The sequence below is a fragment of the Photorhabdus sp. RM71S genome, from assembly GCF_042879355.1.
GTDB classification, from domain to species: Bacteria; Pseudomonadota; Gammaproteobacteria; order Enterobacterales; family Enterobacteriaceae; genus Photorhabdus; species Photorhabdus kayaii.
Map to the genome: position 1 here is coordinate 115,343 of NZ_JBHFKV010000008.1, position 54,920 is coordinate 170,262.

The 54,920-nt window shown below is 42.7% G+C and carries 61 protein-coding genes, 1 other RNA gene and 4 pseudogenes (1 of these 66 cut by a window edge); 51 read left to right on the forward strand and 15 right to left on the reverse strand.

Features of this window, described 5'->3' with window-relative positions; translation table 11 throughout:
• The 31 genes and pseudogenes from ACGF5R_RS06900 to ACGF5R_RS07050 all read left to right on the forward strand — a co-directional run.
• Positions 1 to 105 (forward strand): annotated as a pseudogene (locus ACGF5R_RS06900) (phage holin family protein); it begins 76 nt to the left of the window's first position.
• Positions 89 to 625, forward strand: a complete 537-nt coding sequence (locus tag ACGF5R_RS06905) for a lysozyme (protein WP_387690236.1) — start codon at positions 89 to 91, stop codon at positions 623 to 625. The pseudogene ACGF5R_RS06900 and the gene ACGF5R_RS06905 overlap by 17 nt, the downstream one beginning before the upstream one ends.
• Before the next feature lie 336 nt (positions 626 to 961).
• Complete coding sequence (locus tag ACGF5R_RS06910) at positions 962 to 1,111, forward strand: lysis system o-spanin lipoprotein Rz1 (RefSeq protein WP_387690283.1); 150 nt, start codon at positions 962 to 964, stop codon at positions 1,109 to 1,111.
• A gap of 329 nt (positions 1,112 to 1,440) precedes the next feature.
• Positions 1,441 to 2,064 (forward strand): hypothetical protein, encoded by a 624-nt coding sequence (locus tag ACGF5R_RS06915; RefSeq protein ID WP_225816640.1) that lies wholly within the window; start codon positions 1,441 to 1,443, stop codon positions 2,062 to 2,064.
• 48 nt (positions 2,065 to 2,112) lie between these two features.
• Positions 2,113 to 2,829 (forward strand): terminase small subunit, encoded by a 717-nt coding sequence (locus tag ACGF5R_RS06920; protein ID WP_387690238.1) that lies wholly within the window; start codon positions 2,113 to 2,115, stop codon positions 2,827 to 2,829.
• Between the two features lie 11 nt (positions 2,830 to 2,840).
• The gene (locus ACGF5R_RS06925) at positions 2,841 to 4,076 is read left to right on the forward strand and encodes a PBSX family phage terminase large subunit (RefSeq protein ID WP_387690285.1); all 1,236 of its coding nucleotides are present in this window, start codon (positions 2,841 to 2,843) and stop codon (positions 4,074 to 4,076) included.
• Positions 4,076 to 5,833 carry a DUF1073 domain-containing protein gene (locus ACGF5R_RS06930; protein WP_387690240.1) on the forward strand — a complete coding sequence of 586 codons (1,758 nt, stop codon included), beginning with the start codon at positions 4,076 to 4,078 and terminating at the stop codon, positions 5,831 to 5,833. The genes ACGF5R_RS06925 and ACGF5R_RS06930 overlap by 1 nt, the downstream gene beginning before the upstream one ends.
• A gap of 58 nt (positions 5,834 to 5,891) precedes the next feature.
• Positions 5,892 to 6,584: a phage minor head protein gene (locus tag ACGF5R_RS06935; protein WP_387690287.1), complete on the forward strand. Its 693-nt coding sequence runs from the start codon at positions 5,892 to 5,894 to the stop codon at positions 6,582 to 6,584.
• A gap of 17 nt (positions 6,585 to 6,601) precedes the next feature.
• A complete protein-coding gene (locus ACGF5R_RS06940) occupies positions 6,602 to 7,927 on the forward strand; it encodes a DUF2213 domain-containing protein (RefSeq protein ID WP_387690242.1) in 1,326 nt (441 codons plus the stop codon).
• 2 nt (positions 7,928 to 7,929) lie between these two features.
• On the forward strand, positions 7,930 to 8,406 hold the full coding sequence (locus ACGF5R_RS06945; RefSeq protein ID WP_262980155.1) for a hypothetical protein: 477 nt from the start codon (positions 7,930 to 7,932) through the stop codon (positions 8,404 to 8,406).
• Positions 8,406 to 9,440 (forward strand): major capsid family protein, encoded by a 1,035-nt coding sequence (locus ACGF5R_RS06950; RefSeq protein WP_387690244.1) that lies wholly within the window; start codon positions 8,406 to 8,408, stop codon positions 9,438 to 9,440. Before ACGF5R_RS06945 ends, ACGF5R_RS06950 begins: the two co-directional genes overlap by 1 nt.
• Positions 9,441 to 9,767, forward strand: coding sequence for a hypothetical protein (locus tag ACGF5R_RS06955; protein WP_387690246.1), 327 nt, complete (start codon positions 9,441 to 9,443; stop codon positions 9,765 to 9,767).
• Positions 9,768 to 9,771: 4 nt separating this feature from the next.
• Positions 9,772 to 10,221: a DUF4054 domain-containing protein gene (locus ACGF5R_RS06960; protein ID WP_262980154.1), complete on the forward strand. Its 450-nt coding sequence runs from the start codon at positions 9,772 to 9,774 to the stop codon at positions 10,219 to 10,221.
• Entirely contained in the window at positions 10,221 to 10,679 is a 459-nt protein-coding gene (locus ACGF5R_RS06965; RefSeq protein WP_262980153.1) for a hypothetical protein, read from the forward strand. Before ACGF5R_RS06960 ends, ACGF5R_RS06965 begins: the two co-directional genes overlap by 1 nt.
• The gene (locus ACGF5R_RS06970) at positions 10,676 to 11,047 is read left to right on the forward strand and encodes a hypothetical protein (protein WP_265514240.1); all 372 of its coding nucleotides are present in this window, start codon (positions 10,676 to 10,678) and stop codon (positions 11,045 to 11,047) included. The genes ACGF5R_RS06965 and ACGF5R_RS06970 overlap by 4 nt, the downstream gene beginning before the upstream one ends.
• Complete coding sequence (locus tag ACGF5R_RS06975) at positions 11,047 to 11,589, forward strand: LIC_12616 family protein (RefSeq protein WP_387690249.1); 543 nt, start codon at positions 11,047 to 11,049, stop codon at positions 11,587 to 11,589. Before ACGF5R_RS06970 ends, ACGF5R_RS06975 begins: the two co-directional genes overlap by 1 nt.
• On the forward strand, positions 11,570 to 13,054 hold the full coding sequence (locus ACGF5R_RS06980) for a DUF3383 domain-containing protein (RefSeq protein WP_387690251.1): 1,485 nt from the start codon (positions 11,570 to 11,572) through the stop codon (positions 13,052 to 13,054). Before ACGF5R_RS06975 ends, ACGF5R_RS06980 begins: the two co-directional genes overlap by 20 nt.
• Positions 13,054 to 13,491: a phage tail fiber protein gene (locus tag ACGF5R_RS06985; protein WP_036770760.1), complete on the forward strand. Its 438-nt coding sequence runs from the start codon at positions 13,054 to 13,056 to the stop codon at positions 13,489 to 13,491. Before ACGF5R_RS06980 ends, ACGF5R_RS06985 begins: the two co-directional genes overlap by 1 nt.
• The gene (locus ACGF5R_RS06990; RefSeq protein WP_225816670.1) at positions 13,491 to 13,898 is read left to right on the forward strand and encodes a hypothetical protein; all 408 of its coding nucleotides are present in this window, start codon (positions 13,491 to 13,493) and stop codon (positions 13,896 to 13,898) included. Before ACGF5R_RS06985 ends, ACGF5R_RS06990 begins: the two co-directional genes overlap by 1 nt.
• Positions 13,899 to 14,106: 208 nt before the next feature.
• A complete protein-coding gene (locus ACGF5R_RS06995; RefSeq protein WP_387690253.1) occupies positions 14,107 to 16,242 on the forward strand; it encodes a transglycosylase SLT domain-containing protein in 2,136 nt (711 codons plus the stop codon).
• Entirely contained in the window at positions 16,242 to 17,063 is an 822-nt protein-coding gene (locus tag ACGF5R_RS07000) for a phage baseplate protein (RefSeq protein ID WP_387690255.1), read from the forward strand. The genes ACGF5R_RS06995 and ACGF5R_RS07000 overlap by 1 nt, the downstream gene beginning before the upstream one ends.
• Complete coding sequence (locus tag ACGF5R_RS07005; RefSeq protein ID WP_387690257.1) at positions 17,060 to 17,365, forward strand: phage baseplate plug protein; 306 nt, start codon at positions 17,060 to 17,062, stop codon at positions 17,363 to 17,365. The genes ACGF5R_RS07000 and ACGF5R_RS07005 overlap by 4 nt, the downstream gene beginning before the upstream one ends.
• Entirely contained in the window at positions 17,362 to 18,246 is an 885-nt protein-coding gene (locus ACGF5R_RS07010) for a baseplate hub protein (protein WP_387690259.1), read from the forward strand. Before ACGF5R_RS07005 ends, ACGF5R_RS07010 begins: the two co-directional genes overlap by 4 nt.
• On the forward strand, positions 18,218 to 18,910 hold the full coding sequence (locus tag ACGF5R_RS07015; protein WP_192881065.1) for a Gp138 family membrane-puncturing spike protein: 693 nt from the start codon (positions 18,218 to 18,220) through the stop codon (positions 18,908 to 18,910). Before ACGF5R_RS07010 ends, ACGF5R_RS07015 begins: the two co-directional genes overlap by 29 nt.
• A 4-nt stretch (positions 18,911 to 18,914) precedes the next feature.
• Positions 18,915 to 19,370: a hypothetical protein gene (locus tag ACGF5R_RS07020; RefSeq protein ID WP_112879592.1), complete on the forward strand. Its 456-nt coding sequence runs from the start codon at positions 18,915 to 18,917 to the stop codon at positions 19,368 to 19,370.
• 184 nt (positions 19,371 to 19,554) lie between these two features.
• The gene (locus ACGF5R_RS07025) at positions 19,555 to 20,196 is read left to right on the forward strand and encodes a hypothetical protein (protein ID WP_387690261.1); all 642 of its coding nucleotides are present in this window, start codon (positions 19,555 to 19,557) and stop codon (positions 20,194 to 20,196) included.
• A gap of 77 nt (positions 20,197 to 20,273) precedes the next feature.
• Positions 20,274 to 20,630, forward strand: a complete 357-nt coding sequence (locus ACGF5R_RS07030) for a hypothetical protein (RefSeq protein WP_112876393.1) — start codon at positions 20,274 to 20,276, stop codon at positions 20,628 to 20,630.
• Positions 20,630 to 21,871: a baseplate J/gp47 family protein gene (locus ACGF5R_RS07035; RefSeq protein ID WP_387690263.1), complete on the forward strand. Its 1,242-nt coding sequence runs from the start codon at positions 20,630 to 20,632 to the stop codon at positions 21,869 to 21,871. Before ACGF5R_RS07030 ends, ACGF5R_RS07035 begins: the two co-directional genes overlap by 1 nt.
• Positions 21,872 to 22,475, forward strand: a pseudogene (locus ACGF5R_RS07040) (DUF2612 domain-containing protein).
• Entirely contained in the window at positions 22,462 to 23,805 is a 1,344-nt protein-coding gene (locus ACGF5R_RS07045) for a phage tail protein (protein WP_265514229.1), read from the forward strand. The pseudogene ACGF5R_RS07040 and the gene ACGF5R_RS07045 overlap by 14 nt, the downstream one beginning before the upstream one ends.
• The gene (locus ACGF5R_RS07050; protein WP_387690265.1) at positions 23,806 to 24,252 is read left to right on the forward strand and encodes a tail fiber assembly protein; all 447 of its coding nucleotides are present in this window, start codon (positions 23,806 to 23,808) and stop codon (positions 24,250 to 24,252) included.
• A 147-nt stretch (positions 24,253 to 24,399) separates the two neighbouring features.
• Here ACGF5R_RS07050 and ACGF5R_RS07055 read toward each other — a convergent pair whose 3' ends face one another.
• The 4 genes from ACGF5R_RS07055 to smpB all read right to left on the reverse strand — a co-directional run bounded on the left by ACGF5R_RS07055 (position 24,400) and on the right by smpB (position 26,419).
• Positions 24,400 to 24,684, reverse strand: coding sequence for a SymE family type I addiction module toxin (locus tag ACGF5R_RS07055; protein WP_112876389.1), 285 nt, complete (start codon positions 24,682 to 24,684; stop codon positions 24,400 to 24,402).
• 142 nt (positions 24,685 to 24,826) lie between these two features.
• A complete protein-coding gene (locus ACGF5R_RS07060) occupies positions 24,827 to 25,012 on the reverse strand; it encodes a helix-turn-helix transcriptional regulator (protein WP_049582210.1) in 186 nt (61 codons plus the stop codon).
• 510 nt (positions 25,013 to 25,522) lie between these two features.
• Positions 25,523 to 25,886: a transfer-messenger RNA gene (gene ssrA, locus ACGF5R_RS07065) on the reverse strand.
• A 50-nt stretch (positions 25,887 to 25,936) separates the two neighbouring features.
• Entirely contained in the window at positions 25,937 to 26,419 is a 483-nt protein-coding gene (smpB, locus tag ACGF5R_RS07070; protein WP_112876388.1) for an SsrA-binding protein SmpB, read from the reverse strand.
• Between the two features lie 156 nt (positions 26,420 to 26,575).
• Between smpB and ACGF5R_RS07075 the strand changes: the two genes are divergently transcribed.
• Both ACGF5R_RS07075 and ACGF5R_RS07080 read left to right on the forward strand, forming a co-directional pair.
• Entirely contained in the window at positions 26,576 to 27,010 is a 435-nt protein-coding gene (locus ACGF5R_RS07075; RefSeq protein WP_112876387.1) for a type II toxin-antitoxin system RatA family toxin, read from the forward strand.
• Positions 27,003 to 27,296, forward strand: coding sequence for an RnfH family protein (locus ACGF5R_RS07080; protein WP_387690267.1), 294 nt, complete (start codon positions 27,003 to 27,005; stop codon positions 27,294 to 27,296). Before ACGF5R_RS07075 ends, ACGF5R_RS07080 begins: the two co-directional genes overlap by 8 nt.
• A gap of 59 nt (positions 27,297 to 27,355) precedes the next feature.
• Here ACGF5R_RS07080 and bamE read toward each other — a convergent pair whose 3' ends face one another.
• The 3 genes from bamE to nadK form a co-directional block, all read right to left on the reverse strand.
• Positions 27,356 to 27,703: an outer membrane protein assembly factor BamE gene (gene bamE, locus ACGF5R_RS07085; RefSeq protein WP_387690269.1), complete on the reverse strand. Its 348-nt coding sequence runs from the start codon at positions 27,701 to 27,703 to the stop codon at positions 27,356 to 27,358.
• 238 nt (positions 27,704 to 27,941) lie between these two features.
• Positions 27,942 to 29,603 carry a DNA repair protein RecN gene (gene recN / locus ACGF5R_RS07090; protein ID WP_112876385.1) on the reverse strand — a complete coding sequence of 554 codons (1,662 nt, stop codon included), beginning with the start codon at positions 29,601 to 29,603 and terminating at the stop codon, positions 27,942 to 27,944.
• An 88-nt stretch (positions 29,604 to 29,691) separates the two neighbouring features.
• Positions 29,692 to 30,570: an NAD(+) kinase gene (gene nadK, locus ACGF5R_RS07095; RefSeq protein ID WP_112876384.1), complete on the reverse strand. Its 879-nt coding sequence runs from the start codon at positions 30,568 to 30,570 to the stop codon at positions 29,692 to 29,694.
• 124 nt (positions 30,571 to 30,694) lie between these two features.
• Between nadK and grpE the strand changes: the two genes are divergently transcribed.
• Entirely contained in the window at positions 30,695 to 31,276 is a 582-nt protein-coding gene (grpE, locus tag ACGF5R_RS07100) for a nucleotide exchange factor GrpE (RefSeq protein WP_011147556.1), read from the forward strand.
• Between the two features lie 68 nt (positions 31,277 to 31,344).
• Here grpE and ung read toward each other — a convergent pair whose 3' ends face one another.
• On the reverse strand, positions 31,345 to 32,025 hold the full coding sequence (gene ung, locus ACGF5R_RS07105) for a uracil-DNA glycosylase (protein ID WP_036777820.1): 681 nt from the start codon (positions 32,023 to 32,025) through the stop codon (positions 31,345 to 31,347).
• Between the two features lie 647 nt (positions 32,026 to 32,672).
• On the opposite strand from ung, the gene ACGF5R_RS07110 reads away from it, so the two are divergent.
• Complete coding sequence (locus ACGF5R_RS07110; protein WP_262980147.1) at positions 32,673 to 33,689, forward strand: phospholipase; 1,017 nt, start codon at positions 32,673 to 32,675, stop codon at positions 33,687 to 33,689.
• 15 nt (positions 33,690 to 33,704) lie between these two features.
• Positions 33,705 to 34,292 (forward strand): ankyrin repeat domain-containing protein, encoded by a 588-nt coding sequence (locus ACGF5R_RS07115; protein WP_112876382.1) that lies wholly within the window; start codon positions 33,705 to 33,707, stop codon positions 34,290 to 34,292.
• Between the two features lie 31 nt (positions 34,293 to 34,323).
• Here the strand turns inward: ACGF5R_RS07115 and ACGF5R_RS07120 are convergent, their stop codons facing one another.
• Positions 34,324 to 34,512, reverse strand: a complete 189-nt coding sequence (locus tag ACGF5R_RS07120) for a hypothetical protein (RefSeq protein WP_112876381.1) — start codon at positions 34,510 to 34,512, stop codon at positions 34,324 to 34,326.
• Between the two features lie 570 nt (positions 34,513 to 35,082).
• Here ACGF5R_RS07120 and ACGF5R_RS07125 point away from each other — a divergent pair.
• Both ACGF5R_RS07125 and ACGF5R_RS07130 read left to right on the forward strand, forming a co-directional pair.
• A pseudogene (locus tag ACGF5R_RS07125) lies at positions 35,083 to 35,313 on the forward strand (IS3 family transposase); the annotation flags it as partial.
• 117 nt (positions 35,314 to 35,430) lie between these two features.
• Entirely contained in the window at positions 35,431 to 36,456 is a 1,026-nt protein-coding gene (locus ACGF5R_RS07130) for an IS630 family transposase (RefSeq protein ID WP_387690271.1), read from the forward strand.
• Between the two features lie 358 nt (positions 36,457 to 36,814).
• On the opposite strand, the pseudogene ACGF5R_RS07135 reads toward ACGF5R_RS07130, so the two are convergent.
• Positions 36,815 to 37,312: pseudogene (locus ACGF5R_RS07135) on the reverse strand (winged helix-turn-helix domain-containing protein); the annotation flags it as partial.
• A gap of 313 nt (positions 37,313 to 37,625) precedes the next feature.
• On the opposite strand from ACGF5R_RS07135, the gene ACGF5R_RS07140 reads away from it, so the two are divergent.
• Positions 37,626 to 38,144 (forward strand): DUF6622 family protein, encoded by a 519-nt coding sequence (locus ACGF5R_RS07140; RefSeq protein WP_112876379.1) that lies wholly within the window; start codon positions 37,626 to 37,628, stop codon positions 38,142 to 38,144.
• Between the two features lie 449 nt (positions 38,145 to 38,593).
• On the opposite strand, the gene srmB is transcribed toward ACGF5R_RS07140, so the two are convergent.
• Positions 38,594 to 39,931: an ATP-dependent RNA helicase SrmB gene (srmB, locus tag ACGF5R_RS07145; protein ID WP_262980197.1), complete on the reverse strand. Its 1,338-nt coding sequence runs from the start codon at positions 39,929 to 39,931 to the stop codon at positions 38,594 to 38,596.
• A 153-nt stretch (positions 39,932 to 40,084) separates the two neighbouring features.
• Here srmB and ACGF5R_RS07150 point away from each other — a divergent pair, with 153 nt between their 5' ends.
• Positions 40,085 to 40,819, forward strand: coding sequence for a tRNA1(Val) (adenine(37)-N6)-methyltransferase (locus tag ACGF5R_RS07150; RefSeq protein WP_112876377.1), 735 nt, complete (start codon positions 40,085 to 40,087; stop codon positions 40,817 to 40,819).
• A gap of 67 nt (positions 40,820 to 40,886) precedes the next feature.
• Here the strand turns inward: ACGF5R_RS07150 and nadB are convergent, their stop codons facing one another.
• The gene (nadB, locus tag ACGF5R_RS07155) at positions 40,887 to 42,491 is read right to left on the reverse strand and encodes an L-aspartate oxidase (RefSeq protein WP_387690273.1); all 1,605 of its coding nucleotides are present in this window, start codon (positions 42,489 to 42,491) and stop codon (positions 40,887 to 40,889) included.
• Between the two features lie 203 nt (positions 42,492 to 42,694).
• On the opposite strand from nadB, the gene rpoE reads away from it, so the two are divergent.
• The 11 genes from rpoE to acpS all read left to right on the forward strand — a co-directional run bounded on the left by rpoE (position 42,695) and on the right by acpS (position 52,268).
• Entirely contained in the window at positions 42,695 to 43,264 is a 570-nt protein-coding gene (rpoE, locus tag ACGF5R_RS07160) for an RNA polymerase sigma factor RpoE (RefSeq protein WP_112876375.1), read from the forward strand.
• A 39-nt stretch (positions 43,265 to 43,303) separates the two neighbouring features.
• A complete protein-coding gene (rseA, locus tag ACGF5R_RS07165) occupies positions 43,304 to 43,954 on the forward strand; it encodes an anti-sigma-E factor RseA (protein ID WP_112876374.1) in 651 nt (216 codons plus the stop codon).
• Between the two features lie 5 nt (positions 43,955 to 43,959).
• The gene (gene rseB, locus ACGF5R_RS07170; RefSeq protein ID WP_112876373.1) at positions 43,960 to 44,916 is read left to right on the forward strand and encodes a sigma-E factor regulatory protein RseB; all 957 of its coding nucleotides are present in this window, start codon (positions 43,960 to 43,962) and stop codon (positions 44,914 to 44,916) included.
• Complete coding sequence (rseC, locus tag ACGF5R_RS07175; RefSeq protein WP_112876372.1) at positions 44,916 to 45,380, forward strand: SoxR-reducing system protein RseC; 465 nt, start codon at positions 44,916 to 44,918, stop codon at positions 45,378 to 45,380. The genes rseB and rseC overlap by 1 nt, the downstream gene beginning before the upstream one ends.
• A gap of 286 nt (positions 45,381 to 45,666) precedes the next feature.
• The gene (gene lepA, locus ACGF5R_RS07180; protein WP_112876398.1) at positions 45,667 to 47,463 is read left to right on the forward strand and encodes a translation elongation factor 4; all 1,797 of its coding nucleotides are present in this window, start codon (positions 45,667 to 45,669) and stop codon (positions 47,461 to 47,463) included.
• 20 nt (positions 47,464 to 47,483) lie between these two features.
• Positions 47,484 to 48,464: a signal peptidase I gene (lepB, locus tag ACGF5R_RS07185; protein ID WP_112876371.1), complete on the forward strand. Its 981-nt coding sequence runs from the start codon at positions 47,484 to 47,486 to the stop codon at positions 48,462 to 48,464.
• Positions 48,465 to 48,765: 301 nt separating this feature from the next.
• Complete coding sequence (gene rnc / locus ACGF5R_RS07190; RefSeq protein WP_112876370.1) at positions 48,766 to 49,446, forward strand: ribonuclease III; 681 nt, start codon at positions 48,766 to 48,768, stop codon at positions 49,444 to 49,446.
• Complete coding sequence (gene era, locus ACGF5R_RS07195; protein WP_112876369.1) at positions 49,443 to 50,351, forward strand: GTPase Era; 909 nt, start codon at positions 49,443 to 49,445, stop codon at positions 50,349 to 50,351. Before rnc ends, era begins: the two co-directional genes overlap by 4 nt.
• A 10-nt stretch (positions 50,352 to 50,361) precedes the next feature.
• Positions 50,362 to 51,087 carry a DNA repair protein RecO gene (gene recO / locus ACGF5R_RS07200; RefSeq protein ID WP_387690275.1) on the forward strand — a complete coding sequence of 242 codons (726 nt, stop codon included), beginning with the start codon at positions 50,362 to 50,364 and terminating at the stop codon, positions 51,085 to 51,087.
• 69 nt (positions 51,088 to 51,156) lie between these two features.
• Entirely contained in the window at positions 51,157 to 51,888 is a 732-nt protein-coding gene (pdxJ, locus tag ACGF5R_RS07205; RefSeq protein WP_112876367.1) for a pyridoxine 5'-phosphate synthase, read from the forward strand.
• On the forward strand, positions 51,888 to 52,268 hold the full coding sequence (acpS, locus tag ACGF5R_RS07210) for a holo-ACP synthase (RefSeq protein ID WP_262980144.1): 381 nt from the start codon (positions 51,888 to 51,890) through the stop codon (positions 52,266 to 52,268). Before pdxJ ends, acpS begins: the two co-directional genes overlap by 1 nt.
• Positions 52,269 to 52,270: 2 nt before the next feature.
• On the opposite strand, the gene ACGF5R_RS07215 is transcribed toward acpS, so the two are convergent.
• The 3 genes from ACGF5R_RS07215 to ACGF5R_RS07225 form a co-directional block, all read right to left on the reverse strand.
• Positions 52,271 to 52,531, reverse strand: a complete 261-nt coding sequence (locus ACGF5R_RS07215) for a YfhL family 4Fe-4S dicluster ferredoxin (protein ID WP_112876365.1) — start codon at positions 52,529 to 52,531, stop codon at positions 52,271 to 52,273.
• Positions 52,532 to 53,109: 578 nt separating this feature from the next.
• Positions 53,110 to 53,940 (reverse strand): phage tail protein, encoded by an 831-nt coding sequence (locus tag ACGF5R_RS07220; protein ID WP_387690277.1) that lies wholly within the window; start codon positions 53,938 to 53,940, stop codon positions 53,110 to 53,112.
• Between the two features lie 400 nt (positions 53,941 to 54,340).
• The gene (locus tag ACGF5R_RS07225) at positions 54,341 to 54,775 is read right to left on the reverse strand and encodes a tail fiber assembly protein (protein WP_112876364.1); all 435 of its coding nucleotides are present in this window, start codon (positions 54,773 to 54,775) and stop codon (positions 54,341 to 54,343) included.
• Between the last annotated feature and the right edge of the window lie 145 nt (positions 54,776 to 54,920).

Consider the following 54,920-nt stretch of genomic DNA (forward strand, 5'->3'; position numbering starts at 1 on the left):
AACGACTGGGCCATCATTATTGGCATTATCTGCACTGTTGGTACCTTTGGGGTCAACTGGTACTACAAGCATCGGGAGTTTAGACGCAATGACAAAGACCAGTAAGTTAAGTGCTACGGTTATCGGTCTGGTTCTCTCTGGTGCAGGTGCTATGGCGATACTGTCTCAATTTTTGGACGAGAAAGAGGGTAACCGGCTATCAACGTATCAGGATGCGGGTGGAGTCTGGACAATCTGCCGAGGTGTGACTCGGATTGATGGAGCTCCTGTTCGTCAAGGGATGAGGTTAATACCGAATCAGTGCCGTGACCTCAATGCACAAGAAGCAAAGCAGTCCATCGCATGGGTAAAACGCAATGTGTGGGTGCCATTAACTGAACCTCAGATAGCAGGTATTGCCAGCTTTTGCCCGTATAACATTGGCCCATCGAAATGCTTCTCTTCCACGTTCTATCGAAAGCTGAATGCCGGAGATAAGAAAGGCGCTTGTGCTGAGATAAAGCGCTGGGTATTTGACGATGGTCGAGATTGCCGACAAACCAAAGGGCAGGCAAACGGCTGTTATGGTCAGGTTGAGCGACGCGCCCAGGAATCGGAATTAACTTGCTGGGGGTTGGGTGAATAGACATTCGTTGGCCGGAAGATTGTTTCTGTTTGGTTTTGTTCTTACTTTGATAGGTAAAGATGGATGGGGTTGGTTTCTGGGGTATTGTTGCTATGAAATTTAGCTTTCATTACTATACGATACTAGCGTTGATCCTTATTTCATTGACAGAGTATTATTATCACTCTGAGTTACAGAAAGAACGGCATATTGCGAAACAGCGGCAATCAGAAATCCAGAAACTCACAGATACGATCAACTATCAGAATTCTCACATCTCAATGCTAAACGAATTAGATGTGAAACACACGGGAGAGCTTACAAATGCGAAATCTGAAATTGATGTTCTTCGCAATGATGTTGCCGCTGGTCGTCTCAGGTTGCGCATCGCGGCAACCTGTCCAAAGAGCGAAGCCACTGCCTCCTCAGGCGTGGGCCATGCAGCCACCCCACGAGCTAACCCAGCAGTTGAACAAGATTATTCGATCTCCGAAGAATGATTGTTGAGAACGAGCAGCAAACGAAATACTTGCAGGAATATATCAAAACCCAGTGTCAATAGCTAATCCAGAGCATTCTACTGACAGAGTGCTCGATAGTAGTTATTTAATCCGGCGTGGTATTTAAAATGCCGGGGATTTATTAAACTGAGAAGAATTTAACTCTGAATTTATCTCGTAGACAAGTTTCTCTTTTACACAAATTTGTTATTACCAAAAAGCAGAACAAAAAATCCATGATAAAATTAATAATGCAGTTCTGTTAATTGTTGTCAAGATATCCAATGGCTGTTTATGTATTTTTATTATTCTTACACTGATATGTGGAGAATTACTATGCGAATTATTAATTCAATTAGGCGTAAAGCCTTGCAATTATCTGTTTTAGTGTCCTTTTCTTTGCTGTCTGCTCCATTACTCTCTGCTACGTATTACAGTATAACCATTGATAATCAAACGAAATACAAGATAACAGTATATTCAGCTCAATCCTATGGATATTGCACATACATACCATCAGGTGGGAAGCCTTATTCCATAGAAGTAGGACCAAGAAAGCAAGGGGTTTATACATGGAAGGATGATAATAATCTTTTTGATGGGTGTATTAATAATCCTAAACTTACATCATTTAAGTTTATTACATCGGATATGAAGTTGCTATGGGACGGCCGTATTGGGATGATAGTTCGTCCTTCATGGTATTATGGATTCTTCTATGCCAAGCAGTATTGTGCAGTTGATTTCTACAAGAGTGTGCAAGATGGTTCGCCTCCTCCATCTTATATTCGCGTTAGCATTAACTCAAATTCAGTGGATATTAAACCTCTCTCTACAATGCTGAATGGTCCATACTCAAACTTAAGTAAATCATACAATAATGGGACGATTACACTAACAAATCCTCCAGAAGGAACCGTTCTCGCTCCTACTAGCTATCCTTATGCATGCTGGGATTAATTATTAATATAACCACCTCCGGGTGGTTTTTTATTTTAAGGTAAAGAGATGGCAAAAAATACTGACTGGGAGGGAATAGAGCGTGATTACCGTTTTGGCCTTCTCTCAATCAGGGAGATTGCCAAACAACACGGTATTAGTGATGCAGCGATTCGAAAGAGAGCGAAAACTGAGGAATGGGTTCGCACTATTGTTGAAAGTACGCAGTGCGAACCTGATGCGAACCAGGCGCAAAGTCAGGTAGCAAGTAGTACCAGTAATATCTTGGAGTCTGAAAAGTTCGCAGAAAGTTCGCAGGGAACCGCAGGGATTTTAAAGCCGCAATACGAACAGTTTGCTCAGAATATAGCGGCGGGTATGCCGATGAAAGAGGCGGCAATATGCGCGGGTTACTCTCCGGCTCGCGCTGATTCTCAATCATCCATATTGATGCGCAGACCTGAAATAAAAGCCCGCATTCGAGAACTGAGAAACGAAGCGGCGTTACTTGTTTCATTCAATGCTGGACATTTAGCTGAATTGTCATTTCGCGCCGGGAAAGAAGCGTTAGCAGATAAGAAATTCGGACAAGTTGCGCCGAATATTAAGAACGCTGCGCAGCTTACCGGTATCGACATGAGCAGCAATAAGGCTGAGGTCAATGTCGATCTTGCTGGACTGAGTTACGGAAAAGTCTGCATTGTGACCCCTGCGAATTGCCCGGCTGATGTGTGGGCTTCTCACATGGAGAAGCTCCGCGAGGGAAAACAGATAGCCCGGTCATAATTGATGGTGTTCTGTACGCCTTTAGTAGTGACTGGGCGACAGAGGTTTTATATGACCGTGCATTAGGTTCTGTCCGTTGGCGTTGGACGTATGGCGGGCGGGGTGGCGGTAAATCGGTAGAGATTGCCCGTGCGCTGGTATTGTTGGGCGCAATAGAGCCAATGATTATTCTCTGCGCGCGCGAATTCCAAAACTCTATTAACGATTCCGTCCTTGCGCTGCTTGAGGCACAAGTTATTGATCTTGGGCTGTCCCACTTCTACAAAGTCAAGAATAACGAGATAGAAGGTCGGAATGGCACTCGTTTCACGTTTAAAGGTCTTCGAAACAATATTCAAAGCATCAAGTCGATGCATGGCATTAAGATCTGTTGGGTAGAGGAAGCTCAAACGGTATCACAAGATAGTTGGGATATCCTCGGTCCGACAGTTCGCGCCAATAAATCCGAAGTCTGGGTTTCTTTTAATCCTCGCGAGGAGGAAGACCCGACATACAAACTGATGATCCAGCATCAGGAAGATCCGCCCGATGGTGGTGTGATTATTCGAAAAGTTAACTATTGCGATAACGCTTTTTTCCCTGACGTACTCCGACAAGAGATGGAATATTGCAAACGCATCGACTATGAAGCGTATGAGCATATTTGGCTTGGATTGCCAAAAGCACTCAGTGAAGCGGTTATTTTCTCTGGCAAGTACCGGGTTGAAGCATTTTCTGATGAGCTATGGCTAGAAGCTGATCGACTTTTCTATGGGGCTGACTTTGGTTTCGCGAATGACCCGTCAACATTAATTCGCTGCTTCATTATCGGTACCAAACTATATATTGAATATGAAGCCTATGGCGTCGGAGTTGAATTGGACGAGATGCCCCAGTTCTATGACTCAATTCCAGAGGCTAGAAAGTGGCCTATTCATGGTGATTGCAGCCGACCTGAAACAATCAGTTACTTGTCGCGTCAGGGGTTCATCATTGACGGCGCCACAAAATGGCCCGGAAGTGTCGAAGACGGGATCACTTACCTTAAAGGCTTTGAAGAAATCATTATTCATGAACGCTGTAAGCACATGATTGATGAGGCAAGACTCTATTCATACAAGACCGACCGTCTGACCGGTGAAGTCCTGCCGGTGGTGCTCGACAAACATAACCATTGTTGGGATGCGGTACGTTATTCGCTGGATGGTTATATCACAGGTAAAAACAACCCACTTCGTATATCTAAAAATCTGTTGGGGCGAATTTAATGTTTTTCAGATTCAGACATAAACAGAAAGCGGAGGCTTTGCCAGTTGAACAGGCTATTGATCAATCAGCGCCTCAGCCGATGAATATACATCCGGATACTGTCGGATCGATAACAGAGCGAAAAATAGCTCGGCCTATTGAACCGTACAGGCCCCCTCCTGGTGTTGTTCCCACTGAACAGTTGTCCGCATTAATGGCAATGGATTCTACGCCTTATGAATATGTGACGGGGACAGGTGGTATATCGGGAGATGTGGGTTTTCCCGGTTATCCTTATCTGGCCCAACTGTCACAATTACCCGAATATCGGAAAATGGTAGGCACCATTGCAGGAGAAATGACTCGTAAGTGGATAAAGCTAACATCAGTGGGGGATGATGACAAATCCGATAAAATCAAAGTGCTTAATGAGGCTATTGAAAAATTCCACGTTCGTGAACGGTTAAAAAAGGCCATTGAGCATGATGGCTTTTTTGGGCGCGGTCAGATTTATATTGACGTGCGAACATCAAAAGGTGTGCTTGCTGCAACCGATCCGGTTGAACTTGAGTCTAGATTATTTCTGTCACCTAAAAAAATCACAAAAGGAAGTCTTATTGGTTTTAACGTTATTGAACCAATATGGACATATCCGGGGATTTATAACGCTAACAACCCGTTGAGCAATGACTTCTATAAGCCGTCAAGTTGGTATGTGATGGCAAAGACTGTACATGACAGTCGTTTGATTACATTTATCACCCGGCCATTAACCGATATGCTTAAACCTGCGTATAATTTCGGCGGCTTATCACTGACTCAGATTGCAGAATCTTATGTACAAAACTGGTATAGGACACGTGATAGCGTATCTGATTTGATCCATTCATTCTCTGTGTCTGGATTTAAAACCAATCTTCAATCTACATTACAAGGACAGACGAATAGTCCCGATCAGTTAATTTATCGTGCAGAATTGTTTAATAAGATGCGTGATAACCGAGGAGTAATGATGCTGGATAATGAAGAGGAGTTTTTCCAGTTCAATACACCGCTGAGCGGCCTTGATTCACTGCAAGCCCAGTCTCAGGAACATATGAGTTCAGTCAGTAGCATACCGTTAGTTATTTTTACCGGTATCACACCGAGTGGGCTAAATGCGTCATCTGATGGGGAAATCCGTGTTTTCTATGACTTTATTGCTACCTTGCAAATGTTGGTGAAAGATGGGCTGGCACGAATGATTGATATTATTCAATTATCCGAATTTGGCGAAATTGATCCTGATATTAGCTTTACATTCGAACCGCTATATCAAATGACTGATGAACAAAAAGCCAACATACGTAAGACCGATGCAGATACTGATTCAGTATTAATTGCTGCAAATGTGATTAGTACAGATGAAGCCCGCGAACGTCTAGCCAATGATGAAAACAGCCCGTATCACTCCCTTGAGATTAATGATATCGAAAACGACAGCGAGGATGTTAAGGACTCATTTAATGATGATGACGATATCAGTAATACAGAACATAAATCAGATCATGATAGTCAAGGAATGGCAAAAGAATCCCTGAACGGTGCTCAGGTATCCAGTATCGTGGATGTAGTTACAAAATATGCGGAGGGATTACTCTCACTTGAAAGCGCCATAGCGATAGTGACTACAGCGTTTCCAATTGATGAAGATGATGCCAAAAAACTATTCACTGGAATAACGGCAGGCTCAATACATGAGGAAACCAACGAGAAACCAAGTGCTCCGGCAAATTAAACCTAATGCGGGCGTTCGGGTATGGTACAGCAGGCAGCTATATAAGCTGGTGGATGAGATGAATAACTCAGTGATTTACTGGGTATCCGCCAACTATAAGAACAGCGGTGCAGCAATGGCAATGGATGCTAGCCCGGCGATGTTGATGCGTTCAGCAATGCGAAAATTAACCCGGCGTTGGTTGAAGCAGTTTGATGCTTTAGCTGACAAGCTGGCGAAAAAATTCGCGGCTTTATCAATGGATAACATGGATGCCTCGTTAATCCATGCGTTAGATGCTGCACATATTTCGATACCCTTCACGATGACGACAGAAATGAATAACGCGCTACAGGCGGTCATTGGTGAGAATGTTGGGTTGATTAAAAGTATTCCACGGCAATATTTGTCGCAAGTTGAAACGCTAGTAATGCAATCCGTAGCAAGAGGGCGTGATCTTGGAACGCTGACAAAAGCCTTGCAAGAGCGTTACGGCATGACTAAGCGCCGCGCAGCACTGATTGCTCGTGACCAGAACAACAAAGCAACTTCTGTTATGCAATCTGCCCGGCAGCGTTCAATCGGTTTTAAAACGGGTATCTGGCGGCACAGTCGTGCAGCAAAAAAATTTCGTCAATCACACTTGAAAGCGGATGGTGAAGAGTTCGATTTATCAAAAGGGCTTTATATTGACGGCAAATGGATCATGCTTGGTGAAGAAATCAATTGCGGGTGTGGTTGGCAGGTCGTCATTCCTAAACTAAGCAACTAATTAATCCGAGAAATATTATGAATCACGGTCTGGCGTTAGATCGGGCTTCTGTACGCTCATACGACAGAGACGGGCGTTTGCATGTTGTTGAAAGTCCTATCTCTAAGGCGACGGTATCATCGTATTACGGAAGAGAAATCCCGAACTGGCAAAGATTAGGACTCGATCCTAATCGTATGTACAAACTGTTGCGTGACCCTGATGAAATAAAAAAAGGGGCTGCAACCTTCAATAACCTGCCGTTATTGAAAAAACACATTCCCGTCACGGCGGCCAAACCTTCAACAGAATTGATTGTCGGTACAACGGGATCAAATTCCATGTTCGATGGTACATACCTGAAAAACAGCTTGGCAATTTGGGATGCTGAATCTATAGCGGGTATTGAATCGGATGAACAAAAAGAATTGTCAGCGGCGTATCACTACGTAGCTGATATGACCCCCGGCACGTATGACGGAATTCATCATGATGGTGTTATGCGCGATATCGTCGGGAACCATGTCGCTCTTGTTGAAGAAGGGCGAGCCGGTGCAGATGTTGTTGTCTGCGATTCCCTCCCTCTGGAGTTAAAACACATGAAGTTAAATAAAAAAATGGTGGCTGTCGCTGTACGTGCAGCGCTGGGGGCATACTTGCAGCCGAAATTAGCACAAGATGCCGCACCGAAAGAAATTGCCTCATTACTGAAAGCGGGTGATAGCGCGAAAAGTATAGCGGAAGCGGCGAAAAATAAATTCGGTACCCTTCTGGCTCAGGATATGGAAATCGACTCAGCGGAGCTTGCCTCAATCATTGAAGCTGTTGCTGATGATGCGGAGACACAGGAGCCAGCGGAGCCACCCGCGCAGGATGATGATATCTGTGCGCAAGTGCTCGAACTGCTTGCGGGTAAATTGCCAGAGGAAGACTTGGAAAAAATCCGGGCGTTAATTTCAGGCACGCCTGCGCAGGACGATGATCCCGATAATGAACCAGAACCAAAGGAAGAGGATAGTGTTAGTAAGCCCGCAATGGATGCGGCTATTTGTGCAGCTACTCGGAAGATAGAGAAAGATACAGTGAATCGCATTAATGCTATTCGCATTGTTGAGGCTGAGGTTAAACCCCTCATCGGTGATGTAGTAGCAATGGATTCTGCTGACGAAATTTACAGAGTTGCGCTTGATGAGGTGGGTGTTGATACAACCGGCGTTCATCCGTCCGCTTATCGTTCTTTAGTGAAAATGCAGATCAGTATAGCCGAGTCAGCAAAACCGAAAGCCCGCCTGGCAATGGATTCTGCGGCTATAGATTCTTTTGAAAAACGTTTTCCCACCGCATCTAAATTAGTGAGGGTTTAACTATGGGTTTTCCGAACAAAATTAATCACTATCCAGCCCCCGGTATTGAGGGGGCATTTGCCAGTACTAACCCTAACGCCATTTTGCTGGCAGGGGAAGGCGCACTGATTGCGGGTAAGGACGGTGTGACTGTTGGGCGTTTTGCTTGGGTGATTGATGGTGTCGTCTCGAACAAGGGGGCGGGTGCTCCGTCTGGTTTTGTGGGGCGTGACGGACAAGCATCTATCACTCTTTGGCTGGGTGAAGCATCTATGCTGATCCAACCCGGACGTGAAGTCACTTTATTTACTGCGGGTGATTTTACGGTACGAACAAGTACGCCCGCAAAAGTTGGGGATAAGATTTACGCATCCTTAAAAACGGGTGAGGTACAGACCGCCGCAGCGGGAAAAACTAGCACTGATTTTATCGAAACCAAATTCGTTGCTGGTACCGCTGCTGGTGCGGGTGAATTAGTCAAAATGGGGACCTGGAGCTAATGAAACGACACGCAGATTTTCAATATATTAAAGGGGAATACGGCATTGTAGTACCACAGGCCGTCGATTACTTAAATCCCCAATATGCTAATAACTATACATTCGCTATGGATGCACAGCCTGCTATGGTGACCGTGAGTAACGCCGGGGTTCCTGCGTATTTGACTAACTATCTCGATCCTGAGTTGGTTCGTGTGTTGGTCACGCCGATGAGAGCGGCTGAAATTATCGGTGAAAATAAAAAAGGTGACTGGACAACGCTGACAACCCAGTTCCCAGTTGAAGAATCAACAGGTGAAGTGAGCTCATACGGTGATCACAGCAATAATGGCATGTCAGATGCTAACGTGAACTGGGTGGAACGCCAGAGCTATCATTTCCAAACATTTACTGTCTGGGGGGAGCGTGAGCTGGATATGTACGGTACGGCCCGTATCAATCGAGCGGCGCAACTTAATACCGCAAGCGCATTAACCCTAAACAAGTTTATGAATAAGTCTTATTTCTATGGTATTGCGGGACTTAAAAACTATGGACTGTTGAATGATCCGGGGTTAAGTGCGCCGGTAATACCGGCGGCAAACGGAAAATCCAATGGTACAACGTGGGAAACCAAAGACGGGCAGGCAATTTATGACGATATTTCCCAACGTCTATTCAAACAGCTTACAAAACAGACAGAAGGGCTGGTGGAGCGAACAGATCCATTGAAACTTTGTATGTCGCCAACAGCGGAAGTCAATCTGACAAAAACCAACCAATACAACGTTAATGTTACCGATCAGTTGAAAAAGAATTTTCCGAATCTGACGATTGAAACGGCGGTTGAATACAGTACAGAAGCAGGGGAGCTGGTTCAATTGATTGCCGATACGCTTGATGGTGAAAAAACGGCTTATGCCTCATTTACTGAAAAAATGCGGGCACACGCGGTTGTTGTGAGTTCATCCAGTTTTAAACAAAAGAAATCAGCCGGTACGTGGGGGGCGATTATTCGTTATCCACACGCTATTGCACAAATGTTGGGGGTTTAAATGGCGACAGTCATTGTGGGGTGTAAATTGCCCCACGGGTTAACGATTGAAATTGATGAGAATCGCGTGACGCTAAACGGGATAAATTCATTAACAATTATTGGTGGTTATGGATTGACATATGATGTTGATAAAGCATTTTTTGACAAATATCTGGAACTCCATGCCGATACGAAATTAGTCAAAAATGGGCTTATTTTTGCTCAGGAAAAGCTCAAAGAGGCCCGGACGGAAGCTGAGGAAAAAGCCGAGTTAAAGAACGGGTTGGAGCCTATCGATCCCAAAAAGCCGGGTAAGAATATCGAGCAGCGAAAAGAAGAGGATTAAGCTAATGGGCTTTGTTGTTGTTTTTGATGTCGTGAAGTTTCGCATTCGTTACCCAGAGTTTTCTTCTGTCAGTGATGTTCTGCTGGATACCTATTTTACTGAAGCAACACTCTATCTTAACAATACGGCCCAAAGCCCAGTTAGTGATCTTGAGCAACGCGCAATGTTACTGAATATACTTGTTGCTCATATTGCTGAACTTAATCGTTTATCTGCTAGCGGAACAGCGGCCAATCCGCTCGTGGGGCGGGTTAGCAGCGCAAGCGAGGGGCCTGTTTCCGTTTCGGCTGATATGGGCGCTGTGAGTGAACGTGCTGCTTGGTTCTTGCAGACGAAATACGGGGCTATGTACTGGCAGGCAACAGCGCAATACAGAACTATGCGTTACATCCCCGGCAGCTCTCCCTCTCACTATCCGTCATATTACTACCCACGGACTCAAGGGAGGCGCTAATGTCGAGCAGTATTAAGGGGAGTGATGCCGCAAAACGCTATTTAAAGCAATTAGCTAAAAGAGTGGGTGAAGGCAAAAAATTGCGGGCTGGTTTTCTCAAAGATGCGACTTATCCCGATGGCACTTCGGTTGCAATGGTGGCAATCAGTAACGAGATCGGTGATCCGGGGCGAAACAGGCGGCCCCGTCCGTTTTTTCGTAACACTATCAACGAACATGCTAATGAATGGGGTGATACTGTCGCACAGTGTTTGAGGGATAATGATATGAGCGGAGATGTGGCATTACGAATGACCGGGGAAGTTATTAAGGGGCAAATTCAGCAATCCATTCGTTCTTTCACTTCACCGGCTAATGAAAAACCCACTATAGCTAAAAAGGGATTTGATGCGCCGTTACGTCACACCAAACATATGCTGAACAGTGTTGATTATGTGGTTGATGAGGGGAATGAATGAACTTGCATGGCATTGCATCTGGTGCTGTCGGGGTTGTTAATCCGCACTCACCTGGGGAGATACGGGTAAGTGCGGGATATGATATAGCACCCAGCGGCAAGCAAATCCCGAAATACATCACAACACCCGTTACCGCACAAATCCAGCCACTGACTTTTACTGATCTGCAACATACGAATGGTTTGAATATTCAGGGCATACTCAAAGCAGCTTATGTGAATGGCAATTTTAATGCCGTCAACCGCCCCAGGCAGCAAGGGGGTGATCTGCTGATTATTAATGGTGAAGTGTGGTTGATAGTGCAGATTTTGGAAGCGTGGCCGGATTGGTGCAAATTCGCTGTTACATTGCAGCGTGGGGAACAATAGTGACAACGATAAGTGTAACGCAAGACGATATAACAACCGCATTACGCGGTTTTTTAATGGCCTTAATACCTGAACGTAGCGTTATTTTGTCTCAGGTAAATCGCTCACCGATGCCGGATAGTGATTTTATTGTTATGACGCCATTGAACAGCACTGGTTTATCAACAGGTGTAATGAACTATAACGCCCCAACAGTGGCAGGCATGGGGGAAAGTCTAATCACTCGGACGACATGCTGGACATGTCAAATCGATTGTTACGGCCAGTTCGCTCATGAGGATGCTCACATTATTGCAACGACGGTGCGTACTGAATATGCGAGTGAGCTATTCAAGAGATCAGGTATCGATATGGCACCGCTTTATGCCAGCGATCCGATTCAGACGACGATGATTAATGGTGAACAGCAATATGAGTCGCGTTGGACATTTGAATTTACCGCTCAAATCAACCCCGTTGTGACAACAGAACAACTATTTTTCAACAGCGTTACGCTGAACACTAAAACAGTGGAGTCTATTCATGGCAATTCCAATCAGTAAAGACGTGAGAATTAATCCGGGGGTGCTGTCGGCAGCGGGTAATGCTGTTGATCTCAACGGATTATTACTGACAGATAATGCATATGCACCCGTTGGTGCGGTGTTGTCATTCTCGACTAAAGAAGATGTGGCGGCATATTTCGGTGGTGCATCCGAAGAATATAGCATGGCGGCTATTTATTTTTCAGGGTACAACAACTGTACAAAGACACCCGGCCAATTACTGTTTTCGCGATTTAATCGAGCGTCAGTATCGGCCTGGTTGCGCTCAGGTTCTTTTAATGGGGTAGCCATTACCGATCTGCAAAAAATGTCCGGTACGTTGAAACTCAATATCAATGGTGCAGCAATAAATGCCGCAATCAATCTTGATGGGGTTAAATCCTTTGCGGATGCAGCAAAGAGCATTGAAACAGCGATTGGTAAGGCAGTAACGGTTGTGTTCGATACCACCCGTAAAGCTTTCATCATCAATGTTTCTGGCAGCATTAAACCGGAAGATACAAATATCACTTATGGTACTGGTGATGGGGCCGAGGCTCTTAAGTTCACTGGCGCACTAGGGGCAATGGTTTCTCAGGGGGCTACAGTGTCGGCGGTTCCTGATCTATTTGCCGTGATTAAAACGCAGTCTCAGCAATGGGCCGGTTTTACGACAGTATTTGAATGTACAGATGAACAGCATCTTGCATTATCCGCGTGGGCTAGTAGTCAGGCATATCGCTATTTCTATGTTGCCTGGACAACAAGCGGCACGGCAAAAGTGAAAGGCAGCCAGGAAACTCTCGCCCATAAAATTATTGGTATTAATCGCTACGGGAGTGTCGTTCCTGTTTTCTGCTCTGATAATATGAAACCGGCAGCGGTATTAGGTTATGCGGCAGTGCTGGATTTTGAGCGAACGGAGGGGCGTGTTCCGTTTAAATTCAGAGAATTGAACGGCCTCAGTCCGGATGTGATCGATTCTGATGTTTATGATGCACTGATTGCTAATGGATATAATTTCTATGGCAATTATGCCGCCAATAACATCACCGAAAATTATTGGGCTGATGGCACAATAACCGGTGATTTTAAGTGGTTAGATTCCTTCTGTGGCCAAATCTGGCTGAATGCGAATTTGCAGGGTGCGGTTATTGCCTTGTTCAAATCCAACAAGACTATCCCTTATAACACGGCTGGCCGTGCGCTGGTGGAAGCCTCAATGAGTGATGTTATCCAGCGGTTTAAGTTGTGGGGCGGTATCCGATCAGGTGTAACATTATCGGCTGCACAAAAGCTGGAAATTATTAACGCCGTGGGAACTGATGTTTCAACGTCAATAATCGCGAAGGGTTATTACTTGTATGTCGGGGAAATGTCTGCCTCTATGCGTGCAAATCGCACCAGCCCAAGCTGTACACTGTGGTATTGCGACGGTGGCAGTATTCAGAAATTCGAAATGGCATCTACGGAGGTTCAATAATGTCAGACACAATCACTTCTGCTGATGCGGTAATTACCCTGACAGTCACTAATTTATATCCGTCTGGTGTGCAATTACAGGGATTTGCGGCAGATAACATTTTCGAAACTGAGGCGTTAGATTTGGCTGAAACGGTACGTGGGGCGGACGGTAAACTGTCAGCGGGTTTTATCTACGGCAATATCAATCAGACGATCCATATTATGCCTGATTCGGAAAGTCGCACCATTTTTGATACCTGGGCGACGACATCACGTACTAGCGTCGCTGTGTTCAGATGTAATGCGACGGTTATTCTTCCGGCTATCGGGCGTAAATACACATTGGTGAACGGCGTTCTGAAGCAATGGAAAACCATGCCGGACGCAGGCAAGGTTTTACAAGCGGCACAGGCCGTCATTGAGTGGGAATCAATAACAGGTGAGGCATATAGCTAATGGCACGTAAAGAAACCTTCATCACTATGAATGATGATAATCGCGACAAAGGAAAGCTTTTTTACATTCAGGAAATGCCCGCTTCACAGGCTGAATGGTGGGCTATTCGTGCATTGATGGCAATGGGGAGAGAAGGGTTGGATATCCCCGATAATTTTCGGGATTTAGGCATGGCTGCATTAGCGGTGGTTGGATTGAAAGCAATTTCTCGCATTGCTCCTGATGAAGCCAGGCCACTACTTGATGAACTGATGGGCTGTGTACAGATGGTACCGAACCCGGCAGATAAAAAAATCAAGCGTGAACTGATCGACAGTGACATTGAAGAAATTGTTACCCGGCTGAAATTGCGTGCAGAGGTGCTTAAGTTACACGTGGATTTTTTCAAAACCGCCGACCAATCGTAATCCCGCCGCGCTATTCCAGTATCTCAAAGCCATTCGGTATCGTCAGTTATATAAATGTCCCAGGCACAATAGCGACCGTTATCTCATCAGGAAGAGCGACACTCCATGAGCTGGATACAGTTTATGGTGTGGAGGATCTTTGGCAGTTAATCGAGATTGTTCAGGTCGATAATCACAATGCTTACGTTTTACAGCAGGGTAAAAACTGATGGCAAACATTATAGATGAACTTGTTATAACTCTGGGACTGGACGCGACTGAATTTAGTGCAGGTGAAACCGCGGTAATTGCCGGGATCGGTGGTTTGGCTCAGGTGATGCAAAAACTGGTTGACTCGTTTAATGATGGCGAAAAGAAAACCAGTAAATCATTAGACAAAACCGGCAAGAAAACTGAAAAAGTGGCAAAAGAAATGGAGACGGCAGGAAAGAAAGCCGCCTCTTTCTTTTCCAGCATAAAGGGTCAGATCCTGGCTTTGGCGGGTGTTACGGTCTCACTCGGTGGACTGAAAAGTTTTGTGACCAGCTTTACCGGCAATCTCAATCAGTTAAGTACTGCTGCTGATGCATTCGGCATGTCGGCTAAGGCGCTTGATGGCTGGACAAAAGCGGGTCAAGCATTCGGGGTGAGCGCAAATGAGATTGTCGGGGCATTTTCACGCATTAATGATGCCAAAGCCCGGTTAAAATCAGGTGTTGCGCTTGATCCGGCTCTTGAGACGCTGTTAAAAACGGCGTCACAAGCGGGTGTGGATATTGATATTACCTCAGAAAGTACCGAATCCATCATGCGCAAGCTGACCGGTGTTTTTCCCAGGCTCAATAAAGATCAACAACAAGCTTATGGCGGTGAACTGGGATTCGGTTACGCCGCGCAGCAGTGGTTCTCATCCGGTCATGCACTCAAAGATGTGGATAAATTTACAGCCAATTCAGGTGTAGATGATAAATCTGTTGCCGCTGCGCGTCGTTTCCGTGAACAGTGGACAGAGATAAGCCAGAGTTTTGAGAAAACAGGCTACATTCTGTTTAATGCCCTTTTGCCATACATCAATCAATTCAATATCTGGCTGAAGGATTTAGCCGATTGGATGAATAAGCATCCGGAAGAGATTAAAAAAGCGGTCAGCGGTTTTCTCGATAAGATGAGTGTTATTATTTCAGTCGCTAATCAGGCTGCGGATGCGGTAGGCGGTTGGAGTAATGTCATCATTGGTCTGATTGGGTTGAAGTTTGCGGGATGGCTATGGGGAATTTATCGCGCGGCTTCATCTATGCTGAAAATGGGGAAAGGTGGCGGCGGATTGCTAGGCAAAGGGGCTATAGGGAAAGCCGGAATATACGGCGCTATCGGGTATGCGTTATATGATCCTGTAGAGTCAGTCGCGACTTCGATTGTCGGAGAGGAGACCAAAAATACACTGGATTCGTATGGGTTTTATCTGGCAAGCGACTGGACGCCTTTTTTTAGTAAAAAAGAATATGAAGCTTATCAGGCAAAACTGGAGGGTAAAGCCTCTAAGCCAGATAAGACCGTAGTTAAAGAAGTCAAAGAGGAAGAAAAGCGCAGCGAAAACGACCGTATTATTCGGGCAGAGAATGAACGACAGCAGCGGCTGGAATACAGCAATAATTGGTTAAAAACCGCGTTAGATAAGCTGACCGATTCAATTAATAAGTTAATTGATTTGTTGATCCCTCAAGCTGTGGCAGATGAAATGTCATCCTTTGATGATACATCAAATACTACCGGCATGAAATTACTGGGTTGGCTATCACCGAAATTAGCGCAACTTGAGCAGCAGTTCGGGTTACCGGAGGGTTTATTACGTAGTGTTGCCATGACGGAATCGGGAGGTAATCAGTATGCCGTGTCCAAAGCAGGTGCCAAGGGCTTATTTCAATTTATGCCAGGTACAGCTAGAAATTTTGGGTTAAAGGATAATGACGTCTTTGATCCGGTAAAATCTTCGGAAGCCGCGGCAAAATATTTATCTCAGCTAATGAGAATGTTTGATGGCGATTTGAGTAAAGCACTGGCGGCTTATAACTGGGGACAGGGAAATGTCATGCGGAAAGGATTGGGTGCTGCACCAAAAGAAACCCGCGATTATATCCCAAAAGTCTTGGCGAATATGCCGCAACCTGGCGCTCATGTGGCGGCACAACGTTGTTCGAATACGGTAAATAACAACCGAACCTCCTCTGTTTCTGAGAGTTACCACATCGGAACTATTCAAGTTAGCTCTAACGCTAACAATGTAAAAGGCGTGGTTGACGATGCCCGACAGAAAATAGGTGGATCAACGCTAGCAACAAGTTATTCAACGGGGGTAACCGGATAATGGCATTTTCTCTCAATCAAACAACGGTACTTAGCGCGTTCCGTAGCGGCAATCTGCTGTCTGCTGTTAACAGTATGATATCCCCAGGGTATGGTATTTATTATGCATCCGGACAGAACGTTGGTGATAAGCCGTTTACGCCTACCTCATTCATTGCAGTAGAAGTCACACGAGAGGCATCTATCACCACTGCACCGATAGAGAAAGGTGGCTACACATCGTACAACAAAGTGCAGCGGCCCGGTGAAGTTCATGTGACATTTTCATTTGAAGGATGGACCGGCTTTTCTGGTTCTATGCCTAATCTGACAAATCTCACGTTAACGTCCCGTTCTGATGTCCTGGAGACACTGAATAAGATGGTATCCAGTGCCGAAATTTACGATATCGAAACACCCGATACCAATTACACAAGTTACGATTTGATTAAGTACGATTATCGGATAAAGCAGGATAACGGCGTCACATTGCTGATTGTGACCGCAGTTTTCCAAGCCGTACAAGACATTGCTGAAGTGACGATGAGCAGCAATGTTGCTAATAAGTCAAATACAACAAAGAATGAGACGGCTAAAGGTCCAAGCAAAAACACTGAACAAAAAACAGGTGCAACAAAACACGCTACATTATCCGATGTCAAAAAGGCCCTGACTGGATTAAAAAAATCGGTTTCTAGTGCTGCAACACAAGTTGCCGATAAAGTTTCATCCGGTTTCCAGCGTGCGACAGAAACGATTACCGGTCCGTTAAATGATTCTGTATTGAGTGCCACTAACCACCTCAATGATGCAGTAGAAGAATTATCGAGGAAATTGACGTGATTGAAATAGCGCTCAGGGCGGCCAAGGCTCAGGAGTTCCCGGTGACATTGAATGAGCAGTCATGCATGATACGTCTCAATCAACGTAGCACCGGTTTATATATGGACTTAACTGTAAATGATAAACCTGTATTGCAGGGAGTTGTGTGTCTCAACTGCAATAAAATGGTTCGTTACAGTTATTTACGATTCCAGGGTGAGTTGTTTTTTGCTGATCTGGATGGTTCATCCGATCCCCTTTGGGAAGGGTTAGGGCAGCGCTACAAATTATATTACCTTTTCCCAAGAGAGGTGACTCCATGACGTACAAGCAACGCAATATCAAAGTTGAATTTCAGCTAGTTGACGGCAAGACATTTGATGATAGCGGTAACAATATACTGACTATCGAAAATGCACGCGCTTATGTCAACATAGCGGCGTGGGGCGGCATATCAGGGACACAAATAACATTACAAATCTGGGGGTTAACAACCAGTCAAATGGCAACGTTGAGCTATCGCGGGATCTGGATTGGTAGTGCAAAATTCAACTTAATGCGTGTATGGGCGGATGGTAATGCCATATTCGAGGGTTTTATCAGTGATGCTTATGCAGATTTTAATCAGTTACCTGATGCCCCCCTGACGATAACAGCCAGTGTGATGTTTGGCCTAAGAGCAAAGGAAGTTGAACCGTTCACTGCATCGGGAGATGTGGATATTGTCGATATTATTACTGCAATGGCTAAAAAAGCCGATCTAACGGTTGAAAATTATGGCGCCAAAGGTGTTATCTCAAATCCTAATTTTACTGGAAATGTTGTTAATCAAATCCAGCAAGCCGCAAATGCGTTAGATATAGATACTGACTTCGGGATTGATAAAGTGACTATTTGGCCGCATGGTCAACCGAAAGTTGAAAAATTGTTATTTACGTCTCCCAAATATGGGTTGATTGGCTATCCCATATTTACTGGCGTGGGAATAACAGCAACTATTCTTTTCAGTAATGAAATTATTTTAGGTCGTAAGATACAAATAGAAACCTCTTTACCGAATGCTAGCGGCACTTATCTGATAACAGGGGCGGAGCACTATCTCACATCCTGGCTTGATGGTGGTCAGTGGCACACATCATTTAACAGCACTCCAGTAAAAGAGGAGGGTGACAACAATGCCAAAATTAACAACAAAGCCAGCTGATTTTTGTAGTGAGGCGAATACCCTTGATTTTGTTATGAGGCAATTTCTCAGTCAGCATGTTTTTATCACTTTGGGTCTTATCATTAAATCGAATGGGAAAACCGTAGATGTCAAGCCGATGGTGCATAATATGACGGGAACCGGGAGAAAAATCGAGAATGGAATAATCTATAATGTTCCAATATTTCGCCTCCAGCGTGGTAACAGTGCTGTCATTATGAATCCAGTGATTGGTGATATTGGTCTAATTGCTATCTGTGATCGTGATATCAGTAGCGTCAGAGCAACAAAAGCACCGGCATTGCCAGGTTCAAAAAGAACACACAATTATTCAGACGCAATTTATCTGGGTGGAGTTTTAAACGCAGAACCACAACAATATGTTGAATTCGTAGATAATCAGATAAATATTGTCTCACCGAATAAAATTAACGTAGTCGCATCGACAACGGAAATTACTTCATCAAATTCAATCACAATAAACTCACCATCTATTATATTAAATGGTGCGGTTATTCAAGGTGGTGGCGGTAACGGTGGAAATGCAACATTCGGTGGAACCGTAACAGCGAAGGGTGAAATTACAGGAAATGGGATTAAACTTTCATCGCACGTTCATGGTGGTGTAGAATCTGGAGGTTCAAAAACCAACAAGCCGGAATAAAAATATGTGTAGAAATCTAACATTAAATATTATTGTTGCGGGGGCTTTGTTTGCCAGCGTGTTTAGCGCCGGGGCAGAAAACAGTGACATTTCTCGGCAGGAAAAGATTTCCGCTATGTGTATGTCCCAGTCTATATTCCAGCAGTATGCCGCGAGTGCAGGACTGAACTATATAGATCCTTCTACTCCCGCAGAAGAGGTCCTGTTACGAACAGGAAGTTACTCGACTGAAAGCCCGGTATATAAAGCTCAAAAGGAAAATGCTGTAAATCAAGGAATAAAATTGATGCTAAACGAGAAACAAGTAATGAATGTTATCCGGTATTACTATGAGAACCGTGATGAAGCAATGTTGTCTCAGGGAGAAGAGGCTTCATCCGTTTTTCAGCAGCTATGTGTCGTTAATCCAAAGCGTTATCTTCCTAGCTACAACACGTTAAAAGCGGCGGGAAAAATATAGAATCTGTTGATTTTTAAACCCCAAGCCAGGGATGGTAAACATGAAACATTTTGATACATCACAGAACAATAAAATCACAACTTTGGTTGTGAAACCAGTTGAACTAGGGGTTCAATGACGCTAATATAGCCTCAGCTATATATATCAATTTGATAACTGATAATCATCTATTGAGGGGGGGTATATGCCAAAAAGATTGGTAAATCCTGAAAAGATTAATGGGGTTTTCGCTCATTTGAACGAGAACTCAAATAATCACACCCTTTATATTGCTCTGTCTAAGGGTATCGACATTACCGATCAGATAAACGGATTGGCACTTGCACCTGGTTATCGTATGGTTCGTGTTGATGGCCGCCTTAGTGATCGGATTAGTCAGTCTCATTTCGAACTTGCTTTGCTTAATGATGTATCTAAAGAGGTTGCTTATTATAATCGGGTGGTTATACAGCCTGATGTTGTATTAAATTGCCGCCCTGTAACTCAAATTCTCGTTTGGCGTATCAGGACGCCTCAGCATCGAGCAGCTTTACGTGATTTAGCTGGTAAGGTGTTCTTTGATTACTTGATTGATCAGTACAATGTGATTGTGTCTGATATGAATCAGACTACTGATGGTATGGCATTCTGGCAGGATAGAATGTACGACGCGCTAGCATACAATATGCATGTTTATGCTTATGACATGATCACATGTGAGTTGCGTAAAATCTTGACACAAGATGATGTTAGTCGACAAGAAATGTGGTTATGGGGAGATCCAGAACACTATCAAAATAGACTAGCAATAATTTCTAAAAACGAGCTACCAATACCAAACGAATAAATTAAGCCCGCCCCTCGCGGGTTTTGTTTTATCTATGCCGCTTAATTGCGGTTTTTTTATTTCTATAAGGATCGAAAATGCAAACTCGCTCATTTCTTCTTGATATCAAATCATGGGATTTAACGTTAGATGATTCTGGAAATATCTCTATTACTGATAACCCTTATGCTGTGGCTCAGGATGTCGCTTGTGCCTGTAGTACATATCTGGGAGAGTGTTGGTACGACACAACATTAGGTCTTCCTTATTATCAGCGCATTCTTGGTCATTGGCCCGGAATTCAATTAATTAACAGCAAAATGCAACAAGAAGCAATGAAGTTACCTTATGTTCAGTCTGCCATTTGTAAAGCTATAAGCGGGGACGAAAGAACTATTGTGGGCACGATGACAATAACGGACACGAATAATCAATCAGCGGTGGTAAATTTCTGATGACTAACTCTGTAGTACTGACAACAAGTGTTCCTAGCGTAACATTTACAAAGACTGGTTTAACTGTACCCGACGAAGTTGATATTTTAAATGGGCGGCTAAATGATTTGGCTACCGCAATGGGCGGTGCAATGAGTACCAGTTTGACAACACCGCAGGGTCAAATGGCAATGAGTGATACGGCTATCATTGCTGACAAGAACGATCAGTTACTTGCTATCGTCAATCAGATTAACCCGGATTATGCAACCGGACGTTTCCAAGATGCCATTGGGCGGATTTATTTTTTAGACCGAATTCCAGCATCGGGAACAACGGTAACAGCAACATGTACCGGGTTAGTTAATACAGTTATTCCAATTGGTAGTATTGCTCAAGATAAAAAAGGGTATCTTTATCATTCAATAACAGAGGCTAAGATCCCTGACAGCGGCTCTGTTGATGTTGTTTTCCAAAACTCAACAACAGGGTCGTTAGCATGCCAAATTGATGATTTGAACACGATTTATAGCTCAGTACCTGGCTGGTCTGGTATCAGTAATGCGAGTGCTGGCGTACCTGGCACAGATGAGGAAACTCGTGCTAATTTTGAGTATCGTCGTAAACAATCTGTTGCTAAAAATGCGACAAACTCATTACATGCCATTTATGCGGCAATATTAGAAGTAAATGGGGTAGCAGACTCATACGTTATTTCAAATGATACTTCGGTAGTAAAAACAGTCGGGGTATCAAAATACAAAATAGCGCCGAACTCTCTTTATATTGCTGTGTATGGGGGAAAGACTGAGGATGTCGCTAGAGCAATCTGGAAGAAAAAGCCTCCAGGTATTCCTACGAACGGGAATACAACTCACACCATTGTGGATGATGAAAACTATGTTCAGCCTTACCCTGAATATGAAATTAAATATGTGATACCGACGCCCATTCGTGTTTATGTTGACGTCTCACTTGCTGATAGCGATTACCTTCCTGCTGATATTGAAACGCAAGTTAAATCAGCTATAGCGCAAGCATTTAACGGTGAAGATGGTGGAACGCGAGCAAGAATAGCATCTACATTATTTGCTGGTAGATATTATTCAGGCGTTTATAACATAGATACATCAAGTGTTGATATTTACAGCATTACACTTAGCCGTGACGGTACTGCTTATTCAACATCAATTAGTTTTGGTATTGATGAAATCCCAACGCTTGACACAGATAATATATTCGTGAAATTAGTAGGTTCATAAATGGAAAATGTGGAAGCAACTATTCTTGCTCAGTATGCCGCTAGCCCAAAACTCAACTCACTTATTCGAAGTTTCAATGCTGCTGTTTCCTCTAATGAATTTATTAATACATTTTACGACCTGATTTGGAATATTGACACGGCAAACACGTATGGGCTGGATGTGTGGGGAAAAATAGTGAATGTTAGCAGGCGGCTGACTGTTAATGAAAATGCAAAATATTTGGGCTTTGGTGAAGCTTTGCTGGGCGTCGACAACAACAGATCCAAATCCATTTGACCAGGCGCCATTTTACGCCGGGGAATCAAAAACAAAAACTATTGAACTATCAGATCAGATGTATCGAAAGCTGATTATGATGAAAGCCATGTCAAATATATCTGATTGCACTATACCAAACATCAACAGAATGCTTGTTTATATGTTTAGCGATAGCGGACGCGCATATATCACTGATGATGGAAATATGAAGATGAGTTATGTATTTGAATTTCAGCTATCAACAGCAGAATTAGCAATTGTTCAAACATCAGGAGCGCTGCCATATCCGGCAGGTGTTAGTGTCTCAATCGTTCAAAGAATACCAACAAGTGAAATCAACTGAAAAGCCTATTCTTATTACTGTTCCGTTCGCAAAAGATGGGAATTATAACGAAATTGCAACAAAGTCTACTGAAAATAGTTTGGCGAAAGGCATAGCTACATATCAGAGCGGTTTTCCTCCGTTAACGATGACAGCAATATCTGCTGGTGGAATTCCCCCATCTGGCAAGGATATGAACGGGATATTGAATGATATTACTGCCGCAATACGTTATTCAATGTCTGGTGGCCTGTATTCGTATGATGCTGATTTTAGCGCTGCCACTGATGGTTATCCTAAAGGGGCTATTGTTGCCAGTTATGATGGAAGTAAAATTTGGTGGAATGGGGTAGAAGATAACAATACAGATCCGGATAGTACATTAGCTTCCGGTTGGAAAAATCTGTTAGCAGATCCTAACGGGTTATTTCTACAGAAAGCCAATAACTTATCTGATATTAATAACAAAGCGACAGCGCGTAATAATTTAGGACTGGGAGAGCTTGCAACTCAAGATTTTATTCCCGATGCCACATTAGCCCAAAAAGGAATTATTCAGCTTACTGACAAAACAGGCAACAGTAATATACTTGCAGCAACTCAGAAACTTGCTTCCGATGTAAATGATAATGCAAATAGTAAACTCGCTAAAAATCAAAATGGCGCTGACATCTTCAATAAAACTGAATTTGTAAAAAATATCGGTTTATCGGAAACGGTAGAATTGGCGAAAAGTGCCGTGCCGAGTAGTCGGAAAATTAACGGGAAGCCGTTGGCTGGGGATATTAGTTTGAATGCTGAAGATGTGGGAAGTTATGCTAAATCTGAGAGCGATAATACTTTCTTGCGTATTTCTAGCAATAAAACCGCAACTGTTGGCAGTTTACTGATTGACAGTAAAACTCCTTTTCCTAAATTGCGTTTCAAATCGAAAGATGGGTATGTATTGGGAATTAACGGTTCTGAAGGGAAATTGTTGCATATCTATTCTGACGATCCCAAAAATCAGCGGCGTTACAATATATTAACGCCTGAGAAAAGTGGTACTCTTGCATTACAAAATACAGCTATAAAATCCGAAAATGGCTGGTGGCAATGTGGAGATACGGGGATAATTATTCAATGGGTTAAAGTCCCATCAGCTCAACAATCATGGATAAAGGTAAATTATCCAATTTCTTTTAAAAATAAGCTTTTTGGCTATATTGCAAGCATGTCGAGTATCAATACATCAACTGGTCACACATTAGTACGTAATGCAACACTATCGACATTTGAATATCAAGCAGGCACTCCCAACAATGATGAGAATCCAGGCAAAGTTGTACATATATTATTTTGGGGGGTATAAATGGTCTATTTTTCCAGAAAAGAATGTGTTTTTTATAATGAAGCTCATGAAGAGTGTGTTGAAATAACAGCAGAAAAACATAATGAATTACTTGACGGTCAATCGCGCGGTTTTGCTATCGTCAGTGATAAAGACGGTTATCCAATTCTTACAAAACAAGTGCCATCTGTTTACCACAAATGGGATAGTGAAAAGTGGATAATATCAGAAAGTGATAAAATAAAGCTCAGACGGGAACAGCAGCAGCAAGCAGAACATAAGAAACAGCAACTTATGCTCACGGTAAGTAAACAGATCGCTCCGTTACAAGATGCTGTAGATTTGGGGATGTCGAGTGATGAGGAAAAATCGCTGTTAGCAGAGTTAAAAAAATATAGAGTATTATTGAACCGCGTTGATGTTAATTCAGCCTCAGATATTAACTGGCCCGAAAAACCCTTAGAATAATGGAATCAGGGCCAATTGAACCGACCCCCAATAGCTAGATAAGTCTAATCAAATGTGGTTTTTCTGCACTACTCTGATTGAATCGTCCTCAAAATGTTGGATAACCATCCAACATTTAAAGGTGTAGTCCATTTATGCTTTAGTCTATTAGATAATCATCAACCCACCAGGATAATACTTAATCCAGTCAATAGCAGCATTGGGGTTAAATGGCTCAATACTCAGTCCTTCCAGGCATTGCCAGAGTTCCTGGGTGTTCTGGGCGGTAATAACAATACAGTCCGGCATCACCCGGATTTTTAGTGGCATTCCGAAGGTAAATCCCGCCTCCTGTAACCATTTTCCTTTTAAAGAAATACCGTTTTTAGCTACCTTGCCAAAACGTTCAGCTTGGGAAATTCGCTGAATTGTTTTATTATCGCGTTTAGCCATAATTAACTACCTTATATAGTTAGTTGTGGTAAGCAGGGTTATCGGGTGGCAGCCCGGTAGCTCTGCGTCAGTGAAAATAGTCTCTCAATGTTGGATTATGAACGATAGGTCACTTTTCTGCAATAAAAATATGACCTATAGTTTACCTGGATTTTTCGTTTTCAGGCAGTCCATTGAGGGCATCATTCCAGTGTTGATCCCGTTCTATATTATTCACTATTTTGCTGATCCATGTTTCTGATTTGCCCCACCGTATAGCCAGTTCGCGGCGCGTCCAGCCTTTTCGTTTCATCTCAGACTTAAACAATTCTGGCGGTATACGTTTCAAAATTACTCCCACAAATATAAACTGTTTATCGGCACATCATAGTATAGCCATTTCGCCGATAGGGTGACATTGGTAAATAAAATGACCGTTTAAGTGGCACAAACCGAACTCCATGAACATAGGATATGCCACACCAGAAATACCGATTACTAAGGCGATTGTATATGAAGTTGAGTTACATGTGTGCATCAGAAGCTGGTGGTATCAGGTGCTGGATTTATAAATAATGCCATATGAAGCAGAGATCTGATGAGGCATTTTATTTTGCACTACGCATTATGATAGAGGTGTTGGCCCTTTTAATGAGCATAGTATTAACACCTGACTGTGAGGAGTTGGTTGCTGTGCTACGGGCATAAAAAAACCAACCTAATTATGGTTGGTTTTTCCAAAAGCTCCGCGGCTCCTTTGCGTATTCTTTTGTGTCCCTTCATCGTCCGGTCAGTGTCCAATCAACTTTGCTAACTCACTGTTTTTAAAGCTGTTGTCCTATCACTGTCCCTACTAATTTGGTGGAGCTGGCGGGAGTTGAACCCGCGTCCGAAATTCCTACATCCTTGGTACTACATGCTTAGTCTAATCTTTACATTCGCTTGCCAACTGCGGATAGACACGCCACTAACAAACTAGCCTGATTAAATTTAACGCTTCAACCCCAGGCAAGGCATCCACGCGATCTCTTTTGGGTTTGACCTCTCTTGATCCCCGTCCTAAGAGCGGAGGCTAGGGAGAAAGGGCTCTGCGCAGGTTATTAAGCTGCTAGTGCGTATTTTTCGTCGTTTGCGACTATTTTTTTGCGGCTTTTTACGAGGCCAACCGCCCCTCGGCATGCACCTTGGGTTTCGCGAATCCCGTCGAATCCAGAATCAGCCCCAAGTGTCTTAAACGCAAGTATATCAGAATACTAAACCATAATGCCAGAATTTATCGCCCTGCATTCTTCATAATACGCGCTTTGTCTAATTTCCATTCACGTTCTTTAATGTCCGAACGTTTGTCGTGTGCCTTTTTACCTTTTGCTACGCCAATTTTGACTTTACTCCAGGCGTTTTTCCAATAGAGAGATAAGGCAACAACAGTATAACCTTCACGATTAACTCGACCATATAATGAGTCAAGTTCGCGCTGATTAAGTAAGAGTTTGCGTGAACGCATTGGATCACAAACGACATGGGAAGAAGCTACATTTAACGGGGTGATGGTGGCACCAAAAAGATAAGCGTCGCCATCTTTGAGCAAAACGTAACTGTCGCTGATGTTGGCTTTACCAGCGCGCAGTGATTTGACTTCCCATCCTTGTAACGAGAGACCCGCTTCAAATTCTTCTTCAATGAAGTATTCGTGACGAGCTCGTCTATTCATGGCAATGGTTGCCGAACCGGGTTTGTGTGCTTTTTTCTTTGTCATAGTGTATGCATTATACTGAATGGTTTGGTGAAAGAAATCTTTTCCCGCGCATATTTGCTGATTAATGCGTGTTTATTGCATTATACGCTGACAGTTTTTTCTTTGATCACGTATAGGTGATATTATTTGCTACAATTAAGCCTTACAGGAAATTATATGCCACAGATTAGTCGCTCTGCGTTAGTACCGTACAGCGTGGAACAAATGTATAAATTGGTCAATGATATCGGTTCTTACCCGGATTTTTTGCCGGGGTGTGTCGGCAGTCGGGTGCTGAGTGTTAGCAGTAACGAAATGACTGCATCAGTCGATGTTTCGAAAGCGGGTATAAGTAAGACTTTTGTTACCCGGAATATTCTGGCCGATAACCAAAGCATTAATATGCAATTGGTCGACGGGCCTTTTCGTAAGTTGATGGGAGGCTGGCAGTTCATACCATTGAGTGAAGATGCCTGTAAAGTTGAGTTACACCTTGATTTTGAATTCACTAATAAGCTGATTGAATTGGCTTTCGGTAAGATTTTTAAGGAGCTGGCTGGAAGTATGGTGCAGGCTTTTACTCTGCGTGCACGTGAGGTTTATCGTGTCTGATATCAATATCGAAGTTGTTTATGCATTGCCCGATCGCCAATATCTGCGTACGGTGAAATTGACTCAAGGCTCAACTGTTGAGCAGGCAATAGTTGCATCAGGTTTGCTGACTTTGCGTAATGATATTGATTTGCAAAAGAATAAAGTTGGGGTTTATAGCCGTCCTGTCAAGTTGACGGATATTTTGGAAGAGGGTGATAGGGTGGAAATTTACCGCCCATTATTGGCTGATCCAAAAGAAATGCGTCGTAAGCGTGCTGAGCGGGCTAAAAATAATGCTCAATAATTACCATAGACAGTCAGTCATCTATTTTTTTGACTGACTGTCTATTTATATCTCTTTGGTTATTGAAGATCTTCGGTAAGTGAATTTTCGTTTTTAATATCAGTCAGTACACCATTACTGCCAAATGTCAGGGTCAGAGTTTGCTGAGTCACTTTTTCGTGCCCAGGTTGCTGACGAAATACATAAAACCACGTTTGAGTTCCAAACGGGTCTTGTAACATCGGTGTTCCTAATGTGTAAGCTACCTGTTGCTGGGTCATTCCCTTGTGGATTTTTGATACACTAGTCGGTGTTAGGTAGTTCCCCTGATTAATGTCAGGGCGATAAACAGCCCGTTCCAACGTAGAGCAACCCGCAGTCAGCATGACAAATGATACAGCAGCGGCAGTCAACATTTTACAGCGCATGGTAATTACATTCCTTTAGGAGTCAGGAGGTTGATAATAATAGACCTTGACGAGATTGAAAACCTTTATACCCGTTATCTTTCAAGTTGCCTCTTTGTTGGCTGCGCTCACTCACCCCGGTCACATAGTTACCTATACTCCCGGGGATTCGTTCTCTTGCCGTCGCGATGCATCTTGAAATCCAGAGGGTATACAAGCTTTAGCTATGACCCTAAATATACGCAAAAGTTGTATCAGATTACGCGGCAAGCAGCTCTTTAGCGTTTGCCAGGGTATTTTTTGTCACTTCACTGCCTGCGAGAAGCCGCGCTAGCTCTTGTAATCTGGATTTTTTATCCAGCAATTGCATTTGAGTTTCAGTTTCTTCACCATCAGTCTGTTTACTGACATAAAAGTGTTGGTGACCACAACCGGCTACTTGAGGCAGGTGGGTGACGCACATAACCTGTGTAGATTCGCCTAATTGACGTAACAGACGGCCGACAATTGCAGCTGTTGGGCCACTGATACCAACATCTACTTCATCGAAAATCAAGGCGGACGTTTCCATTTTCTTAGCCGTTATAACCTGAATTGCCAGCGCAATACGGGAAAGTTCACCACCTGAAGCAACTTTTGCGAGAGATTGGTGTGGCTGACCGGGGTTAGTGGTGACGTTAAATTCAACTTTATCTGAACCATCAGCATTCAGATGTTCAGGTGCAAAAGAGACATCAATGGTAAAGCGACCATGAGGCATGGCGAGTTGATGCATACTGTGAGTAATGAGTTCACTTAGTTCTTTAGCATATTGTTGGCGAACCAGATGCAATTTTTCTGCAACTTCCAATGCCTGCTTATGGTGTTTATTAACCTGCTCGCTAAGGTGGGTGCAGTCATCTTCTTGCTGCGCCAGTAATTGCTGTTCTTCTAATAATTGTTGATGTAGTGAAGGAAGTTCTTCTGGTACAACGTGGTGTTTGCGGGCCACTCTAATTTGTTGTGAAATTTTTTGTTCCAGCTCAAAAAGACGATTTGGGTCCATATCCAGTTGATCACCGTAGTGGCGGAGTTCATCGCTGACTTCATTAATTTGAATGGATGCTTCTTCCAACATAGTGAGTAATTGACTGAATTTATTATCCATAGTGATGAGTTCTGCCAGTTCGTGTTTGGCGTAGTTCAGCAGACTGGTAATATTTTGTTCATCGTTATCACTAAGTAACTGGAGTGCGGTTTGGCTGACAGACAGTAGCTGACCACGGTTTGCTAGCCGTTTATATTCATTATCTTGTTCTTGATATTCACCTGATTGTGGTGCCAGCTCATTAAGTTCTTTTAAGTGATACTCCAGTAACTGTTGACGAGATTGACGTTCAAGCGCCTGTTGTTGGAATCGAGCCAGATCCTGACAACTTTGGTGCCATTGATGATATGCCTGTTTCATTTCATTTTGCAGATTGAATTGATTAGCGTAAGTGTCAAGCAGGCGTTTTTGGTGGCCGTTATTTAATAGTAATTGATGGGCATGCTGACCGTGAATTTGAATAAGGTGGGTACCCAATTCGCGTAATTGGGAAATCGGTACGGCAGTGCCATTGATAAAGCCTCTGGAACGACCATCTGACGTTATTGTACGGCGTAGTAAGCATTCATTACTGTCATCAAGTTGGTGTGCTTCTAGCCATTGGCGAGCAGAAGGCGTATCAGAAAGAGAAAACCGGGCACAAATATCAGCACGAGAAGCCCCGCTACGCACCATATTGGCCTCACCACGATTACCCAGACATAAACCTAATGCATCAATTGCGATGGATTTACCCGCGCCGGTTTCACCTGTGATGGCTGTCATGCCTGGCTGGAAGTCAATTTCAAGCTCACGAACAATGGCAAAATTGCTAATGGTTAACTGGGTGAGCATCACACTTCTCCTGTGTATAAAAACATCTCTGTATCTTCATACAGTATAAACTGGTTTTTTATACAGTAAAGTAGTGAAACCTAATTTTTTAGAACATTTTTTTAGACCAGCTTAGTTTTGTACTTAATGTGTTGAAGTAATTATAGTCTTGAGGATGAATGAGATTGAGCTTCTGTTTGCTGCGGCTAATAATTACATCCTCTCCATCCTGTATAGGTAGAACTATTTGGCTATCGCAACTGACTTCATAATCGTTGCTATTTTGGGAAAATTTCAGCCTGATGCTGCTTTCACTGCTGATAACCAATGGCCGAGAAGACAATGTATGTGGGAACATCGGTACCAGGACGATAGCATCCAGATTTGGTGTCAGAATTGGCCCACCTGCGGAAAGCGAGTAAGCTGTGGAACCAGTTGGCGTTGCGATAATTAGTCCGTCAGAACGTTGGGAAAAGGCAAAACGTTCATCAATATAGACTTCGAATTCAATCATATGTGCCACTTTCCCTGGATGGAGTACGACTTCGTTGATAGCGGTACTGATACGAGGTTTCTGGCCGTTTCTTCTGACTTGAGCTTCTAGTAGGAAACGGTGTTCGTTCCGATATTCGCCATCCAATACTTCAGAAAGTTGTTGCAAAGCATTATCAGGATCTAAGTCGGTCAGAAAACCTAGATTGCCTCTGTTAATACCAATGACTTTAATGTCATAACGGGAAAGGACCCGGGCAGCGCCCAACATATTGCCGTCACCACCAACAACGACAGCTAAATCAGCTTGTTTGCCAATTTCAGTCAGACCGCCAGTTTGTGCATCTTTTAAACCAATGTCTTTGGCAATCTGACGATCAATAATGACAGAATAACCTTTGGATTTTAACCAATGATAAAGCATCTCATGAGTAGCAAGTGCTTCTGGGTGGCGAGGATGACCAACAATACCTATGCATTTGAATTTTTTATTCATCGTTGTAATTGCCTTCTAGCAAGAGGTTTTATCCTCACAATACGGCGGGTTCCCTTGAATCCCCAGTTTAGATCCCCATAATAGGCTAAGTAGCGAGATTAATGCCAAATACGCGGAGATATTCATGAGTAGTAAAGAACAAAAAATGCCTGACGAGCAAGTCTCGGAAGATATGGAAGTTGTATCTGAACAGCAAAATAGTGCGGATAAAGCAGAAGCATCAGAGACAGAAAGCGTTGTTGATCCGCGTGTCGCAGAGCTGGAAGAACAGCTCAAGCAGGCGCAACAACGTGAACGTGATGCCATTTTGCGTGCTAAGGCTGAAGTTGAAAATATCCGTCGTCGTACTGAGCAAGATGTGGAAAAAGCCCATAAGTTTGCGTTAGAAAGATTTGCCAATGAACTGTTGCCAGTGATTGATAATCTTGAGCGCGCTTTGGAGGTGGCAGATCGTACTAATACCGAAATAGCACCTATGGTTGAAGGCATCGAGCTGACGTTGAAGTCTTTCCTTGGGGCTGTGGGTAAATTTGGTATTGAAGTTGTTGGCGACACAAATGTTCCTTTTAATCCTGAAATTCATCAGGCTATGACCATGATGGAATCCGATCAGCATGAACCAAATCATGTCATGATGGTCATGCAGAAAGGGTATACCTTAAATGGCCGTTTGTTACGCCCGGCAATGGTAGCTGTATCAAAGTAATTTTAGCTCAGTAGTAATTTTAGTTCAGTAATAAGTATCAATGCCGCTCCAACAGGGGCGGCATTTTTTTATTGTGGCAACTCAGGTGTCCAGTTAATTGGCGCGATGCCTTGTTTTTCTAGCAATGCATTGGCTTTTGAAAAGTGTTTGCAGCCAAAGAACCCTCTGTGAGCAGATAGTGGAGATGGATGAGGTGCTTTGAGAACATGGTGTTTATTAGCATCAATAAAGTAGCCCTTTTTCTGAGCGTGGGAGCCCCAAAGCAGAAAAACGACGCCTGAACGGTGCTCATTGATAGCGGCAATGACTTTATCAGTGAAAGTTTCCCACCCCAGATTCGCGTGGGAGTGTGCATTACCACGTTCTACGGTGAGTACGGTATTGAGTAGTAACACCCCTTGTTTAGCCCAACTGACTAGGCAACCGTGATTTGGATGCTGGAAGTCAGGTATATCGGATGCCAGCTCTTTGTACATATTAACCAGAGAAGGTGGCGCAGGAATACCCGGTTGTACAGAAAAAGAGAGGCCATGTGCCTGATTGGGGCCGTGGTAAGGGTCTTGCCCAAGTATCACCACCTTAATATCAGCCAATTCGGTGTAGCGGAATGCATTAAATACATCCTGTTGTGGCGGATAAATAGTTTTACCTGCCTGACGTTCTTTTGCGACATAGGCCAGCGTGTCGAGAAAATAGGGCTGTTTTTTCTCGTTACCGATTACGTCGTGCCATGTGAGGGGTGCGGACATAGTAAATCCTTTTTATATAATTACCAAATGGATGTTAGCTTACCGATTACAAAATCAGAGGAAAACCTTTGATGCATACTAAAACTAAATTCTTGATAACTATTTCAATGTTGTAAAGTATTTTTGAAAGTTTATCCAAAAAATTGCTTTGAGGTTAGCTATAGAAACTTATTTAAAACGTAAGGTAGCAGTATGTTTTATAGTAACTATATGAAATTAACTGTTTTGAATCAATGAGTATCCTCATTTGTGTGGGTATATAGGAATGAGGCATATTGTTTTGACCAAATAACCAAGATAAGTCATTGATAATTTGGTTTATTGTGCGAACGTAGAGATAGAAATGATTAAAGGTATTTAACACCGTGAAGGGCCAGATTGTGGTTAAGGATAAGCTGGATCGTTTGAATATTGTATGAAGCCAAAACAGTATTTGTTGTAAGTAGTCAGTTCACTTTGACTCTTTTCTGGCTATTTATTGACAAATAATAGGTAGAAATTTCTCTGTTATCAGAGAGAAGAATCACAGGTGGTTAATTTTATTAACAAAATTTAAACATTGATTTAACTTAATGGCGTTCTCTGCCGATAGATTAGTTGTACTGATTAAATCGTCGATTATTTTCAGCTATCCTTAGGGGAATTTTATGAGTTTATCAATTGAAATGAATCTATCAGTCGATTCAAGTTTTCCCGTTTTAAATAATCTTCAACTTGTTACACCGCCTTCTGTTCCAGACCAGAATATTGAAAAAACGACCACTGAAGTTTTTTCCCTCTCGGAAATAACTAAACAAAATAATAGAGTCTATCAATCATTAATTAATGAACAGAGTATTAACGTTAATTTAAAGTCAATCACAGGAATTAAGTCTGAGCAAATTAGTGGTAAGCAATCTCATGAGATTGATTATATGTTGACCTTAATTTCTGATGATGTTTACATACGCACCACGATGGGAATAGGTGATTATGTTCGTCTTTCTGATGGTGAATTATTAAAGGCAGGAATAGAGCCGGCAAATTTAAGGGATGAAACAACAGGCTTTCAGGCAGGTATTTATCGGAATGACGATCTCTACATAGTGGCTTTTGTGGGCACTAATGATTTGAAGGATATATTAACTAATTTACGACAAGGTTTTGGATTTGATGAAGCTCAATATCATCAAGCAATTGATTTAGCTCGTACTGCCAGAATAGCATTTGGGGAAAACTTGTTATTTACTGGGCACTCTTTGGGAGGTGGATTAGCCGCGACAGCCGCATTATCAATTGGAAAGCCTGCGGTAATATTTAATTCAGCTGGTGTTTCTGACAATATGATGAAAAATTTGGGTTTTTCACCTCAAGAGGGTAGGGCTATCGCTGAAAATGGATTGGTACGCCATTATGTTGTGGAGCATGATTTACTTGATGCATTACAACAAAAACTGCCGGTATCTCAGCCAATAGGACATAAAATCTTACTGAAATATAATGATGATTCGGAAGAATCAGGCAAAGGTTTTCCTAATAATCTGATACGTGGATTAAAAGCACATTCTCTTGAAAAGGTGCTGGAATTATTAACGATATACAAACCTTGGTCATCTTTAAATGATGAACAGCAAGAAGAATCTCTAGTCATGCTTAATGAACCGGATCTGAGCATTTCCGCATAATTAAAGAGAAGTGTGATGAAAATTAATGAAGTAATTGAGCCTGAATCGGAACTAGATTGTCAGCGGAGTGAAGAAAATATAACTCCGTTACAATGGGCGATATTCAATCAGCGAATGGATGATGTTAATAATTTGCTGAGGGATGGAGCTGATCCTACTCAACCTGGGTTGCAACAAGAAAGTGCTTTACATACGGCTGCAAAAATCAACAATCCTGATTATCTTAAATCTTTATTATCATTCTCGCCTGATGTGAATATTATTCATCCTGTCACTTTAGCAACACCTTTACATGCTGCGGTTCAGGTAGGGAGAAAGGTTCAGGTTAAATTACTGCTGATAGCAGGAGCTAACCCCAACTTGGCTAATCGGGTTGGGGATACTTCGTTACATATTGCAGCTAAAATTAACTCACCGGAACTGGCGTTGATATTGTTGAAGTCAGGCGCTGATCCCACATTACAGAATAAGCAGCAGTCAACGTTCCAGATCTATTTCAATCTCACACCACTGAAAGTACGTAGCCGTGAGATGCAGGCTGAATATGATAAAGTCAATAATTGGCTGAAAGCGCAGCAAGTCAGCCGATATTATTTAAAGTAAGATAAAAACGGGCTATTTGGCCTAATGCCAGTCAGTTAAGCTGATTGGCCTCTATTTTTACCGGGTATTTTTGCGGTTTACGCCTCACTACTCTCGGATATTTTCTGTCAGGAAGCTTCGCTGGTAATTCAAACATGCTTAATGTTTCCAATAAGTAAGCATAGCGCTTAGGTAAATTACCTGCACTAGGATATTTTTGCTGAGAAGAGCGAATCATCATGATGAGGTTACCTTGTCAGGAACGGCATTGTTTATATTTTATTCAATTTCGAGATCAAGGGAAGTATTTAGAGGTTCTCGTAAGTTGTTTGGCGTAGAATGTTAAATTATTTATTTTTTCGAGAAAATGTTTCTTTATTTATAACTAATAGGGAAAAAATCAAATTAATTTACTGATGTAGCATGTTTTTGTGAAAAACAAATAATAGAACTCGTAATTAACATTAAATAATATTCACTTATTTAAATTATCTTTGATCTTTATCTCAAAAAAATAGTTCATATTTATTTAACTTTAATTTAAAGGTAGAAAAATGAACTTGGGATAAGTGTTATATTTATATTGCATTCACTCATATAAATTGGCGGTAACATGGTTTTTTTGAAAGTAATTTTTCTCTAAATAACTGTTAGCTGTGAAGCAGAATTTATGGTCGCTTTAAGACTGATCATTTATTATAGATGATCAAAAACTTGCGTGATTGCTAGAATAAACTCGCTAAGATTTAAGGAATTCATTATGGACAAGTCTGATCTGAAATTTAACAATAACCTGAAAGAAATTCTAAAACTGGAAAGCAGTATGAGTGAGCGTGGTAACTACCATGATAGTGTGGTAACTGAAAATTTTTTCCTGTTGCTGAGACGGGATTGTATTAAGCGAAAAGTTTACTCGATTCTGGAAGAAGCCAGAAGCGATATTTTTGATTACATCGAGATGTTCTATAGCAGTAAGTGCAGACACGGCTCTAGTAATAAAATGTCTCTTTCTGATTATGAAAAAGACTATTTTCAACATATTACATTTGGTTTCATTTGTTGGATTTTAATTGATAAATTTATATGTTTTTTATGGGGTTATACCCGTGCTCATTGAAACTGCTTGATTTTCGCCCAAATGAGGTTCATGGTATCCATCATGAAAATATTCATTACCGATGAACAAAAAGCCGAACTTGAACACCTTCATCACACCTGCCGTGATAAGCGGGAGTGTGATCGCATCAAAGCGGTCCTGCTGGCTTCTGAGGGCTGGAGTTCTGTCATGATCGCTCAGGCCCTGCGCCTGCATGAAATGACCGTTAATCGTCATATCAGCGATTACCTTAATCACCGCAAACTCAAGCCCGACAATGGCGGCTCTCAGAGCCACCTCAGCGAAACACAGACGCAGGAACTTATCGCTTATCTGACCGCGAATCTTCTGCCCACCACACAGGCGGTTATCCACCTTGTCAAAGAAGCGTGGAATATCAGTTACACCGTTCCCGGCATGAATAAATGGCTGCACCATAATGGATTCAGTTATAAAAAACCTTGTGGCGTCCCTCATAAATTCGACGCAGAAAAACAGCGACAATTTATTGAATATTATGAAAATCTTAAAGTTACAGCGAAAGACGAACCCATCCTTTTTCTTGACGCGGTTCACCCGACTCAAGGTACCAAACTCGGTTATGGCTGGATGCGAAAGGGCGAGAAAAAAACAGTCAAAACAACAGGAAGCCGGACTCGCCTGAATCTATTGGGCGCGCTCAACCTGAATGCCATTGGTCGTACCGTGTTCCAGGAATATCAAACCCTCAATGACTACAATATTTGCTGTTTTTTTAATGAAATAAGAAAGTCTTATCCTGACTATGATCAAAAAATTCATCTTATTGTGGATGGGGCGGGTTACAACAAAGCTCATCTTGTGAAGGAGTGGGCTTATGTTAGCAATATTGAATTACATTACCTTCCTCCATACAGCCCAAATTTAAACCCGATAGAGCGATTATGGAAGGTCATGAATGAACAGGTTCGAAATAACCGTTATTTCGCGGATAAACATGAATTTCGAGACAAAGTGTTCAAATTTTTCACTACAACGCTACCTGATATAGCGGACTCGCTGACGTCCAGAATTAACGACCATTTTCAGGTGCTAAAAACTGCATTTTGAAGTTTATTGGGTATATTCTACATGAAATACCAAATTTCTTTATCACTGTATATATGAATTGGTGCAGTTTAAAAATTGCATTAGTATATTTTAAGAGTCAGTTTCGATAGTGTAAAGGAAACAATAATGAAAAATGAAGAGAGTACTTTGAAAATAATGCTGTCAGAAAAAAACGTTCTGCATTAGTACTGGCTGGCACTTCAGAAGTGGGAATGAGTATTATCGACGATCTCATTGTGCAACAATATAATGTTACGTTTACTTGGTGGCAAGGAGATAGCAGAGCTGAAGAGTTAACAAAAAAATATGGTAATCAGGTAAAGGCGATACAGCTTGATTTGACGTGTGAAGAGAGTGTCATAAAAGGCTCATGGTCTCCGGCTTCCTGTTTCAGTTTCCCGTAGGTTTCCATAAAGGCCCGTTGCTGTTCCGCGTTGAACTTGTGTGGCACGCTGGTCGGTTTTTTATCACTGAACCCATTGTGGTGCAGCCATTTATTGATGCCGGGAACGGTGTAACTGATATCCCACCGTTCTTCGACAAGGCGGATAACCGCCTGTGTGGTAGGCAGAAGATTTGCGGTCAGACAAGCGATAAGTTCCCGCGTCTGTGTTTCGCTGAGGTGGCTCTGAGAGCCGCCATTTTCGGGCTTCAGTTTGCGGTGATTAAGGTCATCGCTGATATGACGATTAACCGTTGTTTCATGCAGACGCAGGGCCTGAGCGATCATGACAGAACTCCAGCCCTCAGAAGCCAGCAGAACCGCTTTGATGCGATCACATTCCCTCTTATCACGGCAGGTGTGATGAAGGTGTTCGAGTTCGGCTTTCTGTTCACCGGTAATGAATATTTTCATGACGGATACCATGAGCCTTAGTTTGGGGAAAATCAAGCATTTTCAATAATCACAGGTATAAACATTTTCTCTTTTATGAAATAAACAAATATATAGCACTTGTCTGGATGAGCGTCTTTGTTATTAATGGCGTGATAAACGACTACTTCAGTTGGACGATCTATCTGCGTTTGGTTTCTTTAGGATTTATTGTGATTGCCATAATTGTGTCTAAGTACGTACCGGGCGTGATGAGAAATCATTACAGGAACAAGCAAAAAACTATTTCTACAGTGTAGTCTTCTTAACTCGCAAAATATGAAAGGAGAATAATATGTCACTGACCACCATTATTAAAGATACCCCAATATGGGTCTGGATTCTTTTTGCTTTTCTCATCAGGCGTGGGATCAGTGCCTTGTACGATCGTGAAATGCGAATTGATCGCCTTTTCTTACTACCAATAGTATTCTTGGTTTGGGGGGTATATAGCGTCATTTGTGAAACTACATTCTCAGATTTAGCTTTGATAACGATGATGGCGGGTTTACTCGTCGGGATTGTAATGGGATGGGGTCTGTGGCGCTCTCAACCAAGATTACGTGAAAAAGCAGGCAGTGATTTAATCATCCGTCCTGGCACTTCGTTGACGCTGACGCTGATTGTTATCACATTTATCGTTAAGTTTATTATTACGGCTATGTTAAGCATTCACCTCGTGTTGTTGCATTCGTTACATTTCAATCTGTTTTTTGGCTTTAGCAATGGTGTGCTTGACGGTATTTTCTGGGGCGGAACGCTAAATCTTTTTATTCCTTGGTACAGAAACAGGACCAAGAGCGTCTATAAATAGTGTTTATGAAACTCTAATACTCTCTGTTCTCCCCTGCCATGCTGTATCTGTGATGAGGGGAGGCCATTTGGATCGCCAGTCAGTGTAGTGTGAGTTACTGGTGTAAAGAGTATCCGCCTCACAAAATTATTAGTAAAAAATTAAATACAAATATTGATTTAGCTAATCCTTATTCCTCTGGGAAAAAGGGGGAATGAGGATATTAATGGGCTAATTAGGCAATATACTTTCCAAGAGGGGCAGATTTTAATGAAAGTTTCTAATCGGGACGGGAAATAAATTCTGTCATAAACCGATTAAATAATCGACTGCAAAAACTCGGGATGGCAAAATACCCGATAGATTATTTAAAGAAATAGAGAATGCTGAGAGCCTATTTACTCACAGAATAATCTGACTATGTGCAACTGCATATTATAATTAACGGGCCAACTGGCCCGTTTAAAGATTTACGCATCGCTACTGGTTGGTACTTCCGGTTTTGGATTACCGGAAGGTTTACGGCGTTTACCGATATTTTTGCTATCTCGATGACGTATTTTGACTTTTTTCTTCGAGTCTTCTGCTTTCTTTTTCTCTTTGCGTTTAGCCAATACTTTTTTCGATGGCTTATTGTGGGCTTTGTTACTTGGTGCTTTGGTTGTTGGGCGAAGTTCATCAACAATCCGCGACGTTAGTGGTTCATTCAGATAGCGACTGATTTTGCCTAATAAAGGATGATCATGTGCTTCCACTAAGGTAATTGCAGTACCTTTGCGACCTGCACGAGCTGTCCGGCCAATACGGTGTAGATAAATATCGGCGGTGCGCGGTAAATCAAAATTGAAAATATGACTGATATCATCAATATCCAATCCACGGGCAGCAATATCTGTTGCAACCAGAACAGTGATACTGCCATCATTCAGGCGCTTAACTGCTTCCGTCCTTTTAGCTTGTACCATTTCCCCTTCAAGGAATCGGGCTTTAATGCCGGCTTGATGCAATTCATCCACAAGTTCATGTACACGTTCACGTTTGCGAACAAAAATAATGGATTTAGTGACATCGGGTTGTTTTAGTAAATGGCAAAGTAGGGCTGTTTTGTGTGCCAAATTATCTGCACGGTAGTAAAATTGCTGGATTTTTTTGCGTTCACGGCGTGATGGTTCAGCATCAATTTCAACTGGATCTTCCAGTAAACGTTCAGCAAAATCACGGATGGCTTCCCCTTCCAGAGTAGCAGAGAATAGCATGGTCTGTTTGCGCCAACGGGTTTCACCCGCTATGGTTTCAATATCGTTGGCAAAACCCATATCCAGCATACGATCGGCTTCATCAAGGATGAGTGTTTCAACTGCCCGACAATCAAAGTTTTCTTCCTTGATATATTGCAGCAGACGGCCTGTAGTGGCGACGACAATATCTTGATTTTCGCTGAAAATTTCTGCGTGATTCATATAGGCTACGCCGCCAGTAATGGTCGCGATATCCAAATTGGTATGTGCAGCGAATTCTTTTGCCTGATCTGCCACTTGCATGGCTAGCTCACGGGTGGGCGTCAGGATCAGAATGCGTGGTGGTCCAGATTTCTTGCGTGGAAAATCTAATAAATGTTGCATAGCTGGCAGCAGGTAAGCGGCGGTTTTGCCGGTACCGGTAGGCGCTGATCCTAGTACATTACGCCCGTCCATTGCTGCCGGAATAGCCGCAGCCTGAATTGCTGTTGGGCGGGAATAACCTTTATCATTCAGGGCGTCAAGCAGGCGTTCATCAAGCTCAAGTTCAGAAAAGTTTGTTGCAGTCATCATATACCTCTGTTTAGGCCGCCGATTATAAACGGGTTGGGCGTATTGTTCATCTATTAAAGCGGTCAATTAAGGTAGATAGCTTTTACCGAAACATAATAACCTTTATCCTATGGCGAAATTTATTGTGCTAAATAGATATAGGTTATTAATTTGAAACAGAAACGACTTTTACGCCGGGATGGATTTACTTTCAAGCAATTTTTTGTTGGTCATGAGCGGTGTGCGATGAAAGTCGGAACTGATGGCGTTTTATTGGGAGCATGGGCTCCAGTGAGTGACAAAAAAGCGATTTTAGATATTGGCTGTGGCAGTGGGCTCATTGCGTTGATGCTAGCACAGCGTACGGATGAAAATACTAAAATTGATGCAGTGGAATTGGATACAGAGGCCGCATTGCAGGCGCAAGATAATGCAGAACAATCTCCGTGGCAGAAAAAAATAAATGTTTATCAGCAGGATATTGGTGATTTCGCTGAACAGTATTCGCAATGTTATGACTTAATTGTCAGTAACCCCCCCTATTTTGAACCGGCTGTTGCTTGTCGAAATGAGACAAGGGAACAGGCTCGTTATACGGGGTCGCTGACTCACCAGCGATTATTACAATACGCCGAGACGTTGATTACAGCGGATGGTCTGTTTTGTGTGGTATTGCCATATGCCATTGGTGAGGAATTTGAAACAATGGCATGTCGTCTGGGTTGGTTTTCCCATCATCGGGTCAATATCCGCGACAGGCAAAGTAAGCCATTGCATCGGATGTTATTGGCATTTTCCCGTCAGGAAAAAATCAGTTTAATCAGTGAATTGACTATTCGTCAACCAGACGGTACATATACGCAAGAATTTCAGCAATTGGTGACGGATTTTTATCTCTATTATTGAATTATTTTATGAATTGTGGAAAGAACCACGCCGGAGCGTGGTCATGCAGAAGTTTTGCTAGTAAAAATCAGGGCGTCAAAATCGTTGGTTTTGATTCTGGCAGTAAATCGGGGTAATCCAGTGTGAAATGCAGACCTCGGCTCTCTTTTCTTTCCAGCGCACAACGCACGATTAATTCAGCGACTTGCACCAGATTTCGTAATTCCAGCAGATTGTTAGAAATCTTGAAATTGGAATAATAATCGTGTATCTCCTGTTGCAGCATATTAATACGGCGCAGTGCTCGTTCCAGGCGTTTGGTTGTACGCACAATGCCGACGTAATCCCACATAAATAGACGTAATTCGTGCCAGTTGTGCTGTATGACGACCTGTTCATCTGAATTGTCAACACGGCTCTCATCCCAGAAAAGGAGTTGCGGTACTTCTTCTATTTTTTCGATCTGTTGTTGGATATCTTCTGCAGCAGACCAGCCATACACCAGACACTCCAGCAGAGAATTAGATGCCATACGGTTTGCACCGTGCAGACCCGTATAGCTGACTTCACCGATAGCATATAAGTTGTTGAGATCAGTATGTCCCTGATGATCGACAACAATACCACCGCAGGTGTAATGCGCGGCAGGAACGATTGGAATCGGCTCTTTTGTTAGATCAAAGCCCAGTGTCAGCAATTTTTCATAAATCATTGGAAAATGCTGGATAATGAAATCCGCTGGCTTATGGCTGATATCCAGAAACATGCAGTCAGCACCAAGGCGTTTCATTTCATGGTCAATTGCTCGTGCTACGATATCGCGAGGAGCTAGTTCAGCGCGTTCATCAAAATCGGGCATAAAGCGGCTGCCGTCTGGTCGTTTCAGATATGCGCCTTCACCTCGCAGGGCTTCTGTCAACAGGAAATTGCGCGCCTGTGGATGGAAAAGACAGGTCGGATGAAACTGGTTAAATTCCAGATTGGCGATACGGCAACCCGCGCGCCATGCCATTGCAACGCCATCACCGGATGAGATATCGGGATTTGTCGTATATTGATAGACTTTAGCCGCACCGCCTGTTGCCAGTACAACAACCTTAGCGCGATAAGTTTCCACCTGTTCTTGCTGACGGTTCCAGATATAAGCGCCGACGACTCGATTATCACCGTCTAACCGGGCTTTATTTGACGTAATTAAATCCACTGCGTTGCAGCGCTCTTTCACTGTGATATTTGGATGAGACATCGCTTTATCAACCAGTGTCGTTTCTACTTCTTTGCCGGTTGTATCAGCATGATGCAGAATACGACGATGGCTGTGACCACCTTCACGGGTCAGATGATATTGTTTTTCTCCATCTTCGCTGGTTTCTGTATCAAACATGACACCTTGATCAATCAACCATTGTACGCAATGACGGGCATTGCTGGTGATAAACTCAACAGCGCTTTTATCGCAAAGTCCTGCTCCGGCGATAAGGGTATCTTCGACATGAGATGCGATACTGTCTGTCTTATCAAATACAGCGGCGATACCGCCCTGTGCATAATAGGATGCACCTTCGCTAAGAATACTTTTACTTAATACCGTGACTTTATACTGTGAGGCCAGGCGTAAAGCCAGAGATAGGCCGGCGACACCGCTGCCAATAATAAGTACATCGCTGTAATGTTGAGAGAATAATGATTGCATAATTGATGATGTATGAATGAAGATGGGTAAAAATCATGTTAGCCTATCAGATATGATCAAAGCTATGATTGCAACAAAATGATGACAAAAATTGAACTTCGCAGAATTTTATTACTCAAAGCCATGCTTGCTCAGGAATAGGACAGCATGGTTGGTTCAGTAAATATCAATGTGGAGCTTTGCTTCGGGAGATTTAACCTCGAATGAGCGAGCAGTTAACGGATCAAATGCTGGTTGAACGAGTGCAGAAAGGTGATCAAAAGGCATTTAACCTACTGGTAATCAGATATCAGCATAAAGTGGCGAGTCTTTTATCCCGCTATATTCCGCAGGGTGATGTTCCTGACGTTGCTCAGGAGGCATTTATTAAAGCCTATCGTGCATTGGCTTCGTTTCGTGGCGATAGTGCTTTTTATACTTGGTTGTATCGTATTGCAGTAAACACTGCGAAGAATTATTTGGTTTCTCAAGGGCGCCGTCCGCCGTCCAGTGATTTGGATGCCAGTGACGCAGAAAATTATGAAACTTCAAATGCACTAAAAGAAATTTCGAACCCTGAGAATTTAATGTTGTCAGAAGAATTAAGGCAGGTGGTTTTCCGAGCTATTGAATCTCTTCCCGAGGATTTGCGAATAGCAATAACGCTGAGGGAATTAGATGGGTTAAGCTATGAAGAAATAGCTACCATTATGGATTGTCCGGTTGGTACGGTTCGTTCCCGCATCTTCCGTGCAAGGGAAGCCATTGATGATAAAATTCAACCACTGATTTAAAATTAAAAATAGTGGAACAATACTGAAGGGTACTTTGGCATGCAAAGAGAAAAACTTTCCGCATTGATGGATGGCGAAACTCTTGATAGTGAAGTCGTTAGTATTTTGTCTAAAGATTCTGTAATGCAGAAACGCTGGGAAAATTACCACTTGATCCGTGATACATTGCGCGGTGATGTGACGGAAGTATTGCATCTGGATATTGCTAGTCGGGTTGCATTGGCACTTGAAAAAGAGCCGGTTCATTTCACCCTTGGGGCTATACCTGAATCTCAGCCTCAACCAGAGAACTGGCAAAAAATGCCGTTCTGGCAAAAGCTTCGTCCTTGGGTGAGTCAAATGGTTCAAGTGAGTGTTGCAGCCTGTGTTTCGCTGGCAGTATTGGTTGGTGTACAGCAGTACAACAGCCATAGTGCTGAGGATCTTGAATATCAATCTGATACGCCCGCATTTAACACTTTGCCAATGATGGGATCGGCTTCTCCGGTGAGTTTGGGAGTGCCTTCTGGTGATGATATATTTGGCAATGATCCGCGCATTCAAATGCAGGAGCGTAATAAACGTATTAACATCATGCTGCAACAATATGAACTCGATCGCCGTGTGCATTTTAGGCAAAATGATGAACGGGGAATTTCACCACAGGTTGCTATTCCGGTTCCCGGAACGCAATCTTTAGGAACACAATAGCAGTAATGAAACATATTTGGTTCTCCGTTTGTTTGCTGGCGGGCGGCCTGCTTGCTCCTTTACAAGCCTCGGCACAGCTTAGCAGTGCTGAGGTTTTGTTGCGGGAGATGGGTAATGCCACTCGGTCACTAACTTACGAGCTTGCTTTTATTAATCTCAACCAGCAGGCTATTGTCTCAGTCCGTTATCGCCACGCTATTATCAATGGTATTCCAATTGCCCAGATTATGCAGATGGATGGTTCTCGTAGGGAAGTTGTCCAGCGTGGTAATGAGATCAGTTATTTTGAACCTGGATTGGATGCTTTTAGTCTTAGTGGTAATCATATTATTGATTATTTACCGACCGTCATTTTTGCTGACTTCAATCAGTTGAAAAAATATTACAATTTCATTGACGTTGGTCGTACCCATATCGGTGATAGGCCTTGTAGGGTTGTACGCATCACCTCCAAAGATGAAGTGCGTTATAATTATATTTTACTGATCGACGAAGAAACTCATTTACCATTACGTATTGACTTACTTGATCGTGATAGTGAGGCGCTTGAACAATTTAGGGTTGTTTCTTCTACCATCGATGGGGATATCAATGATGCAATGAGTGTGATTACTCGCTTAAATATGCCACCAATGCTGGTCATTCCACCATTAGAGAAGGTCGTATTTAATTGGAAGGTGGGTAAATTGCCGGCTGGTTTCGTTGAGGTTTCACGTAACCGTCGTAAATTGTCAAATAGTGGCGCACTTGAATCTATTATGTTCAGTGATGGTTTATTTAGCTTTTCTGTGAATGTGACTAATGCTGATAAAACCGGTAAGTTGGAATATCCTCTCCGTCGTGGGCCCCGAACGATTTATAGTGCAATACGTGGTGCAAATGAGGTGACAATTATTGGTGAATTACCATTGGCAACTGCCAAGCGTATCGCCGCTGGTGTCGCATTTATAGGAGCTGACTGATGGTTAAAGAGTGGGCAACAGTAATTCACTGGCAACAGGGGCGGGCATTATTACGTTATGGTTCCTCTTCTGGTTGTGGCAGTTGTCAGGCGCGAGCAACGTGTGGTTCTTATTTACTCAATAAATTAGGGTCTGATGGCATACATCAGCTTGAACTTGAGATTTTACAACCGTTGCAACCGGGGCAAAAAGTGGAAGTTGGAATCCCTGAAGGGAGCTTGCTGCGTTCGGCGTTGTTGGTTTATCTGACACCGCTTATTGGGTTATTCCTTGGTGGTGCACTTTTTCAGTTATGGGTGACCAATCAATTGTGGGTGTTTTGTGGCGGTGTTTTAGGAGGCGCGTTAGGATTCTTCTTTGCCCGCAAAATCGCTACTTACTGGGATAATCGGCAGGAATATCAACCTGTCGTTTTGCAAATCGGCTTGCCTCCTGATGCCATTCACATTCAGCATCGGGAATAAATCTATACCCAATGGATTTCAAGATGCATCGCGACGGCAAGGGAGTGAATTCCCGGGAGCAGCCAACAAAGAGGCAACTTGAAAGATAACGGGTATATTTTAGTTATCCAAAACGTTTAATGATTCATACCTTAAAGCTGTAGGCATGACTAGGTTTTCGTAGATTTGGCATGTAGAATACAGCCTTTCAGGCCGGTGGCCGACCTAATAAACCGTCGCTTTATGTCCCTCTGTGTGTCCATATAGGCGAATGATTCAGAAATATCAAGGCAGAAAAATATTTATAATGAAGCAAATACGAAATTTCTCCATTATTGCTCACATTGACCACGGTAAGTCGACGTTATCTGACCGTATTATTCAAATTTGTGGTGGCTTAACAGATCGTGAGATGGCAGAGCAAGTGCTGGATTCCATGGATCTTGAGCGTGAGCGTGGTATCACCATTAAGGCCCAGAGTGTTACTTTGGATTACAAGGCGAATGATGGGCAACTCTATCAATTAAACTTTATCGATACGCCGGGGCACGTTGATTTCTCATATGAAGTTTCCCGTTCACTAGCTGCCTGTGAAGGGGCATTGCTAGTGGTTGATGCTGGACAGGGAGTGGAAGCCCAGACGCTGGCTAACTGTTATACCGCGTTGGATATGAATCTAGAAGTTGTTCCTGTTCTGAATAAAATCGACTTGCCGGCGGCAGAGCCTGAGCGCGTAGCGGAAGAGATCGAAGATATTGTCGGTATTGATGCTACCGATGCCGTGCGCTGTTCGGCCAAAACGGGTGTCGGCGTACAAGACGTCATTGAGCGTTTGGTTAAAGAGATTCCAGCCCCGGAAGGCGATCCTGATGCGCCATTACAGGCTCTTATCATTGACTCATGGTTTGATAATTACCTTGGTGTTGTCTCTCTGGTGCGGATTAAAAACGGTACCTTGCGTAAGGGTGATAAAATCAAGGTAATGAGTACCGGCCAGGTGTATAACGCCGATCGCCTTGGCATTTTCACCCCTAAACGTGTTGATCGTGATGTATTAGATTGTGGCGAAGTGGGCTGGTTAGTTTGTGCAATTAAAGACATTCTTGGTGCACCCGTCGGGGATACCTTAACATTGTCCCGTCAACCAGCGGAAAAACCACTTCCAGGCTTTAAAAAAGTGAAGCCACAGGTTTATGCAGGGCTGTTCCCTGTCAGTTCTGATGACTATGAAGCGTTCCGTGACGCATTAGGTAAATTGAGTCTGAATGACGCTTCACTATTTTATGAGCCGGAAAGTTCTTCTGCGTTGGGTTTTGGTTTCCGTTGCGGTTTCCTTGGCCTGTTGCATATGGAGATTATTCAAGAGCGTCTGGAACGTGAATATGATCTCGACCTTATTACAACGGCCCCAACGGTTGTGTATGAAGTGGAGACAACTAGCCGCGATATTCTCTATGTGGATAGCCCATCTAAACTACCACCGCTGAATAATATTGAAGAGTTACGTGAACCAATTGCTGAGTGCCATATGCTATTACCTCAGGAGTATTTGGGGAACGTCATTACCTTATGTGTTGAGAAGCGCGGGGTGCAAACTAACATGGTTTACCACGGTAAACAGGTTGCACTGACTTACGAAATACCGATGGCGGAAGTGGTTTTGGACTTCTTCGATCGATTGAAATCTACCTCTCGCGGTTATGCTTCACTGGATTATAATTTCACTCGTTTCCAGTCATCTGATATGGTTCGTGTGGATGTATTGATTAATGCTGAACGAGTTGATGCATTGGCGTTGATTACTCACCGTGGCAATGCACAGTACCGTGGCCGGGAGCTGGTGGAGAAGATGAAAGAACTTATTCCTCGTCAACAGTTCGATATCGCAATTCAGGCTGCGATTGGTAATCATATTATTGCGCGCTCAACAGTGAAGCAATTGCGTAAAAACGTCTTGGCGAAGTGTTATGGTGGTGACGTCAGCCGTAAGAAAAAGCTATTGCAGAAACAGAAAGAGGGTAAGAAACGTATGAAACAAGTGGGTAACGTTGAGTTACCACAGGAAGCTTTCTTAGCCATTCTTCATGTTGGTAAAGACAATTAATAAGCTTGTAAGGAGTCTAAATGGCTAACACTTTTGCCCTGATCCTAACGTTGGCAACGTTAGTCACCGGCATTATTTGGTGTATCGATCGTTTCAAATGGGCACCAGAGCGCAAGAAAAAACTTGCCAGATTGCAGGAGCTGACTGAAGGTACAATGGATCAGGAGCATCTGGCTGAGACTATTAACAAGCCGACATGGGTGGATACCTGTTCATCTATTTTTCCTGTGTTAGCCGTGGTTCTGATCCTGCGCTCTTTTGTTTATGAGCCTTTTCAGATCCCATCGGGTTCCATGATGCCAACTTTATTGATTGGTGATTTCATTCTGGTAGAGAAATATTCATACGGATTGAAAGATCCCATCACTCAAACAACATTGATTAAGACTGGCGAACCAAAGCGTGGTGATGTTGCTGTATTTAAATACCCGTTGGATCCCAGTTTTGACTACATCAAACGCGTGGTTGGTTTACCAGGTGATAAAATTATTTATGATCCGGCAAAGAAAGAATTGCGTATTTTTTCTAATTGCAGTAAGACAGGGAATTGTCAGGGAGAACTACCGGTTTCTTACGGTTCACTATTTCCAAGTGAGTGGACAATGCAGCAATATGGTGTCGATTCCAATGGTGAAAGTTTGAGAAAGGTAGGTGTTTTCCAAATTCCTGTTGAAGAAACGTTGCCGCCTTACAGTATGCGGCAGGGTGAAAGAATTGAGAATTTGGACTCAGTGACCCATCATATTTTGGAGATTCCCGGTGTACTATCGGTACCTAATTTCCGTCAGCCTGGCTTGCCAGAGGGAATGTGGATTGTGCCCGAAGGCCACTATTTTATGATGGGTGATAACCGTGATAATAGCGCTGATAGCCGTGCATGGGGCTTTGTCCCTGAAAAGAATTTGGTCGGTCGCGCTTCCGCCATCTGGATGAGTTTTGAAAAACAGGAAGGAGAATGGCCTACCGGAGTTCGCTTCAGCCGTATTGGTGGAATTAATTAATATTTTTATATTAGCGAAGCATTAATTTTACTCGCAGTGTAGAATGTCCTTTCAAACTTAATGACTGGCTCCTATACCCAATGGATTTCAAGATGCATCGCGACGGCAAGGGAGCGAATCCCCGGGAGCATAGAGAACTATGTGACCGGGGTGAGTGAGTGCAGCCAACAAAGAGGCAACTTGAAAGATAACGGGTATATAAGGAGCCAGTGCAAACGCAACAGTTTTGTCAGGAGTTCCTGTTACAGGTCTGTTGCGTGTGCGTTTTTATTTGACGAATTCTGACCGATATTGGTAGCACATGAATCCCATCGTAATTAACAGATTGCAGCGTAAGCTGGGGTACACTTTTGATCAGCATGATTTGCTGATACAAGCGTTAACTCATCGTAGTGCCAGCAGTAAACATAACGAACGGCTGGAATTTCTTGGTGACTCAATCCTGAGTTTTGTTATTGCCAATGCGTTGTATCATCGCTTTCCTCGTGTTGATGAGGGGGATATGAGCCGCATGCGTGCCACATTGGTGCGTGGTAATACGCTGGCTGAATTGGCAAGGGAATTTGAATTAGGTGAATGCCTTCGTTTGGGGCCGGGGGAACTGAAAAGCGGCGGTTACCGCCGTGAATCAATACTGGCTGATACGGTTGAAGCGCTGATTGGTGCTATTTTCCTTGATAGCGATATCCAGACTATTGAAAGAATTATTCTGAGATGGTACGAAACCCGTCTGAATGAAATCAGCCCTGGCGACAAACAGAAAGATCCGAAAACTCGTTTACAGGAATATTTGCAAGGGCATCATCTGCCTCTGCCATCATATCTGGTTGTTATGGTTCGTGGTGAAGCTCACGATCAAGAATTTACTATTCACTGTCAAGTGAGCGGTATTGAACAGCCGGTTAAAGGAACAGGCTCCAGCCGTCGCAAAGCGGAACAGGCAGCGGCTGAGCAAGCATTAAAACAATTGGAGCTTGAATGAGCGAACAAGAAACCTATTGCGGATTCGTTGCAATAGTTGGACGGCCTAATGTGGGGAAATCCACGCTGCTAAATCAGCTTTTAGGTCAGAAAATATCTATCACTTCTCGTAAACCGCAGACGACCCGTCACCGTATTATGGGTATCCATACTGAAGGTGCTTATCAGATTATTTATGTGGATACGCCGGGATTGCATATTGAAGAAAAACGGGCAATTAACCGGTTGATGAACCGGGCAGCTAGCAGTTCTATCGGTGATGTGGAGTTGGTTATTTTTGTTGTCGAAGGGACTCATTGGACCCCGGATGACGAGATGGTACTGAACAAACTGCGTAATCTGCGTTGTCCGGTTTTGCTGGCTATCAATAAAGTGGATAACGTGACCGATAAAACCAGCTTATTGCCACATATTGGTTTTCTCAGTAAACAGATGAGTTTTCTTGATGTTGTTCCAATGAGCGCTGAAAAAGGCATGAATGTTGATACGATTGCCAAAATTGTGCGCGGATATATACCGAAAGCGACTCACCATTTTCCGGAAGATTACATTACTGACCGTTCTCAGCGGTTTATGGCTTCTGAAATTATTCGAGAAAAGCTTATGCGTTTTCTTGGTGATGAATTGCCATATTCTGTCACGGTTGAAATTGAGCAGTTCGTGGCGAATGAGCGCGGTGGTTACAATATCCATGGTTTGATTCTGGTTGAGCGTGAAGGCCAGAAGAAAATGGTCATTGGTAATAAAGGCAGTAAAATCAAGACCATTGGCATTGAAGCCCGTCAGGATATGGAAAGGCTGTTTGATGTAAAAATCCACTTAGAACTGTGGGTTAAAGTTAAAGCGGGTTGGGCTGATGATGAGCGAGCATTACGTAGCTTGGGTTACGTCGATGATTTGAAATAAGGCATCCCCTGTGGACGGTTGGCAACGTGTTTTTATTCTTCATGGGCGTCCTTACAGTGAAACTAGTCTGTTACTGGATCTGTTTACTGAAAATGAAGGGCGGATTAGCGTGTTGGCAAAAGGTGCGCGTAGCCGTCGTTCCAATTTGAAAGGCTGCTTGCAGCCCTTTACGCCATTGCTGGTTCGTTGGAGTGGGCGGGGGGCAATTAAAACGCTGCGTGATGCAGATCCTATCTCTCTGGCCCTTCCTCTTACCGGCAACGTATTGTACAGCGGTTTATATATCAATGAATTGTTGTCAAGAGTGCTTGAACAGGGAACGGCTTACCCCGCCTTATTCTTTGATTATCTCCAATGTTTGCAGGTTCTTGCTGCCAGTGAATATACACCGGAACATGCATTACGTCGGTTTGAACTGGCGTTGCTGGCAAATCTTGGTTATGGCGTTGATTATCTGCATTGTGCGGGCAGTGGTGAGCCGGTGGATGACACGATGACCTACCGTTATAGAGAAGAAAAAGGATTTATTGCTAGCTTGGTTGTTGATCATTACAGTTTTACCGGGTGCGAATTAAAATCACTGGCAACTCGTGAATTCCCTGATTCTACTATATTAAAGGCAGCAAAGCGTTTCACGCGTATTGCATTAAAACCTTATCTCGGTGGCAAGCCTTTGAAAAGTCGTGAATTATTTCGGCAGTTTGTACGTCAGAAGCCTGAAAAGAAAGAAAACTAATGAATTTGTTTCTCTTCAAGATGGAAAGTGTAAACTTGTCATATTCTAATATGACTACAGGAGATAAATATGGCTGAAGTATTATTAGGCGTTAATATCGATCACATTGCGACAGTGCGCAATGCCCGTGGTACCAATTATCCTGATCCGGTTCAAGCGGCTTTTGTTGCGGAACAGGCGGGAGCCGATGGAATTACCATTCATTTGCGTGAAGATCGCCGTCATATTACCGATCGGGATGTAGAACTGTTGAAAAAAACTATCCAGACTCGGATGAACCTTGAGATGGCTGTGACAGATGAAATGGTGGATATTGCCTGTCGCATTAAACCTGAATTTTGCTGTTTGGTGCCTGAAAAACGGCAGGAAGTGACAACAGAAGGGGGCTTAGATGTTATTGGTCAGAAAGATAAAGTTGCTGCGGCGGTTAAGCGTCTATCTGATGCGGGTATTCTTGTCTCGTTATTTATTGATGCGGAACATCGACAAATTGATGCGGCTAGTGAAGTTGGCGCACCTTTCATTGAAATTCATACTGGTGCTTATGCCGATGCAGAAAGTGAAGTAGAACAGGAAAAAGAGTTCCATCGTATTAAAGCAGCCGCGACTTATGCAGCGAGTAAAGGTCTAACGGTTAATGCGGGTCATGGGCTGACGTATCATAATGTACAACGTATTGCTGCTCTGCCAGAAATTTATGAGTTGAATATTGGTCATGCCATTATTGGACGTGCGGTATTCAGTGGCTTGACCGCTGCGGTGGCGGATATGAAAACCCAAATGCGGAAAGCTCGCCGTTAATGGCTATTATTGGGTTAGGTACAGATATTGTTGAAATTGCCCGTATTGAAGGGGTTGTCGAGCGCTCAGGTGAGCGCTTGGCAAAACGCATTCTCAGTGAATTCGAATGGGAACAATATCAGCAACATGAAAAACCGGTTCGTTTTTTGGCTAAGCGTTTTGCGGTAAAAGAAGCCGCAGCAAAGGCATTAGGAACGGGTATCCGTAATGGGCTGGCATTTAACCAGTTTGAAGTGGTCAATGATGCACTGGGAAAACCGATTTTGCGGCTCTATGGTGCGGCCGCAGTGTTGGCTCAGCAATTAGGGGCGACCTCTTTGCATGTGACATTGGCCGATGAGCGTCGCTATGCCTGTGCGACCGTTATTCTTGAGCGTTGATTTCAGATCTTATCTGCATGATGCAGTAATACAAATTTATCCCACAATTGCTCTTCTGTTTCCTGTTGGTCTGGATCGGTGATAATGGTATTATTTATCGGACAGACTGATTGACAGGTTGGAGCGTCATAATGACCGATGCATTCGGTGCAACGCTTGGAATCAATCTCATAAATTTCATCTCCCATTGATATAGCCTGATTGGGACATTCAGGTTCACACATATCACAATTGATACAGCTTTTTTTGATTAATAACGACATTTTAATAACTTAGTTTATTTTTCATTTTATACCAGTGTGTTATCGTCAGTTTTAATTTCTTACTATTACACACTTATTGTATTTTTATACGATATAAATTACATTGAAAAACCAAGTCTGGCAATAAAAAACCATAATAGATGAAATTTTTTCTATCTTAGAAAACGCTTATGTGTGAACTTTATTATTCAGTTAGCTATATAGGAAATAAGTCAAGGGCGTGTAAAACTTCCAATATTATGTAGTTAATAGGTCTTGAGAGAAAATAGCTTGGATGATAACAGAATATTTACAACCTATACCCAATGGATTTCAAGATGCATCGCGACGGCAAGGGAGTGAATCCCCGGGAGCATAGCAAACTATGTGACCGGGGTGAGCGAGTGCAGCCAACAAAGAGGCAACTTGAAAGATGACGGGTATAGTATTAGAGTAAATAAAATGATAAAGACCGGGTATTATTCTAATCCCGGTCTGTTTGTTAATTACAATAATGGCGCAATTGGCCAGTCAATTTCCGGTGCTTTATCAAGATAATTCTAAAGTCAGAGATAGATAACAACTATGAGTGTTGAAAGTTAGTTATCTGATACTCCTATTACGAATATGCGTACAGGCGGAAAGTGTGCACCGCGAGACTGCCAATGTGATATTATTACCAGGTTTTCTTTATTGATTTTTAATATTTCAGCTCCTTCACCATAGTTGCCTCCACTGGCAAATCCTCCCATACTTGAAAGTATAGCATGAGGTTCATAAGAGTATGCAATTGGGTATGTGATAGTGAATTTCCCCTCGTTAGCTAAATTTGGAGCCTTTGCATATACAGATTGTAATAAGATATATTTTCTCTTTGAACCGCTAAAAAATGGAATTTTAAGCGTTATGAAATTATCCCCTTGTGTAAACAGAGGAGTGCCTGCTAATAACAAGTCTAATAAACCGAGATTTTTCACAAACTCATTTTTGTTAGGAATATCTTGACCATTTTGGTTTTTGGCCAATCTGCCGTTAGCATTATCATTTATATCGGAAACAAGTTTCTGAGTTGCGGCCAGTGTATTACTATTGCCAATGATATCTGTGAGTTGAACAATACCTTTTTGTGTTAATGAGGCATCAGGAATTTTTGTTGTGATTTTTTTTTCTAACGCTTTATTTAATTGGGCGGTGAGTTTGTCTATATTACCATCATCGAGAACATCATTGCCAGATTGTGTTGCGATAAAGTTAGCGACTACAGATGATATGGTTGATGACTGACGTAATGCTTTATTTAATACATGAGTAGTAATACTCTCTGGTGGAAATCCAGTATTTAAACTCTCGTTCTCTTCATATTTTTCTTGGCTCACAACATTAGCATTGTTACTAATAGAAAAAGCCTTAAAATCATTTTTTGGACTCATGTTTTTCCCTCAAATTAAATAGTGTATTCTATAATTAATAATATTTAATTGTTATAAAGATAACTTTAAGAAATTCATAGTCTAGTTCGGTAAAATAATAATGAAATACTTTTATAACTTAGGCGATTAACTATTTATGTGTAGTTGATGATAATTGGTTGAATTTTTCAATCAAATAACCTGATATTGATAAATAGAATGGTGAAAATATATTTAAACCATAAAATCCTGTCAGGGTGAGCAGGAGGAGTAATAATGAGTCATTATTCTCCGGGAAAAAGTATATGATATTACTGGATTGGGTTGATATTTCAATGGTTCTTGATATTGCATAGCTAAAATACCAGAATGAATAGAGTGATAAAGACCGGGCGCTATCCTGATCCCGGTCTTTTATTAGTTACAATAATGGTAAAATTGGCCAGTCTATTTCCGGTGCTTTTGACGTATCAACCCGGTTAAGCATGATTCGGTATTTTTTCCATTCTTTGAGTAATCGCATTTCTTCGTCTGTTGCTATATCAAGTTCTTCTGAATCAGAAAGTGGGATTATTTTTTTATTCGCGTGAGATATAAATTGCGTTCTTTGGCTTTCCGCTATGGATATAAATTGCTCTTTTGTTGGTGGTGGAGTGTCTTCCCAACAAGGAAGACCATCTTCGCCACAGGAAAGTATTTTTCCGGTGGGAGGTATTTCCGAGAAATTATTGAATATGCTATCAGTTACAGATATGGGATCGTTTGGCCATGAGCCTGATTCAATATAATTCTGCTGTAATGATAGCGGATAAAATGATTTATTTGATGGACTGAATACATAGTTTTTGTTATTCATAATTCTTTGCCAATTTTCATTAAATAATCATAATAGGCAGATTCGACTAATAAGTGCAATTTTTCAGAAGGGCGGTCAGTTGCTATAGTAGGCATCTTTCTCGCCAAAGGAAAATGCACTATGGCCTATACACAACTGACCGAAA

Bases quoted from the DNA above. Each gene is read 5' to 3' on its own strand.
- ACGF5R_RS07220 (WP_387690277.1), bottom strand. From the start codon at position 53,940: ATGAGTCCAAAAAATGATTTTAAGGCTTTTTCTATTAGTAACAATGCT.
- ACGF5R_RS07025 (WP_387690261.1), top strand. From the start codon at position 19,555: ATGCCAAAAAGATTGGTAAATCCTGAAAAGATTAATGGGGTTTTCGCT.
- ACGF5R_RS06930 (WP_387690240.1), top strand. From the start codon at position 4,076: ATGTTTTTCAGATTCAGACATAAACAGAAAGCGGAGGCTTTGCCAGTT.
- ACGF5R_RS07120 (WP_112876381.1), bottom strand. From the start codon at position 34,512: ATGATGATTCGCTCTTCTCAGCAAAAATATCCTAGTGCAGGTAATTTA.
- ACGF5R_RS07075 (WP_112876387.1), top strand. From the start codon at position 26,576: ATGCCACAGATTAGTCGCTCTGCGTTAGTACCGTACAGCGTGGAACAA.
- ACGF5R_RS07000 (WP_387690255.1), top strand. From the start codon at position 16,242: ATGGCATTTTCTCTCAATCAAACAACGGTACTTAGCGCGTTCCGTAGC.
- ACGF5R_RS06955 (WP_387690246.1), top strand. From the start codon at position 9,441: ATGGCGACAGTCATTGTGGGGTGTAAATTGCCCCACGGGTTAACGATT.
- rseB (WP_112876373.1), top strand. From the start codon at position 43,960: ATGAAACATATTTGGTTCTCCGTTTGTTTGCTGGCGGGCGGCCTGCTT.
- ACGF5R_RS07130 (WP_387690271.1), top strand. From the start codon at position 35,431: ATGAAAATATTCATTACCGATGAACAAAAAGCCGAACTTGAACACCTT.
- ACGF5R_RS07020 (WP_112879592.1), top strand. From the start codon at position 18,915: ATGTGTAGAAATCTAACATTAAATATTATTGTTGCGGGGGCTTTGTTT.
- ACGF5R_RS06960 (WP_262980154.1), top strand. From the start codon at position 9,772: ATGGGCTTTGTTGTTGTTTTTGATGTCGTGAAGTTTCGCATTCGTTAC.
- ACGF5R_RS07140 (WP_112876379.1), top strand. From the start codon at position 37,626: ATGTCACTGACCACCATTATTAAAGATACCCCAATATGGGTCTGGATT.
- ACGF5R_RS06985 (WP_036770760.1), top strand. From the start codon at position 13,054: ATGTCAGACACAATCACTTCTGCTGATGCGGTAATTACCCTGACAGTC.
- lepB (WP_112876371.1), top strand. From the start codon at position 47,484: ATGGCTAACACTTTTGCCCTGATCCTAACGTTGGCAACGTTAGTCACC.
- rseA (WP_112876374.1), top strand. From the start codon at position 43,304: ATGCAAAGAGAAAAACTTTCCGCATTGATGGATGGCGAAACTCTTGAT.
- ACGF5R_RS07225 (WP_112876364.1), bottom strand. From the start codon at position 54,775: ATGAATAACAAAAACTATGTATTCAGTCCATCAAATAAATCATTTTAT.
- rseC (WP_112876372.1), top strand. From the start codon at position 44,916: ATGGTTAAAGAGTGGGCAACAGTAATTCACTGGCAACAGGGGCGGGCA.
- ACGF5R_RS06935 (WP_387690287.1), top strand. From the start codon at position 5,892: ATGAATAACTCAGTGATTTACTGGGTATCCGCCAACTATAAGAACAGC.
- ACGF5R_RS07030 (WP_112876393.1), top strand. From the start codon at position 20,274: ATGCAAACTCGCTCATTTCTTCTTGATATCAAATCATGGGATTTAACG.
- grpE (WP_011147556.1), top strand. From the start codon at position 30,695: ATGAGTAGTAAAGAACAAAAAATGCCTGACGAGCAAGTCTCGGAAGAT.
- ACGF5R_RS06910 (WP_387690283.1), top strand. From the start codon at position 962: ATGTTGCCGCTGGTCGTCTCAGGTTGCGCATCGCGGCAACCTGTCCAA.
- ACGF5R_RS06905 (WP_387690236.1), top strand. From the start codon at position 89: ATGACAAAGACCAGTAAGTTAAGTGCTACGGTTATCGGTCTGGTTCTC.
- ACGF5R_RS06920 (WP_387690238.1), top strand. From the start codon at position 2,113: ATGGCAAAAAATACTGACTGGGAGGGAATAGAGCGTGATTACCGTTTT.
- acpS (WP_262980144.1), top strand. From the start codon at position 51,888: ATGGCTATTATTGGGTTAGGTACAGATATTGTTGAAATTGCCCGTATT.
- ACGF5R_RS07015 (WP_192881065.1), top strand. From the start codon at position 18,218: ATGCCAAAATTAACAACAAAGCCAGCTGATTTTTGTAGTGAGGCGAAT.
- rpoE (WP_112876375.1), top strand. From the start codon at position 42,695: ATGAGCGAGCAGTTAACGGATCAAATGCTGGTTGAACGAGTGCAGAAA.
- ACGF5R_RS07215 (WP_112876365.1), bottom strand. From the start codon at position 52,531: ATGTCGTTATTAATCAAAAAAAGCTGTATCAATTGTGATATGTGTGAA.
- ung (WP_036777820.1), bottom strand. From the start codon at position 32,025: ATGTCCGCACCCCTCACATGGCACGACGTAATCGGTAACGAGAAAAAA.
- lepA (WP_112876398.1), top strand. From the start codon at position 45,667: ATGAAGCAAATACGAAATTTCTCCATTATTGCTCACATTGACCACGGT.
- nadK (WP_112876384.1), bottom strand. From the start codon at position 30,570: ATGAATAAAAAATTCAAATGCATAGGTATTGTTGGTCATCCTCGCCAC.
- ACGF5R_RS06980 (WP_387690251.1), top strand. From the start codon at position 11,570: ATGGCAATTCCAATCAGTAAAGACGTGAGAATTAATCCGGGGGTGCTG.
- nadB (WP_387690273.1), bottom strand. From the start codon at position 42,491: ATGCAATCATTATTCTCTCAACATTACAGCGATGTACTTATTATTGGC.
- pdxJ (WP_112876367.1), top strand. From the start codon at position 51,157: ATGGCTGAAGTATTATTAGGCGTTAATATCGATCACATTGCGACAGTG.
- ACGF5R_RS07035 (WP_387690263.1), top strand. From the start codon at position 20,630: ATGACTAACTCTGTAGTACTGACAACAAGTGTTCCTAGCGTAACATTT.
- srmB (WP_262980197.1), bottom strand. From the start codon at position 39,931: ATGACTGCAACAAACTTTTCTGAACTTGAGCTTGATGAACGCCTGCTT.
- smpB (WP_112876388.1), bottom strand. From the start codon at position 26,419: ATGACAAAGAAAAAAGCACACAAACCCGGTTCGGCAACCATTGCCATG.
- ACGF5R_RS07050 (WP_387690265.1), top strand. From the start codon at position 23,806: ATGGTCTATTTTTCCAGAAAAGAATGTGTTTTTTATAATGAAGCTCAT.
- ACGF5R_RS06970 (WP_265514240.1), top strand. From the start codon at position 10,676: ATGAACTTGCATGGCATTGCATCTGGTGCTGTCGGGGTTGTTAATCCG.
- bamE (WP_387690269.1), bottom strand. From the start codon at position 27,703: ATGCGCTGTAAAATGTTGACTGCCGCTGCTGTATCATTTGTCATGCTG.
- rnc (WP_112876370.1), top strand. From the start codon at position 48,766: ATGAATCCCATCGTAATTAACAGATTGCAGCGTAAGCTGGGGTACACT.
- ACGF5R_RS06940 (WP_387690242.1), top strand. From the start codon at position 6,602: ATGAATCACGGTCTGGCGTTAGATCGGGCTTCTGTACGCTCATACGAC.
- ACGF5R_RS07055 (WP_112876389.1), bottom strand. From the start codon at position 24,684: ATGGCTAAACGCGATAATAAAACAATTCAGCGAATTTCCCAAGCTGAA.
- ACGF5R_RS06995 (WP_387690253.1), top strand. From the start codon at position 14,107: ATGGCAAACATTATAGATGAACTTGTTATAACTCTGGGACTGGACGCG.
- ACGF5R_RS06990 (WP_225816670.1), top strand. From the start codon at position 13,491: ATGGCACGTAAAGAAACCTTCATCACTATGAATGATGATAATCGCGAC.
- ACGF5R_RS07110 (WP_262980147.1), top strand. From the start codon at position 32,673: ATGAGTTTATCAATTGAAATGAATCTATCAGTCGATTCAAGTTTTCCC.
- recN (WP_112876385.1), bottom strand. From the start codon at position 29,603: ATGCTCACCCAGTTAACCATTAGCAATTTTGCCATTGTTCGTGAGCTT.
- era (WP_112876369.1), top strand. From the start codon at position 49,443: ATGAGCGAACAAGAAACCTATTGCGGATTCGTTGCAATAGTTGGACGG.
- ACGF5R_RS06945 (WP_262980155.1), top strand. From the start codon at position 7,930: ATGGGTTTTCCGAACAAAATTAATCACTATCCAGCCCCCGGTATTGAG.
- ACGF5R_RS07010 (WP_387690259.1), top strand. From the start codon at position 17,362: ATGACGTACAAGCAACGCAATATCAAAGTTGAATTTCAGCTAGTTGAC.
- ACGF5R_RS06965 (WP_262980153.1), top strand. From the start codon at position 10,221: ATGTCGAGCAGTATTAAGGGGAGTGATGCCGCAAAACGCTATTTAAAG.
- ACGF5R_RS06915 (WP_225816640.1), top strand. From the start codon at position 1,441: ATGCGAATTATTAATTCAATTAGGCGTAAAGCCTTGCAATTATCTGTT.
- ACGF5R_RS06950 (WP_387690244.1), top strand. From the start codon at position 8,406: ATGAAACGACACGCAGATTTTCAATATATTAAAGGGGAATACGGCATT.
- ACGF5R_RS07115 (WP_112876382.1), top strand. From the start codon at position 33,705: ATGAAAATTAATGAAGTAATTGAGCCTGAATCGGAACTAGATTGTCAG.